Annotated in this window: 55 protein-coding genes, 6 tRNA genes and 1 pseudogene (2 of these 62 running past the window's edge); 33 read left to right on the top strand and 29 right to left on the bottom strand. The window is 56.6% G+C overall.

Going from position 1 to position 56,323, the window contains the following annotated elements:
* A protein-coding gene (gene amiA, locus F3I15_RS03935) for an N-acetylmuramoyl-L-alanine amidase AmiA (RefSeq protein ID WP_150016612.1) crosses the window boundary here: on the bottom strand, positions 1-158 show its start. The gene continues 700 nt to the left of window position 1, outside the view; the window shows 158 of its 858 coding nt (coding positions 1-158); its start codon is at positions 156-158; the stop codon falls past the left edge of the window.
* Positions 159-367: 209 nt separating this feature from the next.
* Between amiA and F3I15_RS03930 the strand changes: the two genes are divergently transcribed.
* From F3I15_RS03930 to F3I15_RS03890, 9 genes are all read left to right on the top strand, one after another.
* Positions 368-793: a GNAT family acetyltransferase gene (locus F3I15_RS03930; RefSeq protein WP_039379472.1), complete on the top strand. Its 426-nt coding sequence runs from the start codon at positions 368-370 to the stop codon at positions 791-793.
* Between the two features lie 77 nt (positions 794-870).
* Positions 871-1,485 (top strand): RpoE-regulated lipoprotein, encoded by a 615-nt coding sequence (locus F3I15_RS03925; protein WP_150016611.1) that lies wholly within the window; start codon positions 871-873, stop codon positions 1,483-1,485.
* Positions 1,486-1,688: 203 nt separating this feature from the next.
* Positions 1,689-2,705 (top strand): sulfate ABC transporter substrate-binding protein, encoded by a 1,017-nt coding sequence (locus F3I15_RS03920; protein ID WP_150016610.1) that lies wholly within the window; start codon positions 1,689-1,691, stop codon positions 2,703-2,705.
* A complete protein-coding gene (cysT, locus tag F3I15_RS03915; RefSeq protein ID WP_039379465.1) occupies positions 2,705-3,538 on the top strand; it encodes a sulfate/thiosulfate ABC transporter permease CysT in 834 nt (277 codons plus the stop codon). The genes F3I15_RS03920 and cysT overlap by 1 nt, the downstream gene beginning before the upstream one ends.
* Positions 3,538-4,410, top strand: coding sequence for a sulfate/thiosulfate ABC transporter permease CysW (cysW, locus tag F3I15_RS03910; protein ID WP_039379463.1), 873 nt, complete (start codon positions 3,538-3,540; stop codon positions 4,408-4,410). The genes cysT and cysW overlap by 1 nt, the downstream gene beginning before the upstream one ends.
* Entirely contained in the window at positions 4,400-5,488 is a 1,089-nt protein-coding gene (cysA, locus tag F3I15_RS03905; protein ID WP_150016609.1) for a sulfate/thiosulfate ABC transporter ATP-binding protein CysA, read from the top strand. The genes cysW and cysA overlap by 11 nt, the downstream gene beginning before the upstream one ends.
* Positions 5,489-5,560: 72 nt before the next feature.
* Entirely contained in the window at positions 5,561-6,442 is an 882-nt protein-coding gene (cysM, locus tag F3I15_RS03900) for a cysteine synthase CysM (RefSeq protein WP_150016608.1), read from the top strand.
* Between the two features lie 141 nt (positions 6,443-6,583).
* On the top strand, positions 6,584-7,264 hold the full coding sequence (locus tag F3I15_RS03895; RefSeq protein ID WP_150016607.1) for a response regulator transcription factor: 681 nt from the start codon (positions 6,584-6,586) through the stop codon (positions 7,262-7,264).
* Positions 7,261-8,619, top strand: a complete 1,359-nt coding sequence (locus tag F3I15_RS03890) for an ATP-binding protein (protein ID WP_150016606.1) — start codon at positions 7,261-7,263, stop codon at positions 8,617-8,619. Before F3I15_RS03895 ends, F3I15_RS03890 begins: the two co-directional genes overlap by 4 nt.
* A gap of 54 nt (positions 8,620-8,673) precedes the next feature.
* Here F3I15_RS03890 and crr read toward each other — a convergent pair whose 3' ends face one another.
* The 6 genes from crr to cysZ form a co-directional block, all read right to left on the bottom strand.
* Positions 8,674-9,177, bottom strand: a complete 504-nt coding sequence (gene crr / locus F3I15_RS03885; RefSeq protein ID WP_039379452.1) for a PTS glucose transporter subunit IIA — start codon at positions 9,175-9,177, stop codon at positions 8,674-8,676.
* A 42-nt stretch (positions 9,178-9,219) separates the two neighbouring features.
* Positions 9,220-10,947 (bottom strand): phosphoenolpyruvate-protein phosphotransferase PtsI, encoded by a 1,728-nt coding sequence (ptsI, locus tag F3I15_RS03880; protein WP_150016605.1) that lies wholly within the window; start codon positions 10,945-10,947, stop codon positions 9,220-9,222.
* Positions 10,948-11,104: 157 nt separating this feature from the next.
* Complete coding sequence (gene ptsH, locus F3I15_RS03875) at positions 11,105-11,362, bottom strand: phosphocarrier protein Hpr (protein WP_007889063.1); 258 nt, start codon at positions 11,360-11,362, stop codon at positions 11,105-11,107.
* 180 nt (positions 11,363-11,542) lie between these two features.
* Complete coding sequence (locus F3I15_RS03870) at positions 11,543-11,737, bottom strand: hypothetical protein (RefSeq protein WP_150016604.1); 195 nt, start codon at positions 11,735-11,737, stop codon at positions 11,543-11,545.
* Between the two features lie 16 nt (positions 11,738-11,753).
* Positions 11,754-12,725 carry a cysteine synthase A gene (cysK, locus tag F3I15_RS03865; RefSeq protein ID WP_150016603.1) on the bottom strand — a complete coding sequence of 324 codons (972 nt, stop codon included), beginning with the start codon at positions 12,723-12,725 and terminating at the stop codon, positions 11,754-11,756.
* A 142-nt stretch (positions 12,726-12,867) separates the two neighbouring features.
* On the bottom strand, positions 12,868-13,626 hold the full coding sequence (gene cysZ / locus F3I15_RS03860) for a sulfate transporter CysZ (protein ID WP_150016602.1): 759 nt from the start codon (positions 13,624-13,626) through the stop codon (positions 12,868-12,870).
* A gap of 217 nt (positions 13,627-13,843) precedes the next feature.
* On the opposite strand from cysZ, the gene zipA reads away from it, so the two are divergent.
* The 3 genes from zipA to F3I15_RS03845 all read left to right on the top strand — a co-directional run bounded on the left by zipA (position 13,844) and on the right by F3I15_RS03845 (position 17,199).
* Positions 13,844-14,857: a cell division protein ZipA gene (gene zipA, locus F3I15_RS03855; RefSeq protein ID WP_150016601.1), complete on the top strand. Its 1,014-nt coding sequence runs from the start codon at positions 13,844-13,846 to the stop codon at positions 14,855-14,857.
* Between the two features lie 100 nt (positions 14,858-14,957).
* Positions 14,958-16,976, top strand: coding sequence for an NAD-dependent DNA ligase LigA (gene ligA, locus F3I15_RS03850; protein ID WP_150016600.1), 2,019 nt, complete (start codon positions 14,958-14,960; stop codon positions 16,974-16,976).
* Between the two features lies 1 nt (position 16,977).
* Positions 16,978-17,199 (top strand): DUF3820 family protein, encoded by a 222-nt coding sequence (locus F3I15_RS03845; protein WP_150016599.1) that lies wholly within the window; start codon positions 16,978-16,980, stop codon positions 17,197-17,199.
* Between the two features lie 26 nt (positions 17,200-17,225).
* Here F3I15_RS03845 and F3I15_RS03840 read toward each other — a convergent pair whose 3' ends face one another.
* Complete coding sequence (locus F3I15_RS03840; RefSeq protein WP_150016598.1) at positions 17,226-18,224, bottom strand: bile acid:sodium symporter family protein; 999 nt, start codon at positions 18,222-18,224, stop codon at positions 17,226-17,228.
* A 99-nt stretch (positions 18,225-18,323) separates the two neighbouring features.
* On the opposite strand from F3I15_RS03840, the gene F3I15_RS03835 reads away from it, so the two are divergent.
* The gene (locus F3I15_RS03835) at positions 18,324-19,244 is read left to right on the top strand and encodes a LysR family transcriptional regulator (RefSeq protein ID WP_150016597.1); all 921 of its coding nucleotides are present in this window, start codon (positions 18,324-18,326) and stop codon (positions 19,242-19,244) included.
* Here F3I15_RS03835 and F3I15_RS03830 read toward each other — a convergent pair.
* From F3I15_RS03830 to F3I15_RS03810, 5 genes are all read right to left on the bottom strand, one after another.
* Positions 19,241-19,576 carry a FlxA-like family protein gene (locus F3I15_RS03830; RefSeq protein WP_150016643.1) on the bottom strand — a complete coding sequence of 112 codons (336 nt, stop codon included), beginning with the start codon at positions 19,574-19,576 and terminating at the stop codon, positions 19,241-19,243. The two genes, F3I15_RS03835 and F3I15_RS03830, sit on opposite strands and share 4 nt — an antisense overlap.
* A 596-nt stretch (positions 19,577-20,172) precedes the next feature.
* Positions 20,173-20,248 (bottom strand) — tRNA-Lys (locus tag F3I15_RS03825).
* Between the two features lie 4 nt (positions 20,249-20,252).
* Positions 20,253-20,328 (bottom strand) — tRNA-Val (locus F3I15_RS03820).
* Positions 20,329-20,366: 38 nt separating this feature from the next.
* Positions 20,367-20,442, bottom strand: a tRNA-Val gene (locus F3I15_RS03815).
* A gap of 45 nt (positions 20,443-20,487) precedes the next feature.
* Positions 20,488-20,563 (bottom strand) — tRNA-Val (locus tag F3I15_RS03810).
* Positions 20,564-20,836: 273 nt separating this feature from the next.
* Between F3I15_RS03810 and gltX the strand changes: the two genes are divergently transcribed.
* Positions 20,837-22,258, top strand: a complete 1,422-nt coding sequence (gltX, locus tag F3I15_RS03805) for a glutamate--tRNA ligase (RefSeq protein WP_071668079.1) — start codon at positions 20,837-20,839, stop codon at positions 22,256-22,258.
* Positions 22,259-22,335: 77 nt separating this feature from the next.
* On the opposite strand, the gene F3I15_RS03800 is transcribed toward gltX, so the two are convergent.
* Both F3I15_RS03800 and F3I15_RS03795 read right to left on the bottom strand, forming a co-directional pair.
* Entirely contained in the window at positions 22,336-22,689 is a 354-nt protein-coding gene (locus tag F3I15_RS03800) for a YfeC-like transcriptional regulator (RefSeq protein WP_039379424.1), read from the bottom strand.
* A 110-nt stretch (positions 22,690-22,799) separates the two neighbouring features.
* Positions 22,800-23,588 carry a formate/nitrite transporter family protein gene (locus tag F3I15_RS03795; protein ID WP_150016596.1) on the bottom strand — a complete coding sequence of 263 codons (789 nt, stop codon included), beginning with the start codon at positions 23,586-23,588 and terminating at the stop codon, positions 22,800-22,802.
* A 343-nt stretch (positions 23,589-23,931) separates the two neighbouring features.
* On the opposite strand from F3I15_RS03795, the gene F3I15_RS03790 reads away from it, so the two are divergent.
* A tRNA-Ala gene (locus tag F3I15_RS03790) sits at positions 23,932-24,007 on the top strand.
* Between the two features lie 43 nt (positions 24,008-24,050).
* Positions 24,051-24,126: transfer RNA gene (locus tag F3I15_RS03785), tRNA-Ala, on the top strand.
* Positions 24,127-24,355: 229 nt separating this feature from the next.
* On the opposite strand, the gene F3I15_RS03780 is transcribed toward F3I15_RS03785, so the two are convergent.
* Complete coding sequence (locus F3I15_RS03780; protein WP_039379419.1) at positions 24,356-25,546, bottom strand: NupC/NupG family nucleoside CNT transporter; 1,191 nt, start codon at positions 25,544-25,546, stop codon at positions 24,356-24,358.
* 367 nt (positions 25,547-25,913) lie between these two features.
* Between F3I15_RS03780 and F3I15_RS03775 the strand changes: the two genes are divergently transcribed.
* Positions 25,914-27,155 (top strand): Nramp family divalent metal transporter, encoded by a 1,242-nt coding sequence (locus tag F3I15_RS03775; protein ID WP_039379417.1) that lies wholly within the window; start codon positions 25,914-25,916, stop codon positions 27,153-27,155.
* 34 nt (positions 27,156-27,189) lie between these two features.
* On the opposite strand, the gene F3I15_RS03770 is transcribed toward F3I15_RS03775, so the two are convergent.
* Both F3I15_RS03770 and mgrA read right to left on the bottom strand, forming a co-directional pair.
* Positions 27,190-27,573 carry a DUF2502 domain-containing protein gene (locus F3I15_RS03770; RefSeq protein ID WP_150016595.1) on the bottom strand — a complete coding sequence of 128 codons (384 nt, stop codon included), beginning with the start codon at positions 27,571-27,573 and terminating at the stop codon, positions 27,190-27,192.
* A gap of 148 nt (positions 27,574-27,721) precedes the next feature.
* A complete protein-coding gene (gene mgrA, locus F3I15_RS03765; RefSeq protein ID WP_150016594.1) occupies positions 27,722-28,711 on the bottom strand; it encodes an L-glyceraldehyde 3-phosphate reductase in 990 nt (329 codons plus the stop codon).
* Positions 28,712-28,926: 215 nt separating this feature from the next.
* On the opposite strand from mgrA, the gene F3I15_RS03760 reads away from it, so the two are divergent.
* Together F3I15_RS03760 and glk are read left to right on the top strand one after the other, a co-directional pair.
* Positions 28,927-30,582 (top strand): alpha-keto acid decarboxylase family protein, encoded by a 1,656-nt coding sequence (locus tag F3I15_RS03760; protein WP_150016593.1) that lies wholly within the window; start codon positions 28,927-28,929, stop codon positions 30,580-30,582.
* 152 nt (positions 30,583-30,734) lie between these two features.
* Positions 30,735-31,700 (top strand): glucokinase, encoded by a 966-nt coding sequence (gene glk / locus F3I15_RS03755; RefSeq protein ID WP_039379409.1) that lies wholly within the window; start codon positions 30,735-30,737, stop codon positions 31,698-31,700.
* Positions 31,701-31,730: 30 nt separating this feature from the next.
* Here glk and F3I15_RS03750 read toward each other — a convergent pair whose 3' ends face one another.
* Positions 31,731-32,453, bottom strand: a complete 723-nt coding sequence (locus F3I15_RS03750) for a LytTR family DNA-binding domain-containing protein (RefSeq protein ID WP_150016592.1) — start codon at positions 32,451-32,453, stop codon at positions 31,731-31,733.
* On the bottom strand, positions 32,450-34,141 hold the full coding sequence (locus F3I15_RS03745) for a sensor histidine kinase (RefSeq protein ID WP_150016642.1): 1,692 nt from the start codon (positions 34,139-34,141) through the stop codon (positions 32,450-32,452). Before F3I15_RS03745 ends, F3I15_RS03750 begins: the two co-directional genes overlap by 4 nt.
* 440 nt (positions 34,142-34,581) lie before the next feature.
* Between F3I15_RS03745 and F3I15_RS03740 the strand changes: the two genes are divergently transcribed.
* Both F3I15_RS03740 and alaC read left to right on the top strand, forming a co-directional pair.
* Positions 34,582-35,106 carry a GNAT family N-acetyltransferase gene (locus F3I15_RS03740; protein WP_150016591.1) on the top strand — a complete coding sequence of 175 codons (525 nt, stop codon included), beginning with the start codon at positions 34,582-34,584 and terminating at the stop codon, positions 35,104-35,106.
* 119 nt (positions 35,107-35,225) lie between these two features.
* Positions 35,226-36,461: an alanine transaminase gene (alaC, locus tag F3I15_RS03735; protein WP_150016590.1), complete on the top strand. Its 1,236-nt coding sequence runs from the start codon at positions 35,226-35,228 to the stop codon at positions 36,459-36,461.
* A gap of 41 nt (positions 36,462-36,502) precedes the next feature.
* Here the strand turns inward: alaC and ypdK are convergent, their stop codons facing one another.
* The 3 genes from ypdK to F3I15_RS03720 form a co-directional block, all read right to left on the bottom strand.
* A complete protein-coding gene (gene ypdK, locus F3I15_RS03730) occupies positions 36,503-36,574 on the bottom strand; it encodes a membrane protein YpdK (RefSeq protein WP_006120362.1) in 72 nt (23 codons plus the stop codon).
* Positions 36,575-36,774: 200 nt separating this feature from the next.
* Positions 36,775-37,803: an HlyD family secretion protein gene (locus F3I15_RS03725; protein WP_150016589.1), complete on the bottom strand. Its 1,029-nt coding sequence runs from the start codon at positions 37,801-37,803 to the stop codon at positions 36,775-36,777.
* Position 37,804: 1 nt separating this feature from the next.
* Entirely contained in the window at positions 37,805-39,409 is a 1,605-nt protein-coding gene (locus F3I15_RS03720; RefSeq protein ID WP_150016588.1) for an MFS transporter, read from the bottom strand.
* Positions 39,410-39,561: 152 nt separating this feature from the next.
* On the opposite strand from F3I15_RS03720, the gene F3I15_RS03715 reads away from it, so the two are divergent.
* The 4 genes from F3I15_RS03715 (at position 39,562) to F3I15_RS03700 (ending at position 42,159) form a co-directional block, all read left to right on the top strand.
* A complete protein-coding gene (locus F3I15_RS03715) occupies positions 39,562-40,350 on the top strand; it encodes an IclR family transcriptional regulator (RefSeq protein ID WP_150016587.1) in 789 nt (262 codons plus the stop codon).
* 6 nt (positions 40,351-40,356) lie between these two features.
* Positions 40,357-40,809, top strand: coding sequence for a universal stress protein (locus tag F3I15_RS03710; RefSeq protein WP_150016586.1), 453 nt, complete (start codon positions 40,357-40,359; stop codon positions 40,807-40,809).
* Between the two features lie 9 nt (positions 40,810-40,818).
* Positions 40,819-41,622, top strand: coding sequence for a hypothetical protein (locus tag F3I15_RS03705; protein WP_150016585.1), 804 nt, complete (start codon positions 40,819-40,821; stop codon positions 41,620-41,622).
* A gap of 255 nt (positions 41,623-41,877) precedes the next feature.
* Positions 41,878-42,159, top strand: coding sequence for a hypothetical protein (locus tag F3I15_RS03700; RefSeq protein ID WP_039379385.1), 282 nt, complete (start codon positions 41,878-41,880; stop codon positions 42,157-42,159).
* Between the two features lie 70 nt (positions 42,160-42,229).
* On the opposite strand, the gene F3I15_RS18165 is transcribed toward F3I15_RS03700, so the two are convergent.
* Together F3I15_RS18165 and F3I15_RS03695 are read right to left on the bottom strand one after the other, a co-directional pair.
* Positions 42,230-42,376, bottom strand: coding sequence for a hypothetical protein (locus tag F3I15_RS18165; protein WP_166714036.1), 147 nt, complete (start codon positions 42,374-42,376; stop codon positions 42,230-42,232).
* A gap of 257 nt (positions 42,377-42,633) precedes the next feature.
* The gene (locus F3I15_RS03695) at positions 42,634-43,851 is read right to left on the bottom strand and encodes an MFS transporter (protein ID WP_150016584.1); all 1,218 of its coding nucleotides are present in this window, start codon (positions 43,849-43,851) and stop codon (positions 42,634-42,636) included.
* A 257-nt stretch (positions 43,852-44,108) separates the two neighbouring features.
* Between F3I15_RS03695 and F3I15_RS03690 the strand changes: the two genes are divergently transcribed.
* Positions 44,109-44,348 carry a hypothetical protein gene (locus tag F3I15_RS03690; protein WP_150016583.1) on the top strand — a complete coding sequence of 80 codons (240 nt, stop codon included), beginning with the start codon at positions 44,109-44,111 and terminating at the stop codon, positions 44,346-44,348.
* Positions 44,349-44,385: 37 nt separating this feature from the next.
* Here F3I15_RS03690 and F3I15_RS03685 read toward each other — a convergent pair whose 3' ends face one another.
* On the bottom strand, positions 44,386-45,285 hold the full coding sequence (locus F3I15_RS03685) for a DMT family transporter (protein WP_150016582.1): 900 nt from the start codon (positions 45,283-45,285) through the stop codon (positions 44,386-44,388).
* A 182-nt stretch (positions 45,286-45,467) separates the two neighbouring features.
* On the opposite strand from F3I15_RS03685, the gene F3I15_RS03680 reads away from it, so the two are divergent.
* On the top strand, positions 45,468-46,340 hold the full coding sequence (locus tag F3I15_RS03680) for a helix-turn-helix domain-containing protein (RefSeq protein WP_150016581.1): 873 nt from the start codon (positions 45,468-45,470) through the stop codon (positions 46,338-46,340).
* Between the two features lie 11 nt (positions 46,341-46,351).
* Here the strand turns inward: F3I15_RS03680 and F3I15_RS03675 are convergent, their stop codons facing one another.
* Together F3I15_RS03675 and F3I15_RS03670 are read right to left on the bottom strand one after the other, a co-directional pair.
* Positions 46,352-47,353, bottom strand: coding sequence for a LacI family DNA-binding transcriptional regulator (locus F3I15_RS03675; protein ID WP_150016580.1), 1,002 nt, complete (start codon positions 47,351-47,353; stop codon positions 46,352-46,354).
* Positions 47,354-47,435: 82 nt separating this feature from the next.
* A complete protein-coding gene (locus tag F3I15_RS03670; protein WP_150016579.1) occupies positions 47,436-47,978 on the bottom strand; it encodes a D-lyxose/D-mannose family sugar isomerase in 543 nt (180 codons plus the stop codon).
* A gap of 212 nt (positions 47,979-48,190) precedes the next feature.
* On the opposite strand from F3I15_RS03670, the gene F3I15_RS03665 reads away from it, so the two are divergent.
* The 5 genes and pseudogenes from F3I15_RS03665 to F3I15_RS03645 all read left to right on the top strand — a co-directional run bounded on the left by F3I15_RS03665 (position 48,191) and on the right by F3I15_RS03645 (position 54,480).
* On the top strand, positions 48,191-49,225 hold the full coding sequence (locus tag F3I15_RS03665) for an NAD(P)-dependent alcohol dehydrogenase (RefSeq protein WP_113655452.1): 1,035 nt from the start codon (positions 48,191-48,193) through the stop codon (positions 49,223-49,225).
* A 3-nt stretch (positions 49,226-49,228) separates the two neighbouring features.
* Positions 49,229-50,746, top strand: coding sequence for a xylulokinase (xylB, locus tag F3I15_RS03660; RefSeq protein ID WP_150016578.1), 1,518 nt, complete (start codon positions 49,229-49,231; stop codon positions 50,744-50,746).
* 17 nt (positions 50,747-50,763) lie between these two features.
* Complete coding sequence (locus tag F3I15_RS03655) at positions 50,764-52,236, top strand: sugar ABC transporter ATP-binding protein (RefSeq protein WP_150016641.1); 1,473 nt, start codon at positions 50,764-50,766, stop codon at positions 52,234-52,236.
* 33 nt (positions 52,237-52,269) lie between these two features.
* Positions 52,270-53,289 (top strand): ABC transporter permease, encoded by a 1,020-nt coding sequence (locus tag F3I15_RS03650; RefSeq protein ID WP_370513326.1) that lies wholly within the window; start codon positions 52,270-52,272, stop codon positions 53,287-53,289.
* A 34-nt stretch (positions 53,290-53,323) separates the two neighbouring features.
* Positions 53,324-54,480: pseudogene (locus F3I15_RS03645) on the top strand (substrate-binding domain-containing protein).
* Positions 54,481-54,532: 52 nt separating this feature from the next.
* On the opposite strand, the gene F3I15_RS03635 reads toward F3I15_RS03645, so the two are convergent.
* The gene (locus F3I15_RS03635) at positions 54,533-54,778 is read right to left on the bottom strand and encodes a DUF2543 family protein (protein ID WP_039385596.1); all 246 of its coding nucleotides are present in this window, start codon (positions 54,776-54,778) and stop codon (positions 54,533-54,535) included.
* A 275-nt stretch (positions 54,779-55,053) separates the two neighbouring features.
* On the opposite strand from F3I15_RS03635, the gene F3I15_RS03630 reads away from it, so the two are divergent.
* A protein-coding gene (locus F3I15_RS03630) for a 3'-5' exonuclease (RefSeq protein WP_370513325.1) crosses the window boundary here: on the top strand, positions 55,054-56,323 show its 5' portion. Its footprint extends 596 nt past the window's final position; only the first 1,270 of its 1,866 coding nucleotides appear in the window; the start codon lies at positions 55,054-55,056; its stop codon lies off the right edge, out of view.

Raw genomic sequence — 56,323 nt, 5'->3', positions numbered from 1 at the left:
GCAGCAGGTTTCGGCGCGGTATGACGCGGCGCCGCTGTGATCTCTGCCCGCGTCTCCTTCGCCTGAATTGCGCGCGGCGAAAGCACCGCCAGCGCCAGCCCCGAAAGAATCAGCTGGCGACGGTTAGTCAGGCGTGAAAGCAGTGAAATCTTTTTCATTTACAGGTCCCTGGCAGAGAAATAAGCCCAGTGTTATAGCGTAACCGTCGCAGCACGGCGACCCCGCAACCATTTCAGCGTATTACTTTGTATTGCACGGTGCTAACCCGGATTTAGCCGCTTTTTTCTGCCATTGCGGAGCAGGAGGGTTGCGCCACGCAAAGAATGCGTGATAATCAGCGAATTATGCCGATCAGCAGGATACGTCGATGGAAATTCGCTCTTTCCGCCAGGAAGATTTTGATGAAGTAATCACGCTCTGGGAGCGTTGCGATCTGTTACGCCCGTGGAACGACCCGGAGCTGGATATCGAACGCAAAATGAATCATGACCCGGAACTGTTTCTGGTCGCTGAAGTGGGCGGCGAAGTGGTTGGCACGCTGATGGGCGGCTATGACGGTCATCGTGGCTCAGCCTACTATCTGGCTGTGCATCCCGACTATCAGGGGCGCGGCTTTGCCAATGCGCTGATGAACCGGCTGGAGAAAAAGCTGATTGCGCGCGGCTGCCCGAAAATTCATCTGATGGTGCGGGAAGAGAACGATCAGGTCGTCGCATTCTATGAAAAGCTCGACTATGAACCCGTGGAGGCGCTGCTGCTGGGCAAGCGGCTGATTGAAGATCGCGAATATTGATTGATCCGGCCGGCTAAACTTTTTGCCTTCGCGTGACTCCAAGAGGCACGCAATAAAGTTGAAACCATGGAGTTAGCATGAAAGCTGTACGTTTTGCGGCGCTCGCGGCGGCGCTGGCCGTGTCGGGCTGCGCCACTACCGGCCAGGGCCCGGCAGAGCATGAGAGCCACTGGTATAACCCGCTGACTTACCACTGGGCCGCGCTCAACCCGCTAAGCTGGTTTGGCGGTTCTCTGCAGGTCACTGAGCAGGGTGTGGCGGGTCTCAATGGCAGCACCCGGATGAGTGAATTGGCTATTTCGCAGGCGCTGAATGATGATTACCAGCTGCGGCAGGGTATGCGCAGCGAGCAGGGCGAGGTGGCTGAGTTCTGGCAGGCGCTGCAGGATGGCAAGGTGAAGCTGATCATCAGCGGTAAACCCACCGTTGAACGGATCGAGGTGCTGGATGCGGCGGCGGAGAGCAGCAGCGGCAGTAAAATCGGTGACCGCTTCAGCGATACGTTCACGAAAGCTTTCAATAACTGCAAAATGGTCGCAGGACTCGATGCGCATGACGTTGAGTGCCGTGCGCCGGGAAGTCAGCACATCTCTTACGTCTACAGCGGCAAGTGGCACGGCCCGGCGGGTCTGATGCCTTCAGATGAGACGCTGAAAAACTGGACGATCAGTAAAATTGTCTGGCAGCGCTAACCCTGCCGGGGGCCGCTTTTACGCGGCCCGCACCCGCCTGCGTATATTTCTGAAAACCTGCTTTTCTCTGCCGATCGCTTATGCCTTTTTCGACTTTTAAATCCCCAAAAGATATATAAAACCGTTACTGTTTTCCGGGAAGTTATAAATACACTGACAGCATCTACTGGCCCAGGCTGGATTTCTATTTATCAGGGTGCTGCATGACACTTCCGGTTTTGAAAACATGGCTTAGCGGCGTGGCGCTGTCACTGTCGCTGGCAGCGGCGGCGCAGGCAACGGAGCTGCTGAACAGCTCGTATGATGTGTCACGCGAACTCTTTGTGGCACTTAACGTACCCTTTGAACAGCAGTGGGATGCGGCACACCCTGGCGATAAACTCACGATTAAGCAGTCTCACGCCGGCTCATCCAAACAGGCGCTGGCGATCCTGCAGGGGCTGCGGGCAGATGTCGTTACCTACAATCAGGTCACTGATGTGCAGGTGCTGCATGATAAAGGCAACCTGATTGCCGCTGACTGGCAAAGCCGTCTGCCAAACAACAGCTCACCGTTCTACTCCACCATGGCGTTTCTGGTGCGCAAAGGTAATCCAAAGCAGATCCATGACTGGGCCGATCTGGCGCGCGACAACGTAAAACTGATTTTCCCGAATCCGAAAACCTCCGGCAACGGTCGCTATACCTATCTTGCCGCCTGGGGCGCAGCGGAAAAAGCTGACGGCCAGGATCGCGCTAAAACTGAAGCCTATATGCAGAAGTTTTTAAAGAACGTTGAGGTGTTTGACACCGGCGGGCGCGGCGCGACCACCACGTTTGCTGAACGCGGTCTGGGTGACGTCCTGATTAGCTTTGAGTCAGAAGTAAACAATATCCGCAATCAGTATGGCAAAGATGATTATGAAGTGATTGTGCCGCGTACCAACATCCTGGCGGAGTTTCCGGTTGCCTGGGTGGATAAGAATGTGGCGCACAACAACACCGCTGACGCAGCTAAAGCGTATCTGAACTATCTCTACACGCCAGCGGCTCAGGCGATTATCACCCGCTACTACTACCGCGTGAACAATCCGCAGCTGATGGCAGAACAGAAGGACCGTTTCCCACAGACCACACTGTTTAACGTTAATGAGGCGTTTGGCGGCTGGGAGCAGGTAATGAAAACGCATTTCGTCAGCGGCGGCGAGCTGGATAAATTACTGGCAGCGGGGCGCGGCTGATGTTTGCTACAGCACAAAAACGCGTCCTGCCGGGTTTCGGCCTGAGCCTCGGCACCAGCCTGCTGTTTACCTGCCTGATTCTGCTGCTGCCTATCAGCGCGCTGCTGATGCAGCTGTCGCAGATGACGCTGGCGCAGTACTGGGCGGTGATCTCCAGCCCGCAGCTGGTAGCGGCTTATAAAGTGACGCTGCTGTCAGCCGGCGTCGCGTCGCTGTTCAACGCGGTGTTTGGCATGCTGATGGCGTGGATCCTGACCCGCTATCGTTTTCCAGGGCGTACGCTGCTGGATGGCCTGATGGATCTGCCGTTTGCCCTGCCGACGGCGGTAGCGGGGCTGACGCTGGCCGGACTCTTTTCCGTTAACGGCTGGTATGGTCAGTGGCTGGCACATTTTGATATCAAAGTCTCTTATACCTGGATTGGTATCGCGGTAGCGATGGCCTTTACCAGCATTCCGTTTGTAGTGCGTACCGTTCAGCCGGTACTGGAAGAGCTGGGCCCGGAATATGAGGAAGCGGCGGAAACGCTGGGTGCCACGCCGTGGCAGAGCTTCCGGCGCGTGGTGCTGCCTGAGGTGGCTCCGGCGCTGCTGGCCGGAACGGCGCTTTCGTTTACCCGCAGCCTCGGGGAGTTTGGTGCGGTGATCTTTATCGCCGGCAACATTGCCTGGAAAACGGAAGTGACGTCACTGATGATTTTTGTTCGTCTGCAGGAGTTTGATTACCCGGCCGCCAGCGCTATCGCCTCGGTGATCCTTGCCGCCTCGCTGCTGCTGCTGTTTGCCATTAATACGCTGCAGAGCCGCTTTGGCCGTCGCCTGGGAGGTCACTGATGGCGGAGATTTCACACCTCAATCGCGCTGAGCGTGAGCCCTTTAACTGGGGCAAATGGCTGCTGATTGGCACCGGCGCACTGATATCGATACTGCTGCTGGTGGTACCGATGATCTCTATCTTCTGGGAGGCGCTGGCGCAGGGCGTGGGCCAGGCGTTCAGCAACCTGCAGGATGGCGACATGCTGCACGCGATCTGGCTGACGGTGCTGGTTGCGCTCATTACCGTTCCGGTAAACCTGGTGTTTGGCACGCTGCTGGCGTGGCTGGTCACCCGTTTTACCTTTCCGGGACGGCAGCTGCTGCTGACGCTGTTTGATATTCCGTTTGCGGTATCACCGGTGGTGGCGGGCCTGATGTATCTGCTGTTCTGGGGCGTTAACGGCCCGGCTGGCGGCTGGCTCGATGCCCACAATATTCAGATTATGTTTGCCTGGCCCGGCATGGTGCTGGCGACCGTATTTGTCACCTGTCCGTTTGTGGTGCGTGAGCTGGTGCCGGTGATGCTGAGTCAGGGGAGTAACGAAGATGAAGCTGCGGTGCTGCTTGGCGCCTCGGGCTGGCAGATGTTTCGTCGCGTAACGCTGCCCAACATTCGCTGGGCGCTGCTCTACGGCGTGGTACTGACCAACGCGCGCGCTATCGGTGAGTTTGGTGCGGTGTCGGTAGTATCAGGATCGATTCGCGGTGAGACCTATACGTTACCGCTTCAGGTTGAATTACTGCATCAGGATTACAACACCGTGGGCGCATTCACTGCCGCCGCGCTGCTGACCCTGATGGCAATTGTGACGCTGTTTCTGAAAAGCGTGGTGCAGTGGCGATTAGAGCATCAGCAGAAGCGCCAACAGGAGGAAAATCATGAGCATTGAGATCAAACAAATTAATAAAGCCTTTGGCCGCACCCCGGTGCTGAATGATATCTCTCTGGATATTCCTTCCGGCGAAATGGTGGCGCTGCTGGGCCCTTCCGGCTCGGGTAAAACCACGCTGCTGCGTATCATTGCCGGGCTGGAGCATCAGAACAGCGGACAGATCTATTTTCATGGCAAAGATGTCAGCCGCATTCATGCCCGCGATCGCCAGGTGGGATTTGTTTTCCAGCACTATGCGCTGTTCCGCCACATGACGGTGTTTGACAATATCGCCTTTGGCCTGACGGTGCTGCCGCGCCGCGAGCGCCCCTCAGCCGCTGAGATCAAACAGCGCGTCACGCGCCTGCTGGAGATGGTACAGCTGGCGCACCTGGCAAACCGCTTTCCGGCTCAGCTCTCTGGCGGACAGAAGCAGCGCGTGGCGCTGGCGCGAGCACTGGCGGTAGAACCACAGATCCTGCTGCTGGATGAGCCGTTCGGCGCGCTCGATGCGCAGGTGCGTAAAGAGCTGCGCCGCTGGCTGCGTCAGCTGCATGAGGAGCTGAAATTTACCAGCGTGTTTGTTACGCACGACCAGGAAGAAGCGATGGAAGTCGCGGACAGCGTGGTCGTAATGAGCCAGGGGAACATTGAACAGACAGGTTCCCCGGATGAAGTATGGCGTGAACCCGCTACCCGCTTTGTGCTGGAGTTTCTGGGCGAGGTCAATCGCTTTGAGGGCGAAGTGCACGGATCGCAGTTCCACGTTGCCGCCCATCACTGGCCGCTGGGCTACACGCCAGCGCATCAGGGCCGCGTTGAACTCTTCCTGCGCCCGTGGGAAGTAGACGTATCGCGGCAGAGCAGCCTGGAGACGCCGCTGCCGGTGCAGGTGCTGGAAGTGAGCCCGCGCGGACACTTCTGGCAGCTGGTGGTCCAGGCCGCTGGCTGGCACGCTGAGCCGTTTACCCTGATTTTTGAAGGTGAGCAGTCGGCCCCGGTACGCGGCGAGCGTCTGTTTGTCGGTCTGCAGCAGGCCCGCCTCTATCAGGGCAATACCCCGCTGCGCCCGGTTGCCTTTGCTGAGAGCGCCTGATATTTTGACAACTCTTTCGGGCGGGACTTTCCCGCCCGTTTTTATTGCCTCTCTTGCGCCTGGAAAAAAATCGTGACCACTCTGGAAAATACCATCGGTAATACGCCGCTGATCAGGCTGCAACGCCTGTCGCCTGATAACGGCAGCGAAGTCTGGCTGAAGCTGGAGGGGAATAACCCGGCCGGCTCAGTGAAAGATCGCGCGGCCTGGTCGATGATTCATCAGGCGGAGCTGCGCGGTGAAATCAGGCCCGGCGACCAGCTGATTGAAGCCACCAGCGGTAACACCGGTATTGCGCTGGCGATGATCGCCGCGCTCAAAGGGTATAAGCTGCGGCTGCTGATGCCGGAGAACATGAGCCAGGAGCGGCAGGATGCGATGCGCGCTTACGGGGCCGAGCTGGTGCTGGTTACGCGTGAGCAGGGCATGGAAGGCGCACGCGATCTGGCGCAGGCGATGGCCGATCGCGGCGAAGGCCGGGTGCTCGATCAGTTTAACAATCCCGATAATCCGCTGGGTCACTATCTCACCACTGCGCCGGAAATCTGGCAGCAGAGCGGCGGGCGCCTGACGCATTTTGTCTCCAGCATGGGCACCACCGGTACCATCAGCGGCGTGGGGCGCTTTCTGAAAGAGCACGCGCCGGCGGTTAAAGTGATTGGCCTGCAGCCGCAGGAAGGCAGCGCAATACCCGGTATCCGCCGCTGGCCTGAAGCCTATCTGCCTGGCATTTATCGCCCTGAGCTGGTAGACGAGGTGATGGATATGGGGCAGCGGGAAGCGGAAGAGACGATGCGCGCGCTGGCGCAGCGTGAAGGGCTGTTCTGCGGCGTAAGCTCCGGTGGCGCCGTGGCGGGAGCGCTGCGCATCGCCCGGGCGCAACCCGGCAGCGTCGTCGTGGCGATCGTCTGCGATCGCGGCGATCGTTATCTCTCCACCGGTGTCTTTCACTGACAGCATCTGCCTGGTCAGCCTGCTGCGCTGACCGGCTTGCCGCTTCTGTATCCGCGCATCTGACTGTAAGGATCGCGTAAATCCTGCTGCGTTTCTCCCGCAATCGGCACAAAATAGCACCACTTTAGCTGAGAGAAACCGATGAAAATCCTGCTTGTTGATGATGACGCTGAGCTGGGCACCATGCTCAGCCAGTACCTGCTTGCTGAAGGCTTTGAAACGCAGCTTGCCCTGACCGGCAGCGCCGGGATTGAGGGGGCACTGTCAGGCAGCTACAGCGCCATGATCCTGGATATCATGTTGCCTGATATGAGCGGCACCGACGTGCTGCGTCAGGTGCGCCAGAACAGCCGCCTGCCGGTGATCATGCTGACGGCAAAAGGCGACAATATTGACCGCGTGATTGGGCTGGAGATGGGCGCGGATGATTATGTTCCGAAACCCTGCTACCCGCGCGAGCTGGTGGCGCGCCTGCGTGCGGTTTTGCGCCGCGTGGAGGAGCTGCCGGCGGTGGCGGATAAAAAGGAGCCGCTCTGCCTGCGTGACCTGACGCTCAACCCGGCGACCCGCGTTACCGCATGGCAGGGCAGGGCGCTGGAGCTGACCGCGTCAGAATTTAACCTGCTGCAGCTGCTGCTGCGGGCGCCTGAGCGGGTGGTAACCAAAGATGAACTCTCTGAACAGGGGCTGGGGCGGTCGCGGGAAGCTTACGATCGCAGCGTTGATGTTCATATCAGCAATATCCGGCAGAAACTGGCGGCGCTGACAGCCGAGAGCGTAACGATTGAAACCGTGCGCAGTATTGGCTATCGCATCCGATGAAGCGCAGCTATCGCGGGCGCATGTTCTGGAAAATCCTGCTGGGTTTCTGGCTGGTATTTCTGATTATCAGTCAGCTGCTCTGGCTCGGCTTTGCGCTGTCGGGCAGCCGGCATGAGCCGCCCGACATTGCCGCGGTACGGCGCATTGTGAATCTGCAGATGGCCTCCGCTGTTTCCGTTCTTGAGCGCGGCGGTCCGGCGGCGCTTGACGACATGATGGCTGACTGGTCTGCGGAAGATCGGCAGTTTTTCTCGGTGCTGCCACAGCGTGCGACGGCGCCGCGCGCAGCCGGCAGGACGCAGGCAGCGTTTGGCGCGCCGTTTCACGGCCCAATTCCGGATGTGATAGTACGCCAGGTGAAAGACGCAGACGGCAACGGCTGGGAGCTGCGTTATGATGTCAGGGCGCTGCGGCGCGACAGCACCATAGGCGAGCGCCCGCGCCGCATTCTGAATATTCCGCAACCGATGTTTATCTTCGCCGGTGCGCTGGGGCTGCTCTTCAGCCTGCTGCTCGCCTGGAATCTTACGCGCCCGATGCGCCAGCTGCGCGAAGGATTCGCCCGCGTGGCCAGTGGCGATCTCTCGGTGCGGCTCTGGCCGCTGATGCGCCGGCGTCACGATGAACTCTCCAGCGTGGCGCACGATTTTGATGCCATGGTAGAGCGGCTTGATACGCTGATTAACGCCCGCGAGGCGCTGCTGCACGATATCTCTCACGAGCTGCGTTCACCGCTGGCGCGCCTGCAGCTGGCTACCGGGCTGGCGCGTCAGACGCCGGCAACGGTCGCGGTCTCGCTTAACCGCATTGATGAGGAAGCGCGTCGCCTCGACAAGATGATTGGCGAGCTGCTGACGCTGTCACGCGTCAGTCACGAAAGCCTGCCGGGCGAAGATTACTTTGATCTTTTCGGGCTGCTGGAGGTGGTGATAACCGATCTGCGCTATGAAGCGCAGCTGACTGGCGTGCTGGTGGAGTTTACCGCCGATGAGAAGGCTGACTATACGGTGCGCGGTAACGCCGAGCTGATCCGGCGCGGTGCGGAGAATGTATTGCGAAACTCGCTGCGTTTTTCGCATCAGGGACAGGTGATCCGGGTAGATCTGCACGCGGAAGCCGCCTGGCTGACGATCTGCATCCGCGATAGCGGACCCGGCGTCGATCACAGCAAACTCTCCAGTATCTTCGATCCCTTTGTGCGGGTAAACACGCCGCTGGCCGGAAAAGGTTACGGCCTCGGGCTATCTATCGTCCGTAAGGTGATGCTGGCTCATCATGGCGAAGTTCAGGCGCAGAACGTGCCGGAAGGTGGCCTTGAGGTGATCCTCAGGCTTCCGCACTGGCGCAAAGCGTAGCGAAAACAAAAACGGCACCCATCGGGTGCCGTTTTCAGAGAGTGCTAACGTCCGTTATTTTTTGATACGAATAACCGGCGTTTCGCCAACGGTGACCTGACCTGAAAGCTTGGTCAGATCTTTGATCTCATCCATATTCGAGATCACAACTGGTGTCAGCGTGGATTTCGCTTTCTCTTCCAGCAGCGGCAGATCGAACTCGATCACAACGTCGCCTTTTTTCACTTTCTGACCTTCTTCGGCGATACGTTTGAAGCCTTCACCTTTCAGCTCTACCGTATCGATACCGAAGTGGACAAACAGCTCAATGCCGTTGTCTGATTCAATGGAAAACGCGTGGTTAGTTTCAAAAATCTTGCCGATAGTGCCATCAACCGGTGCAACCATTTTGTTGCCAGTCGGTTTGATTGCGATACCATCGCCCACGATTTTCTCAGCAAACACGACATCAGGTACGTCTTCAATATTGACAATTTCGCCTGACAGAGGCGCAACAATATCGATAGTCCCTGACGCGCTCTCTGATTTTTCGCCAAAAAGTTTAGAAAACAAACCCATGATCTTCTCCTAAGCAGTATTTTGGGGCCAGCATCACGTGGATCAGCAGAGCGTTTTTTCTTTAATGAACTTGTTGACCAGATTCATCAAATCTTCCGCTGTGGGTTGAGCCAGAGCCTGCTCTGCCAGAGCCTTAGCATCTTCGTAATTGGTATTACGAATGATTTTCTTGATGCTCGGGATCGAAATGGCACTCATGCTGAATTCGTCCAGCCCCATTCCCAGTAACAGTAGTGTAGCACGTTCATCACCCGCCAGCTCACCACACATGCCGGTCCATTTCCCTTCGGCATGTGATGCGTCGATCACTTGCTTAATGAGGCCAAGTACAGATGGCGTCATTGGGTTATAGAGGTGTGAAATCAAATCATTACCACGATCGACCGCCAGAGTATACTGCGTCAGGTCATTTGTCCCAATACTAAAGAAGTCGACTTCTTTCGCCAGATGACGGGCGATAACGGCTGAAGCCGGGGTTTCCACCATGATGCCCACTTCAATGGACTCATCAAAGGCTTTACCTTCTTCACGCAGCTGCGCTTTCAGGGTCTCCAGCTCCGCCTTCAGGAAGCGCACTTCTTCCACCGAGATAATCATCGGGAACATGATACGCAGCTTGCCAAAAGAAGAGGCGCGCAGAATGGCGCGCAGCTGGGCATGCAGGATCTCTTTACGATCCATTGCGATACGAATCGCACGCCAGCCGAGGAACGGGTTCTCTTCTTTCGGCAGGTTCATGTAAGGCAGATCTTTATCGCCGCCGATATCCATCGTGCGCACGATAACTGCCTGAGAACCTACGGCTTCTGCGACGGCTTTATAGGCCTGAAACTGCTCCTCTTCTGAAGGCAGCGAATCGCGGTCCATAAACAGGAATTCGGTACGGTAGAGGCCCACGCCTTCTGCACCATTACGCTCTGCACCCGCTACGTCGCGAACGGTACCGATGTTGGCGCAGACTTCAACCTGATGACCATCCAGCGTAATGGCAGGCAGATCTTTCAGCTTGGCCAGCTCATGTTTCTCAGAAAGGTACTGGGTCTGAATTGCTTTCAGCTCTTCCTGTTCCGCTTCAGTCGGATTGACATAAATTTTGTTGTTTACGCCATCCAGAATCAGAAAATCACCGTTTTTAACGGTGGTGGTCACGCTGCCGGTGCCGACAATCGCAGGCAGTTCCAGCGAGCGCGCCATGATAGAGGTGTGCGAAGTGCGTCCACCCAAATCGGTGATAAAGCCCAGCACCTTTTTCAGGTTAAGCTGTGCGGTCTCTGACGGGGTAAGGTCTTTGGCGACCAGAATCGCTTCTTCAGCAATCGAGCTGAGATCGACTATATGCAGGCCAAGAATGTTCTGCAGCAGGCGTTTACCGATATCACGCACGTCCGCTGCGCGCTCTTTCAGATACTCATCATCGAGCTCTTCCAGCGCTTTAGCTTGGCCTTCAACCACAGAGTGGGCTGCAGTGTCAGCGGTGACATGATCTTTTTTAATCAGGTCAATGATTTCCTGCTCAAGCTCTTCGTCTTCCAGCAGCATAATGTGACCTTCAAAGATCGCCGCTTTCTCTTCACCGAAGGTTTCACCGGCTTTGACGCAGATCGCCTGAAGCTGTTCTGCTGCTTTGCTACGTCCATCAAGGAAGCGCTGAACTTCCTGATCAACCTGGTCGTCTGTAATCTTTTTACGATTGATGACGATCTCATCTTCTTTCAGCAGCAGTGCTTTGCCGAAAGCGATACCCGGTGATGCTAAAATGCCTGAAATCATAACCCTACCTTTTTATCACGATGGCTCGTTGACCCGATGCATTGCCATTGTCGTGGAGCAGTATTCTGGTGAAGCGATATCGCGGACGGGTTGTCCGCGATCAAGATAGTTGCACTCAATGGGGCAAAGGAGTCGATTTAGTGGTGACCGCGCGAATTTACTCGAGCTCGGCCATCAGCTTAACCAGATGTTCAACCGCCTGCTGCTCATCTTCACCTTCAGCAGAGAGCGTGACAACGGTTCCCTGAGTCAGACCCAGCGTCTGCAGCTTAAACAGGCTCTTTGCGCTGGCAGATTTGCCGTTGGAAGTCACAGTGATTTCTGACTGGAACGCCTTGGCTTCTTTGACGAACTGTGCAGCAGGACGCGTGTGCAGACCGTTTGGTGCGGTAATGGTAACTTCTTGCTGGAACATGCTATTTCCCCAACTTTTTCAGGTTTGGTGTTATGGATCTAAAGTCTAGCCTGGAGCCGTAACTTTAGCCTGTGTAGGTGCGCTGGTATGGCATCATGCTGACCAGAAAAGGGCGCTCTGATGAATAAGCCATCTTTGCAATGACGGATCAACAACTGCGTTTGTTCGTCACCGGGTTAATTATGCCGTGATTCGCCATTTCGCCAAATCAGTAAATCGATTCAGCTTGATCCACTTCAAGGGCAGATTAATTTCAGGCACCGAAATAATTGGCAGCTTAAATACCAGAGCGACATCACTGAAATCAATCTGCCCGGTGGTGAAAGTGAGATCTGCGCCACAAAAAAGCACCCGAAAGGGTGCTTTTTTCGACACTTTAAGACTTTGACGATTACTGCTGCAGCTCTTTTTCCGTGAACAGATCGGCAAAGAGTGCGGTACTGAGATAGCGTTCGCCGGAAGAGGGCAGGATCACCACAATATTCTTATTTGCGAAGGCTTCATCTTCCTGCAGCTTCAGCGCAGCAGCCACCGCCGCACCCGATGAGATGCCGGCAAGAATACCTTCCTCTTCCATCAGCTGACGCGCTGTGCTGATCGCTTCATCATTGGTGATGGCAATAACCCGATCGACCAGCTGCAGGTCAAGGTTACCGGGAATAAAGCCTGCGCCGATGCCCTGAATTTTATGCGGACCCGGTTTGATCTCTTCACCCGCCATCGCCTGTGCGATAACCGGCGAGTCGGTCGGCTCTACCGCCACGGTAATCAGCGCTTTCTTGCCTTTGGTATTCTTGATGTAGCGACTCACGCCGGTCAGCGTGCCGCCGGTTCCTACACCGGCAATAAAAACATCGACTTCGCCGTCGGTATCTTCCCAGATTTCCGGCCCGGTTGTTTTTTCATGAATCTCCGGGTTAGCCGGGTTGCTGAACTGCTGCAGCAGAACATATTTATCCGGATCGCTGGCAACAATCTCTTCCGCTTTAGCGATGGCGCCTTTCATGCCTTTTGGCCCTTCAGTCAGCACCAGATTGGCACCCAGCGCTTTCAGCAGCTTGCGACGTTCAATTGACATCGTCTCTGGCATAGTCAGCGTTAACTTGTAGCCGCGTGCAGCGGCGACGTATGCCAGGGCGATACCCGTGTTACCGCTGGTCGGCTCAACCAGTTCTACGCCAGGCTTCAGAATTCCGCGTTTTTCTGCATCCCAAATCATATTGGCACCGATACGGCACTTGATGCTGAAGCTCGGGTTACGCGACTCGACCTTCGCCAGAATACGTCCGTTACCGATGCGGTTCAGTCGAACCAGCGGCGTATGACCAATTGTCAGCGAGTTGTCTTCGTAGATCTTACTCATTGCCCGTCCTTAACTGTATGAAATATTGGGAACCCTTTGAGGATACCTGTTCTGTCTCCGCGCGGAAGGAAAGAAATAGTATATCTATATAGCCCCTGACCATAAGCCGTGCGGAAAAATGCATAAGCCTGGATCGCTGCGGTTAATAGCGAGCTAAATCAGCACGATAGCGATCGACCCACATCGCGGTCGCACCGCATACGGCCACCGGCATAATCACCAGATTCAGAATGGGTATCATGGTAAACAGGCTGACCATCGCGCCAAACTGCATATTGGCGACTTTATGCCGCCGCAGGGCAGTGCGCATATGCGGAAAGCTGACCTTATGGTTGTCAAACGGATAGTCGCAGTACTGGACAGAAAGCATCCACGCGCTGAACAGAAACCACAAAACCGGCGCCACTATCTGACCAAAGCCAGGGATAAAATAGAGCAGCAGCAGGCCCAGCGCACGCGGCAGGTAGTAACCCAGCTTCTGCAGTTCACGTTTCATAATACGCGGCAGATCTTTAAGCAGGCCCATCCAGCCGCTGTCAGGCAGCGGCCTGCCGGTGAGTTGTCCCTCCAGCTGTTCAGCCAGCAGGCCACAAAACGGTGCAGCAATCAGGTTGGCGAGCGTGGAAAAAAAATAGCCAAACACCAGCACGATTGAAATCACTGAAAGCGGCCAGATGAGATAGCTCAGCCACTGTAGCCAGTCGGGCACGTGTGAAAGCAGCTGAGGGATCCACTCTCCCAGCCGGCGGAACAGCCAGTAAAACGCGCCGCCGAGCAGCAGCACATTTACCAGCAGCGGCACAATGACATAGCGGCGGATCCCCCGCATATGCACCAGATTCCAGCCGCGGGCAAAGTAGTGAAGACCATTAAATGATGAGACTGAATTCTCTGCGGGCATAACAAGCCTTTCTCCTGTAAGTAGCGGCATCAACATCATACCCTGGCTTTTCCCGGTGAGCTGGCCTGCTTTGTGCGAAAAAACAGCGAAAAAGCGTCGGCTGGCTATCTTATTTGTCAGAAAATAGTGCGCAGACTTGCACTTGTGTAGCAGGGCAAATACAGTTAGAGGATAAAGTTTGCCGTGGTGGCAAGGTATTGGAACAACAGAGAATACAATGATGCAGGATTTGCGTCTGATATTAATCGTTGTTGGCGCGATCGCCATAATAGCGCTGCTTCTTCACGGACTGTGGACCAGTCGTAAAGAGCGTTCGTCCGTATTTCGCGATCGCCCGCACAAACGTCTCAAACAGCGCGATGACGCGGATGACGATCTGCTGAGTGATGAAGAGGATGGCGTCGGTGAAGTGCGCGTCCATCGTCAGCATGACGACAGTGATGAGCCTGTGTTCACCGCGCCGCCAGCCAAACCGGCCGCGCCGCGTGCGCCGGAGCCGGCACGCCAGCCCTTCACACAGCATGAAACCCCGCTGACGGGCGATCCGCTGCTGGACAGCAAGCCTGCGCCTGCGCAGCCCGCGCCACAGCAGCCTGTTTCTCCGCCGCCTGTACAGCAGCCCGCTGCGCCTCAGCCGGTTGCGAAACCGCAGCCTGCGCCGGTACAGGCCGATCCGCTGCTGGATAACGAACCTCTTCCTGCGGTACAGCCCGCTCCGGAATTCAGCGCTGCACCTGAGCCTGAAGCCGTACCTGAGCCTGAAGCGACACCGGCGTCACAGGACGCTGCGCCGCAGCCTGCAGCGCCCGGCAGTAAAAAAGAGACGGTGCTGGTTCTGCACGTTGCCGCTCATGCAGGCGGTGCGCTCAATGGTGAAGCGCTGCTGCAGGGCGTATTGCAGGCGGGTTTCCAGTTTGGCGAGATGAACATTTTCCACCGTCATCTGAGTCCGGCCGGCAGCGGTCCTGTTCTGTTCAGTCTTGCCAACATGGTGAAGCCGGGTTCCTTCAACCCTGACACCATGGGCGACTTCACGACACCTGGCGTCTCGATGTTTATGATGGTGCCATCCTACGGCGATGCGCATCAGAACTTTAAGCTGATGCTGCAGTCAGCCCAGCGTATTGCCGATGACGTCGGCGGCGTGGTGCTGGATGACGAGCGTCGCATGATGACGCCGCAGAAGCTTGAGACGTACAAAGCCCGCATTCGCGAGGTGGTTGGCGGCTAACCGCTACGGCAGTATTACATGTTTACGCCTGCAGCCTGCAGCGTGAAACAGAGTCACTCTCAACCCCCGCCAGCCGGGGGTTTTTTATCGGATAAACGCTATGAAATCAGTTCAGGAGCAGATCGCAGCGCTCAGTACCACGCTGCGTCATCATGAGTATCTCTACCACGTGATGGATGCGCCGGAAGTCCCGGATGCTGAATATGACCGGCTGATGAATCAGCTGCGCGAGCTGGAGCGTGCGCATCCCGATCTGATTACGCCCGATTCACCTACGCAGCGGGTCGGCGCGGCGCCGCTGACCGCTTTTGAGCAGGTGCGGCATGAAGTGCCGATGCTGTCGCTGGATAATACCTTTGATGAGGCAGGGTTCCGCGCCTTTAACAAACGCGTACAGGATCGGCTCAAGAGCAGCGATGAGCTGACCTACTGCTGTGAACTCAAACTTGATGGTCTGGCGGTCAGCCTGCTGTATGAAAACGGCTTACTGGTGCGGGCCGCCACCCGCGGCGACGGCACAACCGGCGAAAATATTACCGCTAACGTGCGCACCGTCCGGGCGATCCCGCTGCGGCTGCAGGGCGACAATATTCCGGCGCGGCTGGAAGTGCGCGGTGAAGTGTTTATGACTGAAAGCGGGTTTGAAAAGCTCAATGAAGAAGCGCGGCGTACCGGTGGCAAAGTCTTTGCGAATCCGCGTAATGCGGCAGCCGGCTCACTGCGTCAGCTCGATCCCCGCATTACCGCCAGACGCCCGCTGACCTTTTTCTGCTACGGTTTTGGCCTGCTGGAGGGTGGCGAGATCCCGGCCAGCCACTGGGAACGCCTGCAGCAGTTTAAAGCCTGGGGGTTGCCGGTCAGTGAGCGGATAAAACGGGTTCATACCGCTGATGAAGCGCTGGCGTTTTATCATCATATCGAGCAGGAGCGGCCTGCGCTCGGGTTTGATATCGACGGCGTGGTAATCAAAGTCGATTCACAGGCGCTGCAGGAGCGGCTCGGTTTTGTGGCGCGCGCGCCGCGCTGGGCGATCGCCTTCAAATTTCCGGCACAGGAGCAGCTGACCGTGGTGCGCGACGTTGAGTTTCAGGTCGGACGCACCGGCGCCATTACGCCGGTAGCGCGTCTCGAACCGGTGCAGGTCGCAGGCGTCATAGTAAGTAATGCCACCCTGCACAACGCCGATGAGATCGCCCGTCTCGGCCTGCGTATCGGCGACCGCGTAGCGATTCGCCGCGCTGGTGACGTGATCCCGCAGGTGGTCAGCGTGGTGGAGTCTGACCGGCCGGCTGACGCACGCGAAATTGTGTTTCCGCAGCACTGCCCGGTGTGTGGCTCTGACGTGGAGCGGGTAGAGGGTGAAGCGGTGACACGCTGTACCGGAGGGCTGATCTGCGGCGCCCAGCGCAAAGAGGCGCTTAAGCATTTTGTCTCGCGTCGCGCCATGGATGTGGATGGCATGGGAGATAAAATTATCGATCAGCTGGTTGAGAAAGAGTATGTAAAAACGCCAGCCGATCTGTTTCGCCTGACGGTCGGTAAACTGACCGGACTGGATCGCATGGGACCGAAATCGGCACAAAACGTGGTGGCCGCACTCGAAAAAGCTAAACTGACGACGCTGCCGCGGTTCCTGTATGCGCTGGGGATCCGCGAGGTGGGTGAAGCGACGGCAGCTAACCTCGCCCGTCACTTTGGCGAGCTGGAGCGGGTGATGGATGCCGATCTCGATGCGCTGATTGCCGTGCCGGATGTGGGTAAGGTTGTTGCCGCTCACGTCCGCAATTTTATGGAAGAAGAGAGCAATCGTGAGGTGATCCGCGAGCTGACAGAAGAGATCGGCATTCACTGGCCTGCCGTCGCGGTGATCAAAGCAGAAGAGATCGACAGTCCCTTTGCCGGCAAAACGGTGGTACTTACCGGCTCTCTGTCGCAGATGAATCGCGATGATGCAAAAGCGCGTCTTGCCGCGCTGGGCGCCAAAGTCAGCGGCAGCGTATCAAAGAAAACCGATCTGCTGATCGCCGGCGAAGCGGCGGGCTCCAAGCTGGCGAAGGCGCAGGAGCTGGGTATTCCGGTTATTGACGAAGCGGAGATGATCCGCCTGCTGGACGCATAACATGGATAAACAGCAGCTGCTGGCTATCGCCAGCACGGTGATGCCGTTTGGTAAATATCAGGGCCGGCTGCTGATCGATCTGCCGGAAGAGTACCTGCTCTGGTTTGCGCGCAAAAATGCGTTTCCGGCGGGTACGCTGGGTGAGCTGATGCAGCTGACGCTGGCGATTAAAATTGAGGGGCTGCAGGGGCTGATCGCACCGCTCAGGCGCCCCCCGCAATAAAAAAGCCCGCTTGCGCGGGCCGTTTTTTATGACTTCTGCACTTCTGGCTGCTGCGCCAGCCGCTTTTCATTACCTGCTTTATAGCGCTGGGCAATGAACGAGCAGATCATCAGCTGTACCTGATGAAAGATCATCAGCGGCAGCACAATAATGCCCACCGCACTGGCCGGGAAAAGAATATTAGCCATCGGCACGCCGTTCGCCAGGCTCTTTTTTGAACCGCAGAACAGTACCACAATCTCATCAGCCCGGCTGAAACCAAACAGCCGTGAGGCACCGATATTGATTGCCAGCGCAATCAGCAGCAGCAGCAGGCTGCCTGCCAGAATCCATAGCAGGGTATCGACGCCAACGCGATGCCAGATGCCATTTACCACCGCTTCACTGAAGGCTGAATAGACAACCAGCAGAATCGAGGTTTGATCGGTTTTGCCAATCAGGCTGCGATGCTTTTCCACCCAGCCGCCGATCCAGCGGCGGGAGAGATGACCGATAACAAATGGCACCAGCAGCTGCATCACAATCTTACCAATCTGCTCCAGACCGTTACCCGGTGCCGCACTGTGCACGTTCATCACCAGATTGACCAGCAGAGGGGAAATAAACACGCCCAGCAGGCTGGAGGCGGACGCAGCGCAGACCGCCGCCGCAACATTCCCGCCTGCCATAGAGGTAAAGGCGATAGAAGATTGTACAGTGGCAGGCAAAATACAGAGGTAGAGGAAGCCGGTATAGATTTCAGGTCCGACGTTAACCGGGTGCCACCAGACCAGCAGCAGCCCGAGCGCCGGAAAAATCACAAACGTGCTGCACATAATCCACAGATGCAGACGCCAGTGGCTGCTGCCGGCAATAATCTTCTCGCGCGACAGTTTGGCCCCGTGCATAAAGAAGAGCAGGGCAATAGCGGCAGTGGTGAGGTATTCAAAAAAGTCGACAAAACCGCCGCGTGCCGGCAGAAAGCTGGCCAGCAGCACGGTAATGATGAGTTTGATCATCATTGGATCGAGTCGTAAAAAGCCCATTGTTAACGTCCGGTTAAAAGAAAAAGTCTTGCAGAGATTGTGCGCTAAGCGCGTTTAGAAATAAAATTGATTTATTGCATTAATCTATGAGCAGAATCGATGAATTATACGTTACGCCAGCTGCGTACTTTTGTTGCTGTTGGCCGACAGGGAAGCTTTAGCCAGGCGGGGCAGCTGATAGGGTTAAGCCAGTCGGCGGTAAGCCATAGCGTGAAAGAGCTGGAGGCGGAAATAGGCGTGCGCCTGCTGGATCGCACGACGCGTGAAGTATTACTGACCGGAGCCGGGCAGCAGCTGGCAACCCGGCTGACGCGCCTGCTGGAAGAGCTGAATACCACGTTGCTGGATGTGCGCAGTTACGGCGAGCAGCGCAGCGGCACCGTACGGGTGGCGGCAAGTCAGACGCCCTCTGCGCATCTGATGCCGCAATGTCTGGCCAGCACGCAGCAGCACTATCCCGATATCCGCGTGATCCTGCACGACAGGGTGCAGCAGGCCGTGTTGCACAGCGTGCGTAATGCGGAAGTTGATTTCGGGATTGTGATTGGCCCGCTGGGTGACGCAGAGTTTGATGCCGAAGAGATCCTGCAGGAGCCTTTCCTGCTGCTCTGTCACCAGAATGATGCGCTGGCGCAAACCGAGAGCGTTACCTGGGCGATGCTGACAGATCGTAATATGGTACTGCAGGACTACGCCTCAGGCAGCCGCATGCTGGTGGACGCGATACTGCAGCAGCTCGCTATCAGTGTGAACGTGGTACAGGAGATTGGTCATCCGGCCACCCTCTATCCGATGGTGGAAGCGGGCATCGGCATCAGCATTTTGCCGGCGCTGGCGCTGCCGCTGCCTTCGGGACGCAAGCTGGTGGTACGCCGGCTTTATCCGGAGATGAACCGCAGTCTGATGCTGATCAAACGTAAAAACCGTTCGCTTACGCCCGCTGCGGAGGCGGTCTGGCAGGAAGTGCGTCAGCAGGCTGAACTGCTGACGCAGACTCGTTCACTCTATCCGGCGTTTTAGATATAGACGTCGAGCTGATTGTCTGGCGTTGGCCGGTTAATGCCATCGGCCCGGGCGCTCACCGGCTGCTCAGTCTGCTGCTGCTGTTCTGCCTTTTCCGCTTCGCGCTGCTGAATCTGAGCAATCTGTGCATAGAGCATCTGGATCTGGCTCTCGAGCATCTGCTGCTGTTCTGATTTTTGCTCCTGCGTCAGCGTATGATCGTCCGCCAGAGATTTGAGCTGGCTGGTAATCGCGGCGATCTGTTTATTAATAGCGGCAATCTCGGAGGCTGCCCCGCCTCCGCTGCTGCCCCCGGCCCCGATAGTGCTGATACCTGATATTGTCGTCATCATTTTCTCCTTGCCATTAACTCTGAAGGTTATCGGCAGCAGAAGTAAAGGCTTCAGGCGTGCAGCCCGAATGTTGAGGGCCGCGCTTATTTAGGGGCCGCATAAATGCGGCCCCTACAGATGTGTCCGAAGCTATGTAAACCGTAGGGGCGGCATTGATGCCGCCCAGGGTCGGGTAGATCGCGTAAACCAGGGCCGCATAAATGCGGCCCCTACAGATGTGTCCGAAGCTATGTAAACCGTAGGGGCGGCATTAATGCCGCCCAGGGGCGGGTATATCGCATAAACCAGGGCCGCATAAATGCGACCCCTACGTATCTTAAAACCGTAGGGGCGGCATTAATGCCGCCCAGGGACGGGTAGAGCGCATAAACCAGGGCCGCATAAATGCGGCCCCTACGTATCATGAAACCGTAGGGGCGGCATTAATGCCGCCCTGGGCCGGGTAGATCGCATAAACCAGGGCCGCATAAATGCGGCCCTTACAGGTGCGAGCAGAGCGGTTTGTTTGTAGGGGCGGCATTAATGCCGTCCTGGATGTTAATGCCACCCGAAAGAAACAAAAAAAGCGCCCATAGGGCGCTTTTTTCTGAATTTGGTGGGTCGTGCAGGATTCGAACCTGCGACCAATTGATTAAAAGTCAACTGCTCTACCAACTGAGCTAACGACCCGAAGTGGTGGGTGATGACGGGTTCGAACCGCCGACCCCCTCCTTGTAAGGGAGATGCTCTACCAACTGAGCTAATCACCCACTTCGGTACTTCTTTAACAGGCTGCATGGCTAAGATATGGTGGGTGATGACGGGTTCGAACCGCCGACCCCCTCCTTGTAAGGGAGATGCTCTACCAACTGAGCTAATCACCCATATCTTATCTCTTACTACCTGTTCACTGCGGGCCACCTTGAGAGTGGTGGGTGATGACGGGTTCGAACCGCCGACCCCCTCCTTGTAAGGGAGATGCTCTACCAACTGAGCTAATCACCCCCGCTGTGTGGAGTCGCATTATAGGGATCCTTCGAAGTGAGTCAACGCTTTTTAAAATTAAAATGTTTGTTCGCTTTAAAAATAGTCACCCTGCGGGGGTTTTAGCCAATGTGCTGGTTTTATTAGCAGAAAAAGCCGTTTGCGCTGCGGTAGCAACGGTGAGAGTGATTGAGGAATCATCTCCACCTGCTAGAATGTGCGCACTGTTTTTTCGCGTTAACCCGTTTTTTTGTCATCCAGACAGGAAAACCTGCGCATCTAAGGCAATGCTGAATGAAAATTAAAACCCGCTTCGCCCCCAGCCCGACCGGCTATCTGCACGTTGGAGGCGCCCGCACCGCGCTTTACTCCTGGCTTTTTGCACGTCATTACGAAGGCGAGTTTGTCCTGCGTATTGAGGACACTGACCTGGAGCGCTCCACGCCGGAAGCGATCGAAGCCATTATGGATGGTATGAACTGGCTGAGCCTTGACTGGGATGAAGGTCCTTACTATCAGACCAAACGTTTTGACCGCTACAACGACGTCATTGATGAGATGCTGGAAGCGGGCACCGCCTACAGGTGCTACTGCTCCCGCGAGCGACTTGATGCACTGCGTGAAGAGCAGATGGCTAATGGTGAAAAGCCACGCTATGACGGTCGCTGCCGCGACAGCCATGAACATCACGCCGCTGATGAGCCTTGCGTGGTCCGTTTCCGCAATCCGCAGGATGGCTCTGTCATTTTTGACGATCAGATCCGCGGCCCGATTGAATTCAGCAATCAGGAGCTGGACGACCTGATCATTCGTCGTACTGATGGTTCACCGACCTACAACTTCTGTGTGGTGGTGGATGACTGGGACATGGGGATCACGCACGTTATCCGTGGTGAAGATCACATCAATAACACACCGCGTCAGATCAACATCCTGAAAGCGATTGGCGCGCAGGTTCCTGTCTATGCGCACGTCTCCATGATCCTCGGTGATGATGGTAAAAAACTCTCCAAGCGTCATGGCGCGGTAGGCGTGATGCAGTATCGTGACGATGGCTATCTGCCGGAGGCGCTGCTGAATTATCTGGTTCGTCTGGGCTGGTCTCATGGCGATCAGGAGATCTTCAGCATTCCTGAGATGAAATCGCTGTTTACGCTGGATGCGGTCAGCAAATCAGCCAGCGCTTTCAACACTGAAAAACTGCAGTGGCTGAATCACCACTATATTACTACGCTGCCGCCAGAGTATGTGGCGACGCATCTGCAGTGGCACATTGAACAGCAGCAGATCGATACCCGCACCGGGCCTGAACTGGCAAAACTGGTGACGCTGCTGGGCGACCGCTGCAAAACGCTGGTGGAGATTGCCGCTTCCTGCCGCTACTTCTATGAAGAGTTTGACGCTTTTGATGCGGATGCCGCGAAGAAGCACCTGCGTCCGGTTGCGCGTCAGCCGCTGGAGCGGGTGCGTGACAAGCTGGCTGCGCTGAGCGACAGCGACTGGAATGCAGAGCAGATTCACCATGCGATTCAGAGCGCGGCGGATGAACTTGAGCTGGGTATGGGGAAAGTGGGCATGCCGCTGCGTGTTGCCGTTACCGGAGCAGGGCAGTCGCCGGCGCTGGATGTGACCGTGGAAGCGATTGGCCGCAGCCGCAGCGTCGCGCGGATTGATAAAGCGCTGGCATTTATTGCTGAGCGCGAAGCTAACGCCTGATAGCTTACCGCTCTCGCTCGCTGCGGGAGCGTTATCAGGCATAACAAAAAAGCCGGAAGCAATCGCCTCCGGCTTTTTTATGCATCCTGAATACCCAGCCTTTCCAGAACACCGCGGATCCCTTCACGTAGTAAAAGGGCGGCGAGCTGGTCCTGTTCTGTCTGCGTCATTTGCTGGACAGAATTTATTAATAACGCAGGTAACGTATTCTGCTGAGCGGCGTAATTCGCTGCCGGTTCACTCGCATGGCGGGTGGACTGAATAAAGCTCTTCACCCGCTCATCGATATGGATCAAACGCGCTTTGCCGCCCTGTACACCGGGCTTAGGCGTGGTGGTCCAGTTTTCGCGTTTGATCCATTTGTTCACCGTCTGCCGACTGTAGCCCGTTTCAAGCGCGAGCTCTTCGGGGGTTAGCCATTCCTTTTTCACGATGCTGTCCCTGTTGAATACATTAGCTCTACATATTACAACAAAACGTTACTGGGAAAAGTAATCCGGACAGAAAATGCTTTTTACGACCAATAAAAGACATTAATAGATTACGACGCTTCGCGTGCAACTGCCTGCTCAGGACGGAAGGCCAGGAAATAGGTCAGACCAACGAAGATAGCTCCCCCTACGGCGTTGCCAAGGAATACGGCAATAACGTTAGGCGCAAACTCGGCCCAGCTCATCTGACCCGCAAAGATAGCCGCCGGCACAATAAACATGTTCGCCACGACGTGCTGGAAACCAATGGCCACGAACGCCATTACCGGGAACCACATCCCCATGATCTTGCCCACCATATCTTTACTGGCAAACGCCAGCCATACTGCCAGGCAGACCAGCCAGTTACAGCCCACGCCAGAGATAAAGGCATGCAGGAAATCGGCGCTGACTTTAGCGTGCGCAATCGCAACGGTTTTTTTCAGGTAGTCACCTTCCGTCATGCCCAGCATATGCCCAAAGAACCAGGCGACGGCGACGCTACCCATAAAGTTCGCAACCGTAACCCAGAACCAGTTACGCAGGACGCTCAGGGCGCTGATACGGCGGGCAAACCACGCCACCGGCAGCGTCATCATATTGCCCGTCAGCAGCTCACCGCCAGCCAGCACGGTCAGGATCAGGCCAACCGGGAATACGGCAGCGCCCAGGAAGCTGGAGAATGAGCCCCATTCAGCAGGCAGCTGGTTAATGACGTGCAGATCAAGCAGGAAGCCGGTAGCGATAAAGGCACCGGCCATAAAGCCAAGGATTAATAAGGTTGAAACGGGCAGGCGGCTTTTAGCCACGCCAGCCTGAATCGCCAGCTGGGCGATCTCTTTGGGAGTATGTAGCGACATAATTCTCTTTTTCTTTTATTAAACAATGGGATGATTTTTACCGGTTATTAAGGAGCTAACCCTGGCAGGTCAACCGGTTAATTAGCGTGCGAAGTTTTACACGGACCATTAACGAAAACAAGCCTGGCGCTAACATCTTTAACCTGAATTTAACCCGCCAGCGTGCTGCTTTTTGGTCGCCAGCAGCAGCGGGAGGGCATAAATGGCGAAAAAAAGATCACTACAACACGGGTTTGCCGTCTTTTTCAGCGATTGCACACAGAACGAGAATTTGCCGTTGACACACTCAGGGCGGTTTCATATTATGCCGTCCGTCGGGTCTGCCCGGCAGTTTTTTCGGTACGGGGCTATAGCTCAGCTGGGAGAGCGCTTGCATGGCATGCAAGAGGTCAGCGGTTCGATCCCGCTTAGCTCCACCAAACCGCTCCCAACGGTTTGAACCGAAAGAATGATTCCAGATGTGGGGGTATAGCTCAGCTGGGAGAGCGCTTGCATGGCATGCAAGAGGTCAGCGGTTCGATCCCGCTTATCTCCACCAAATCTTCGTTGTTGCTCTGAATATCTTTCCGTTACTGCGATAAATCTTCTCTTTCTGAATGACCTTCTTCTGTCAGTTCTGCACCCTGCAACGCACGCTTTATAGCGGCAGCTATTCCGTTGGTGAAAATCAGTGATGTGCAGAAAGCGCAGAGAAAAGCGGGAAGCGTGGTGCGGAAGGCGTATCGGCTGAGCAGGAGAGCAGGGCGAGCCGAAGCCCGCCCTGATAATCAGAAAGCGAGAACCAGACCGGCAATGGCAGCTGAGAGCACGCTGACCAGCGTTGAACCGTAGAGCAGTTTCAAGCCAAAGCGTGATACCACATTGCCCTGTTCTTCATGCAGTCCTTTAATCGCGCCAGCCACAATCCCGATGGATGAAAAGTTAGCGAACGATACCAGGAACACCGAAAGAATACCCTCTGCGTTAGGTGACAGCTGGCCTGCAACTTTCTGCAGATCCATCATTGCCACAAACTCGTTAGAGACCAGTTTGGTGGCCATGATACTGCCTACCTGCAGCGCTTCATGCGCCGGAACACCCATCACCCAGGCAAACGGATAGAATACATAGCCCAGCACGCCCTGGAAGCTGATGCCAAAAATCAGGTCAAACAGCGCATTCAGACCGGAGATCAGGGCAATAAAGCCAATCAGCATAGCCGCAACGATAATCGCCACTTTAAAACCGGCAAGAATATATTCACCCAGCATCTCAAAGAAGCTCTGACCTTTATGCAGATCCTGCAGCTGCAGATCTTCTTCGTTCTCTACGCGATACGGGTTGATCAGCGACAGAACGATAAAGGTACTGAACATATTCAGCACCAGTGCGGCAACCACATACTTTGGCTGCAGCATGGTCATGTAGGCGCCCACAATGGACATCGATACGGTCGACATAGCGGTAGCCGCCATGGTGTACATACGACGCTGCGACATTTTGCCGAGAATATCTTTATACGCGATGAAATTTTCTGACTGTCCCAGAATCAGAGAACTGACGGCGTTAAAAGACTCCAGTTTGCCCATGCCGTTGACTTTTGACAGCACGGTTCCGATACCGCGGATGATCCACGGCAGAATGCGGAAATGCTGCAAAATACCGATCAGCGCGGAAATAAAGACGATAGGGCATAAAACATTAAGGAAGAAGAAGGCGAGCCCCTTTTCGTTCATGCCGCCAAACACAAAATTGGTGCCTTCGCCTGCATATTTCAGCAGGTAATCAAACATGCTGGCAAAGCCCTTAACAAAGCCCAGTCCGGCTTCAGAGGTCAGGAAAAACCACGCCAGCAGGAGTTCAATCACTAAAAGCTGTGCGATATAGCGAAAGCGAATACTTTTACGGTCGTGACTGACCAGCAGGGCCAGCACGCCGACGACCACCAGTGCTAAAAGGAAATGCAAAATATGGGACATATCGGCTCCAAATTTGAGGAGGGTTGTATTTTGCTGCGTATTCTATGTAACACGTTACTTAAAAACGAGATCAAACCCGCATTATAAGTATTCAGTATCGCAATTTTTTGCGGATAACTCTGCCTGCTCACATCACCGTAACAAACCGCTCACACAATTTATCCACACAGAGATTGTTTATAATTTGTTCCGGGCGTAGAGTAAAACCGTTCTATGCTTTGTCAGAGGCCGATCTTTGCGTTGATGTATAGCATTGGCTATACTTTATAGCACTATCTATTACTGCGATAAATATAACCAGATTTCACTCGCCTGTAAGGCTCCCTAAACTCAGTGGGGTCTACACGCGTCAGGACAGGATCACACTATGTCAGAAAGCCGCACCGCAGAGCGCGCCGCCCGCGGAGCCAGAAAACTCAAGCTCGCCCTGCTGGGGCCTGCGTTTATCGCCGCTATCGGTTATATCGATCCGGGTAACTTTGCCACCAACATCCAGGCAGGAGCCGCCTATGGCTATAAGCTTCTGTGGGTAGTGGTCTGGGCAAACGTCATGGCGATGCTGATCCAGCTGATGTCAGCCAAACTGGGGATCGCAACCGGTAAAAACCTGGCGGAGCACATACGCGACCGTTTCCCGCGTCCCGCCGTCTGGTTCTACTGGGTGCAGGCCGAAATCATCGCGATGGCGACCGACCTGGCAGAGTTTATCGGTGCTGCGCTGGGCTTTAAGCTGTTGCTGGGCATCTCACTGCTGCAGGGCGCCGTGCTGACCGGCATTGCGACCTTTTTGATCCTGATGCTGCAAAGCCGCGGACAGAAACCGCTGGAGCGGGTGATTGGTGGCCTGCTGCTGTTTGTTGCAGCGGCCTATATCGTTGAGCTCTTTTTCTCCCAGCCCAGCGTCAGCCAGCTCGTTACCGGGATGGCCCTGCCTTCGTTACCAGGGTCTGATGCGGTATTTCTGGCAGCCGGCGTACTGGGCGCCACCATTATGCCGCACGTTATCTATCTGCACTCGGCGCTGACTCAGCACGGTAATAAAGGCACCAAAGCCGAACGCTACTCCTCCACCAAGCTGGATGTGGCGATCGCGATGACCATCGCCGGTTTCGTGAACCTGGCCATGATGGCCACGGCGGCGGCAGCGTTTCACTTCAGCGGACATACCTCCATTGTCGATCTGGATCAGGCATACCTGACGCTGGAGCCGCTGCTTGGACAGGCTGCAGCGATTGTATTTGGACTGAGCCTGGTGGCGGCCGGACTCTCCTCTACGGTGGTCGGCACCCTGGCGGGGCAGGTGGTGATGCAGGGTTTTATCCGGTTTCATATTCCGCTGTGGGTCCGGCGGGTGATTACCATGCTGCCCTCATTTATTGTTATCTGGGCTGGCTGGGACCCGACGCGCATTCTGGTGATGAGTCAGGTGCTGCTGAGTTTTGGTATCGCGCTGGCGCTGATCCCGCTGCTGGCGTTTACCGGAAATCGTGAGCTGATGGGTGATGAACTGGTCAACTCCCGCCTGATGCAGAACACCGGCCGCCTGATTGTGATGTTGGTCGTGGCGCTGAATATCTATTTACTGGTGGGTGAGGCGCTCGGCTGGTAGCGTAAAAACCGGCGCGATAGCGCCGGGAGGGGGTTCAGTGATGGTGGTCATGATGATGTGGCGGGCCATCGTGTCGCCAGTGCGCGCGACGTTCCCGTTCATGATGGCGATCCTGTTCGCGCCAGCGTTCCCGCTCATGCCGGCGTCGTTCATGTTCGCGGTCGCGTTCCCACGCCTTATGACGCTTCCACTCTTCATGGCGCCACCAGCGATGTTCATTATACTGGTAGCGGTCGTTCCACCAGCGCGGTTCGCGCCAGTTCCCGCCATCCCAGTAATAGCCGCGACGGTCGCGTTCTCCCAGCTGTAAACTGACGCCGGGGGCAAGATCGATGGTAGCGCTGGTAGCATGGGCTGTGTGTGGCACCAGCGGCGATAATGTTGCCAGCAAAACGGCAACGAAAAGTGCAGATTTCATGTTATCTCCTTGCGACAGCTTATCACTGCTATCGTCAGACCAGTGTGCCACATCGGACCAGCTTAGCCTTGAGATTTAGTCTGAAAAAGCACGACGGCAGCAGAATATGCGGTCGGTTAACCCCGCCTGCTGCCGTAAAAGAGAGCGGTTACATCAGGATCTGATCGATCGCCTGCAGCTCTTCAGCGGTCAGCGCCGGCTGGCTCAGCATCGCTACCGCGTCGTCGATCTGCGCGATTTTGCTGGCGCCAATCAGCACTGAAGTGATGCGCGGATCGCGTAACACCCAGCTCAGCGCCATCTGCGCCAGCTTCTGCCCGCGCTGCTGCGCCAGCATCTGCAGCTGCCGCACTTTTTCCATTTTCTCTGCGGTAAGCTGGTCCTCATTCAGGAATTTACTGCCGCTGGCAGCACGCGAATCCTGCGGGATGCCCGCTAAATAGCGATCGGTCAGTATGCCGCCTGCCAGCGGTGAAAAGGCGATGCAGCCGGTTCCCTGTTCGCCCAGCACATCCAGCAGGCCCTGTTCCGGGCCGCGTTCAAACAGCGAATAGCGCGGCTGGTGAATCAGACAGGGCGTGCCGAGCTCACGCAGCAGCGCTATAGCGCGTGCGGCCTGATCGGCCGGATAGTTGGAGAGCGCAACATAGAGCGCTTTACCCTGACGCACGCAGTGATCGAGCGCGCGCATCGTCTCTTCCAGCGGCGTATGCGGATCGGGACGATGGTGATAAAAGATATCCACATACTCCAGCCCCATCCGTTTCAGGCTCTGATCGAGACTGGCGATCAGGTATTTACGCGACCCCCAGTCACCATAGGGACCATCCCACATGGTGTATCCCGCTTTGGTGGAGATCACCAGCTCATCGCGCAGGCCGGAGAAATCTTCCCGTAAAATACGACCGAAGTTGCTCTCTGCGGAACCGGGCGGCGGACCATAGTTATTGGCCAGATCGAAATGGGTGATACCGCAGTTAAAGGCGTGGCGCAGCAGGTCGCGGCTGGTATCGACGCGCGTCGCGTCGCCAAAGTTGTGCCAGAGCCCCAGTGAAATAGCGGGCAGTTTAAGCCCGCTCTGGCCACTGCGGCGATAGTGCATCTGCTGATAACGATCGGGATGAGGAAAGAGAGGCATAGCTTAAGGTTATCCTGCAATAGAAATGAGCATTCCGGCCGGTTAGTGTATGCGTTTACACTGCGCTAAAAAGCGTGAAAGATCCCATTCTGCAGAGAGATATCATGTCGTAACGAATGCTTGCCATTAAGCCTGGCGCAATCGCGGTTAAAAAGTCGCTTCATTTCAAACCCATCGCTGATACTCCAGAACATTCCCCCTGGAAGGAGCATCTGATGAAGAGATTCACCGTAAGCGACTATCTGTTACAGCGGCTGGATGAGGCGGGCATCCGTCACCTGTTTGGCGTGCCGGGCGACTACAATCTGCAGTTCCTCGACAGCGTGATCGCACATCCGGCGATCGCCTGGGTCGGCTGTGCCAACGAGCTTAACGCCGCCTACGCGGCTGACGGCTATGGTCGCTGTCAGGGCGCGGCAGCGCTGCTGACCACCTTTGGCGTGGGCGAGCTGAGCGCGATTAACGGCATCGCCGGCAGCTATGCCGAGTATGTGCCGGTGATCCAGATTGTCGGTGCGCCGGCGCTGAGGGTGCAGCAGCAGAGGGAGTGCGTGCACCATTCGCTGGGTGACGGCGATTTTCACCATTTTCTGCGTATGGCGCAGGAGGTCAACGCCGCGACAGCGGTGCTTACCGCAGAGAACGCTGCGGCGGAGATCGATCGCGTGATAAGCACCGCGCTGCATGAGCATCGGCCGGGCTACCTGTTGCTGGCGGTGGACGTGGCCGCGGCAGCGATAACCCCGCCGTCAGCACGTGCTGAGCCGCACAGTGAAAACGCAGATGCCACAGCAGCCTTTGCGGCGGCGGCTGAGCATCTGCTGGCACCGGCACAGCGCGTGGCGCTGCTGGCTGATTTTCTCGCCGCACGCTGGGGGGCAGCTGCACAGCTGGCCGGACTGCGTGAGCTGCGCGCGATTCCGGCAGCGACGCTGCTGATGGGTAAAGGCGTACTCAATGAACAGCAGCCCGGTTTTGTCGGCACTTACGCGGCGGCGGGCAGCAGCATGGCTATTCGCGAAGCGATTGAGGCCGCGGATGTGACGCTGTGCGCGGGCGTACGCTTTACCGACACGCTGACCGCTGGCTTCACCCAGCAGCTCTCCTCTGAACGCGTCATCGATATTCAGCCGTTTCACAGCTGCGTGGCGGGCGAACACTTTGCGCTGCCGATGAGGGCGGCGCTGGCGGCGCTGCAGCCGGTTTATCAGCGTTACTGCCTGCGCTGGCCGACCGGAGAGAGCATGCAGTGCGAGGAAAATCATCAGATTGCTGCAGGGATAATCACTCAGCAGGCATTCTGGCAGGCAATGCAGCACTTCCTGCTGCCGGGTGATATTATCCTTGCCGATCAGGGCACGGCGGCATTTGGCGCAGCGGCCCTGCAGCTGCCGGAGGGGGCGCAGCTGCTGGTACAGCCGCTGTGGGGCTCGATTGGCTATACGCTGCCCGCGGCGTTTGGTGCGCAGACGGCGCGGCCCGACAGCCGGGTGATCCTGATCATTGGCGATGGCTCAGCACAGCTGACTATTCAGGAGCTGGGCTCCATGCAGCGCGACGCGCAGCGTCCGGTTATTTTCCTGATCAATAACGACGGCTATACCGTAGAGCGCGCCATTCACGGTCCGGAACAGCGTTATAATGACATTGCGCGCTGGAACTGGACCGCACTGCCGCAGGCGATGAGCCTGGAAGGGGCGGCGCAGAGCTGGCGGGTCAGCGAAACCGCGCAGCTGGAGGCGGCGATGGCGGTGGTCAGCAAAACCGCGCGTTTGTCGCTGATTGAAGTGGTGATGGAAAAACAGGATCTGCCGCCGCTGCTGCGCAAAGTTACCGCCGCCCTGCATCAGCGTAATAGTGGTGCAGTTTAAGAAAGTTGCCTCTATACAGATGGCCTGACAATCGCCAGGCTGTGCATCACACTGGATTAACAGCGTCCGCCTCACCGGCGGGCGTTGTTGTTTTATTGGCAGGCTTCTATAGTGTTTGCCACTATTTATGACCCAAGCGGAGCAGCAGAAGAATGACAAAATACGCCCTGGTCGGCGATGTGGGCGGTACTAACGCTCGTCTCGCGCTGTGTGAGGTAGAGACCGGCGCCATCTCACACGCCAAAACATTCTCCACATCAGACTACGACAATCTTGAAGCCGTTATCCGTTTCTATCTGGCGGAACAGCAGCAGGCAGTGACTGATGGCTGTATCGCTATCGCCTGTCCGATCACCGAAGACTGGGTCGAGATGACCAACCACGACTGGGCATTCTCAACGCGCCAGATGAAACAGAATCTGGGCTTCAGCACGCTGGAAATTATCAACGATTTCACCGCCGTCTCTATGGCGATCCCGATGCTGACGGAAAACGAAGTGATCCAGTTTGGTGGCAAAGCGCCGGTTAAAGATAAGCCGATCGCTATCTACGGCGCGGGCACCGGACTGGGCGTCAGCCATCTGGTGCACGTCAATCAGCGCTGGGTCAGTCTGCCGGGTGAGGGCGGCCACGTCGATTTCGCGCCAAACAGCGAAGAGGAAGATCAGATCCTCGAAGTGCTGCGTGCGGAGATGGGCCACGTTTCTGCCGAGCGCGTGCTGTCAGGAGCGGGACTGGTCAACCTTTACCGCGCGATTGTGAAATCTGACGCGCGCGAGCCGCAAAACCTCAAGCCAAAAGATGTGACCGAGCGGGCGCTGCAGGATACCTGTATCGACTGCCGCCGCGCGCTGACGCTGTTCTGCGTGATCATGGGACGCTTTGGCGGCAACCTGGCGCTGAACCTCGGCACCTTTGGTGGCGTTTATATTGCGGGCGGCATCGTGCCGCGCTTCCTCGACTTTTTCAAAGCCTCCGGTTTTCGCGCGGCGTTTGAAGATAAGGGACGTTTCCGCGACTATCTGGTCGATATTCCGGTGTATATGATCACGCACGATCAGCCCGGCCTGCTGGGGGCCGGCGCGCATCTGCGTCAGGCGCTGGGCCGCGTACTCTGACACAGCGGCGGACGGCGCGGGTCGTCCGCCTTACAGCCGCATCAGCTGCCGGAACGGTCTGGCTTTGCTGCGGCTTACCGGTACCTGCGCCTCCAGATCGCGTAGCTTCACCAGATAGGTATTATTAAACCACGGCTCTATCTCGCGAATTTTACTCAGGTTCACACAGTAAGAGCGATGGCAGCGAAAAAACAGCGTCTCCGGCAGCCGGCTGCAGAACTCACTGATGGCCACTGACATCACGTAGGCCTCCCGCCGCGTATAGACAAACGTCAGCTTCTCATGCGCTTCCACATAGTAAATATCGTTGATATCGGTAACGATGATGCGCTCATCTTTCTGCAGGTTCACCGTCTGGGGCGTAACAGCCTGGCTGTTCTGCAGCGGCGGCGGCTGCGTGGCGGCCTCCAGCTTGTTCAGCATGGTGATGATGCGCGCCTCATGGTAGGGCTTGAGGATGTAGTCAAACGCGTCGAGTTCAAACGCCTCCACCGCATAATCTTTCCAGGCAGTGATAAAAACAATCAGGGGCTTGTGGGTAAACTGATGAATATTCTGCGCCAGCAGCATGCCATCCAGCGACGGAATATTAATATCGAGAAAAATCACGTCGACCCGATGCGTCTGCAGATATTTCAGCACATCCAGCCCGTCATCAAAGCTTGCTTCTACCGTGATCTGACTATGCTGCTGAATCATCCAGCTGAGCTCCTGGCGCGCCAGAAATTCATCTTCCACTATTATGGCTTTCATACTGTTATTTCCGGTTGAACGCTGAGCGCGGCAGGGAGAGGCTGGCTGTTTTTCGGCAGGCTAAAAGCGATTTCCGTTCCCGGCTGGTGGCGCATGATAATCAGCCCCTGGCCGGTCAGCAGTCTGACACGGTGGTGAACATTCAGAAGGCCAATTTTATTGCCCGGCATCTCATTGCGCGCAACGCGGCGGGTCACCTCGTCGCTGATCCCCGGTCCGGTGTCGCGTACGGCGATACGTACCCGATCGCCCAGGTCTTTCACGCTGAGCGTCACTACGCCTTTGCCCCGGCATGGCTGAATGCCGTGCACAATAGCATTTTCCACCAGCGGCTGAATCAGCAGGCTGGGCAGAGTAAAGTGCAGATCGTCGTCGATATCGTAGATCATTGACAGCTTATCGCCGAAGCGCGCCTGCTCAATGGCAATATAATCTTTTACCTGCCACAGCTCTTTCTTGATATCGATCAGCTCATCCTCATTGAGTTCAAGGTTATAGCGCAGATAGCGCGACAGGTTGATAACCAGCTGACGGGCAGTATCGGGATTCATCCGGATGGAGGCAGAGATAGCGTTCAGGGCATTAAACAAAAAGTGGGGGTTAATTTTGCTCTGCAGGGCCCGAAGTTCCGCTTTATTGGCCATTTCACGCAGCTGCTCTGCGCGCGATACCTCCAGCTGGGTCGAGATAATCTGCGACAGCCCGATAGCCATCTCTTTCAGCGAGCCGGTAATGCGGTGCGCCCGGCGATAGTAAATTTTCAGCGTCCCGGTCACCTGACCCTGCTCCCAGAGCGGGATCACCAGCATCGAGTGAATATCACGCGTGCGATGCGCTTCGTCGTTGTTTTTGATAATGATCTTCCCGCTGGCAATCGCCTGTGCGGTGGTGGGGCTGATGCCATCATCGCCATTATGGTAGTTCTGTTCACCATAGCCGACATACGCCTGAATCTGCTGCGTATTGGTAATGGCAACCGCGTCGGCGTGGATGTCGCGCCGGATAATATCGCACACTTCGCGCAGCGCATCGCTGTTTACCTGACGAAACAGCGGCAGCGTTTTATTCGCTATCTCCAGCGCAAGTTTGGCCTGCCGGGCGGCAATCGCCTCTTTTTCTCCCTCCACGCTCTGCACCAGCAGCACAATCAATCCGATACTGGAGGCACCCAGAATCATCGGCAGGGCGATCTCCGAGACAATCGTCAGGCCGAGCGCTGCAGGCTTTGCCCATAACAGGATCAGCAGCATAGTCAGCGCCTCGCACAGCATGCCGCCCGCTATGCCGGCCCCCCAGCGCTGCTCTTTGCTGACCCGGCGATTGATTACGCCAGAGGCGATACCGGCCACAATGCTGGTGATGAGGCAGGGTACTGACGTGACGCCATCTATGTCGATCAGGAAGCGGTGCAGCCCGGCAATGACGCCGGTCGTCACGCCCACCCAGGGGCCAAACAGAATGCCGCCCGCCATCACCGCAATGACGCGGACATTTAGCAGCGAGCCATCCACCGCCACGCCGGACCAGGTGCTGAACAGCGCAAACAGCGAGAAAATCAGGGTGACGATCGCTTTCTCGCTCAGCGTGTGTTCATCTTTCTGCAGCAGCTGGCGCAACACCCGGGTGCGGGTAAGAAAAAAGAGGCAGATAAGCATCAGCGCTGCACGATCGAACACCGCCAGCAGCATGTCAAAATGGAAGGGCACAGGCGTTTCCGGGACAAAATATCGGTGGCGTCATAATAAAAAATGCGCGCGCAATGCGCCAGCCTGGCGCTCTGGGTTTAACGGGCCGCATAAATGCGGCCCCTGTGGGATTTGTGTAGGGGCGCCATTAATGGCGCCCTGGGTTTAACGGGCCGCATAAATGCGGCCCCTACAGGGTTTATGACGCCGCGGCCCCTGCGAAATTTGTGTAGGGGCGCCATTAATGGCGCCCTGGTTTTAACGGGATGCATAAATACGGCCCCTGCGGAGGCGCGTAGGGGCGCCATTAATGGCGCCCTGGGTTTAACGGGCCGCATAAATGCGGCTCCTGTGGGATTTGTGTAGGGGCGCCATTAATGGCGCCCTGGCTGTCGCTGCGGCAGTTTGCTATGTTGCACTATTCCCCGTAGCGGAGCGCCGCCATGCAACTTCAGACCCCGCGATTAACCCTGAGCCGGTTGCAGCCGGAAGACTGGCAGATCTTCAAAGCGGTACATGAAGACGCTGCCACCATGACCTGGGTAAGCGAAATCCCCGACGAAAACGACATTCGTCAGCGTTTCAATGAACGCCTGGCGCCGTGGCAGCCCGCCAGCTTTCACATGCTGTGCCTGGTGGCACGCCTGCAAACAAATCAGGAACCGATAGGCCTGTTTGGCTGCAGCGCCGAGTGGCACCCTTATCGCCAGGCGGAAGTTGGCTATATGCTGCGCCACAGCTACACCGGGCAGGGTTACGGCAGCGAAGCGCTGGCGGCGCTGGTTCACTTTCTGTTCAGCGCAGAATTTCATAAGCTGAAAGCGCTGGTGATTGAGGGGAACTGGCCATCCCGACGCATTCTGGAAAAGAATAATTTTATGCTGGAGGGGACTCTGCGGGATAATTATCTGTTAAACGGACAATGGGTAAACGATTGGGTGTTTGGCTGCCTGAATCCCGAAAAATAAAAAAATTTTCTGCTGCTCTCGACAGCGCAGGTCACAGCGCGTTATGTTCGGGGTGAGGTCACAGCAAGTGATCCGCGTCGCTCGGACGGTCCGGGCGCTCACGTAATCCTGAGGACATCATGGCTGATAACAGCATACCCCGTCGTTTCTCGCGTATAGAACGCCTTCCCCCATACGTATTCAACATCACCGCTGAACTGAAGATGGCTGCGCGCCGGCGCGGCGAAGATATTATCGACTTTTCAATGGGGAATCCGGATGGCGCTACGCCGCCGCATATTGTGGAAAAGCTCTGTCAGGTGGCACAGCGTGAAGATACGCACGGCTACTCCACCTCAAAAGGTATTCCGCGCCTGCGCCGGGCGATTTCGCGCTGGTACGCTGAGCGCTATCAGGTGGATATCGATCCGGAGTCAGAAGCGATTGTCACTATCGGCTCCAAAGAGGGACTGGCGCACCTGATGCTCGCCACGCTCGATCACGGTGACACCGTGCTGGTGCCCAACCCCAGCTATCCTATCCATATTTATGGCGCGGTGATCGCCGGGGCGCAGGTTCGCTCCGTGCCGCTGGTCGCGGGGGTGGATTTCTTTAATGAGCTGGAGCGTGCGATTCGCGAAAGCTATCCGAAGCCGAAAATGATGATCCTCGGCTTCCCTTCCAATCCCACCGCTCAGTGCGTAGAACTCGACTTCTTTGAACGGGTTATTGCGCTGGCAAAACAGTATAACGTGCTGGTGATCCACGATCTCGCCTACGCTGACATCACCTACGACGGCTGGAAAGCGCCCTCAATCATGCAGGTGCCGGGGGCGCGCGACGTGGCGGTAGAGTTCTTCACGCTCTCCAAAAGCTACAACATGGCGGGGTGGCGTATCGGTTTCATGACAGGAAACAAAGAGCTGGTAGCGGCGCTGGCGCGCATCAAAAGCTATCACGATTACGGGACATTCACGCCGCTGCAGGTGGCAGCCATTGCCGCACTGGAGGGCGATCAGCAGTGCGTGCGCGATATCGCTGAGCAGTATAAGCGCCGGCGTGATGTGCTGGTAAAAGGGCTGCATGAAGCGGGCTGGATGGTGGATTTGCCTAAGGCATCGATGTACGTCTGGGCAAAAATCCCGGAACGCTACGCGCATCTTGGCTCGCTGGAGTTTGCCAAACTGCTGCTGCAGGAGGCAAAAGTCTGCGTGTCACCCGGCATCGGTTTTGGTGAATATGGTGATACACACGTGCGCTTTGCGCTGATTGAAAACAGCGATCGCATTCGTCAGGCGGTGCGGGGGATTAAGGCGATGTTCCGCGCCGACGGTATCTTACCGGGAGCGGTAAAAGAGGCAGAAGAGGCGCGCTAAGCGTGCGTCGGGGCGACTGGTGTGGTCGCCCCGTCCGGTACTCAGAGCATCAGCACGAAGGTGCCGACCCAAAGCAACACGAAAAAAGAGATGCCCATCAAAGCGTATTTCACAACATAACTCCTCTGTGCGGTTACCGTGATGGCGATCCCAGACCAGCGTAACCCGAACAGAATAAGAGAAAGGTGGAGTTCATTAACGCTACACGCTTTCTACTCAGGTGGTCCCGGCCAGACCGGAACAGGATCGGGCGCTAATTTACGCGGAATCGATCCAGAAATAAATAGGCCGGTTCTGAGATATTGCTCACAATTTATTGGGTCTGAATGTGCGGGATCGCCGACATGCCGACGCGCAACTGCGCCAGATCGGGCTGACCCGCATCAAGCACAATCTTTACCGGCAGACGCTGAACCACTTTAGTGTAGTTGCCCGTTGCATTATCAGGTGAAATTGCTGAGAAGGTTGCCCCCGTTGCCGGCGCAATGCTGTCGATACGCCCGGTAAAAGTTTTTCCCGGCAGCGCATCGATAGTCACGCTGACTTTTTGTCCCTGCCGCACGTCGGTCAGCTGGGTTTCCAGATAATTAGCCGTAATATAGATCTGCTGCAGCGGCACCACCGCCAGCAGGCGGCTGCCGGCGCTGACATAGGCGCCCGGACGTACGCTACGCTGGCCTACCGTGCCCTCTACCGGCGCAACAATGCGGGTATAGGAGAGATTAAGCTGCGCCTGGTCGACATTCGCCTGCGCGGCGGCGACATCCGCCTCCGCCTGACGTACGGCCGCCTGCAGAACATTAACCTGCTTAAGCGCCGCGTCCAGCGCCGCTTCACTCTGCCGTACCGTCGCCGAAGCGGAACGCTGATTAGCGTCCGCTTTTTGCTGATCGTCAGCCGCAATGGTGCCACTTTTATAAAGCTGATTATAACGTGCGGCGTTCTGGCCGGCGTAGCGGGCCGCTGCCTCACTGGCCGCCAGCGTCGCTTTTGCCTGATTAATCGTCGCCTGCTGCTGCGCCAGCTGCGCCTGGGTGCTTAGCCGTTTCGCCTCGCTGACCTGCAGCGAAGCGCGTGCGGTTTCCAGCGCTACGCGAAAATCGCGATCGTCAAGCGTTGCCAGCAGATCGCCCGCCCGGACGTGCTGGTTATCCTGCACGCTGACCCGGGCGATATAGCCTGAAACTTTGGGGGCGACCAGCGTGTAATCTGCATTAACCCAGGCATCATCGGTGCGATGATCGTTGGTGGTCATGGCACGCCAGAGGAGAAAGGCGAGCGCGAGCAGCAGTACTAACAGGGCGCTTAGCAGCGCCGTTCTTTTTACAGCAGAGAGTTGCATATCAGTGTTCCCGACGTGGCGTAACAGGTTGAATCAATGTTTGAGGCGGCCAGACGCGGTGCGCCAGGCAGAGCGTCAGCAGCAGCAGCAGGGCGCCAAAGGCGGTCAGCATCAGCCAGGCATCGCTCAGGCTGAGCACCAGCGCCTGATGTTTCAGCAGGGCGGCAAATCCGCTCAGGTTCTGCACGCTACTGGCGCTGCCGTCCGGCAGCAGGGGAGCACTGCTGCCAGCCTGCGCGCTGCTGGTGGCGGTCATCAGCCAGCTGCGGCTGGCCGCCTGATCCACCAGCACATGCGAGTGGAACTGTTCGCGATGGCTGATAAACCACTCCACCAGCGTGCTGGCTGCGATGCTGGAAAAACCGCGTACGGTGTTAAACATGGCGGAAGCAAAAGGGCCCTCCGGCGGCGCCACAACGCTGGTGGCACTCATCAGCACCGGCAGGATCACCATCGGCTGTCCGAACGCCTGCAGGACCTGCATCAGCCAGAAATTCTGCCGCGCCCAGTCAGTGGTAATCTGCGTTCCCAGCAGACAGGCGGTGACCAGCAGCAGCACGCCGCAGCACAACACCCAGCGGCAGTCGACCCGGCGAATGTTCAGCAGAGCCGCGACCAGCGGGGCAATCAGCAGCTGCGGCAGACCCACTGTCAGCGCCAGCGGCGCAAACTGCAGCGTACGAAATCCCTCTACCTGACCAAAATAGAGCGAAGGCAGCGCTGAACCGGAGAGTGCCAGAATCAGCACCGCCATCAGCGCCAGCAGGCCATGCGCCAGGTTGGAACGGCGCAGCATCTGCAGCCTGAAGAGCGGCAGCGGATGAAACCACTCGTTAATCAGGAACACCGTCAGCAGCGCCAGCGCACTCAGCAGCATGGCGGTAAACAGCGGTGAGCTGAGCCAGTCCAGCCGCTCCCCCTGAGTCAGGGCCAGAATCAGCAGCGCCATGCCGGCGCAGCCGGTGAGCATGCCAAACAGATCGATCTGCCGAAAGCGCTCCAGGCGCAGCGGATCCTGCGGCAGCCCCCACGCAATCAGCGTCATTGCCAGCAGCATGGCCGGGATCACCTGCCAGAACACAAACGCCCAGCCCACCTCATCGGTCCAGAACGCCGCCAGCGAGGCCGCCATATTGGGGCCAAAGGTGGCGGTGAGCGCATAGGCGCCCAGGCCGTAGAGTTTGATCGGCGGCGGCAGAAAGCGCAGCGCCACCGTCATCAGCAAGGGCGGCAGCGCGCCGCCAAAGATACCCTGCAGCACGCGCAGCGCAATAAACAGCGTCGCATCCTGCGTCAGCGGCAGCACCAGGCCGCACAGCATAAAGCCGGCAGATACTACCAGGGCAAAACGGCGCAGAGAAAAGGTGACGGCGAACCAGGGCGCAATCATCATTGCGGCGACTTCAGCTGCCTGATAGCCGGAGACAATCCAGCTACCGCGATCGTGACTGATACCGATAGCGGCGCGGATATCTGCCAGCGCAATATCCGTGACCCTATCGTTGAGTCCTGACGTCAGCGCCGCGATCAGCACGCCCACCAGCCCGAGAGCCAGGCGCAGTGTAAACGGGTGCGGAGCTGGCGGAGCAGCGGGCGAAGCGGTCATAGCAGAACTCTCATGAAATTATGATGCAGTGTATTACGATGTGATACAGGTCGCGCATCTTACATGCCGGTATGATGTATTGCAATGTGATACGCAGGTACAAAAGTGCGATCATTCGCGCTACAGTAAAGCAGGCTCATAAGGAACGTATTATGGTGGGATCTGCCTCAGGCCGTGAGGATGAAAAAGCGGGTGGCATTCAGGTCATTGCGCGTGCGGCAAAAATTTTACATGCGCTGGGCGAACATCCCGGCGGTATGAGTCTGGGCGAAATTGCGCAGGTGGTGAACCTGCCGCGCTCCACGGTACAGCGCATCGTGGCGGCGCTCGACAGCGCTCAGCTGGTGCGCAGTAGCGGGGCAGGGGGGCTCAGGCTGGGGCCAGCTCTGCTGAAACTGATCTCCAGCGTCCATACGGATGTGGTGGAGCTGGCGCGTCCGCTGCTGGAACAGCTTTCAGCAACGGTTAATGAAACCGTCTCGCTGGCGCGCGCCAGCGGAACGCAGCTGGCGATCGTACATTATGTCGTAGCGCCGCGCGAGCTGCGGGTCGTACCGCGGATGGGGCTTAATCTGCCGCTCTACAGTACCTCCGGCGGCCGGGCGCTACTGGCGCTGGAGAGCGATGAAGATGTACAGCTGCTGGTGGGCGATGCCTGGCAGGAGCTCACAGATAAAACGGTAAAAACGCTGCCGCAGCTGATGGCGCTGATTGCTGAAGTACGCAGCAGTGGCATGGCGATCGATCGCGGTGAAACGCTTGAAGGGATCACCACCCTGGCGGTCGCCATCGATACGCTGTTCGGACGTTTCTCTATCTCGCTGCTGGTTCCCGGCGCGCGCTTTGCGCAACATGAAGCGCGCTATCGCAAAGAGATCATCACCTGTAAAGAGGCGCTGCTGCGCGAAATTGGCAAAATAACCGCTGTGGAGAAGAGGTAACGACTCATGAAAATGCTGTTAATGGCTATCGACAACTCACCGGTCGCAGAGAAAGTGATTGCGCTGACCCTTGAACAGGCGCTGGCGCTCAACGCCCCGGTCACGGTGCTGTGCTGTATCGATCCCGCCTATTCAGCCTGCAGCCAGCCTATCGAAATTGACGCCGGTGAAGATCCGGATGATTTTGTCGCGGCAAAAGATGAGCAGAACACCGCCGAGATGGTGGTGCGTCATGCACTGGCTCCGCTGCTGCGGGCGGGCGTGAATGCCAGAGGCGTCATCCTGGCGGGTGAAGCTGCTGAAACCATTGTGGCGCAGGCTGCGGTACTGCGCGCCAGTATGATTATCATGGGACGCCGGCATCTCTCGCCGCTCAACCGGCTGCTGAAAGGCTCGGTCAGCGCGGCAGTGATCGAACGCGCGACCTGTCCGGTTTTGCTGGACGTGCGTAAGGATTAACGCCGTACTATGACGCTGCTTTTTATTTCGGTGCTGGTCGCTTTTGCACTGCTGGCGCTGGTGATTGTGATGCTGGTACGCACCACGGCGCTGCGAGCCTGGCAGGGGATGCTGCTGTTTATCCTGCCGCTTGTGGCCGCTAATCTGATCTGGTTCAGCTGGCTGCATCCGCGTCAGGAAGAGAAGATGCAGATGGAGGCGGTTGCGCAGCAGCTCAGCGAGGCGCCAGGCTACCGCCTGCTTAAGGTGCAGGAGCCGGAGCTGTGGCAATTACTGAATCGTGAACTGCGGCATAAGCTGCAGCAGGGTATCTCCGCTGAACGGGCGCTGGGCGACCTGCGGGGCTGGCTGGCTGATATCGTAAATAAACGCATGACCCGCGCCAGCGATGATGCGGTAATCGCCTATGTTCAGGTTTCAGTGGAAGAGATGCAGGCGCTGCAGCAGCAGAGCCCGCAGCGCTGTTTTCAGTTTCTCTATCCGCAGGTCAGCGGCGGCATTAATCTGCAGGAGGTGCTCACCCCGGCCCTCTATCAGCGCGACGGCCATGCGCTTGAAGCCCTGCTGCTGAGCAGCCAGGGAGCAGAGCAGCAGACCGACCAGACGCTGGCCCGCCGCGATCTGCGTGAGATAGTTAACAGGCTTTATGGGAAGTGGGGCAATAAACTTCAGCAGCTTAATCAGCCGGCTGATACCGCCGTCGATCGCAGCGCGCTGTGTGCTATGTCTATCGATCTCTACAGCGCCATTCTCGCATTGCCTGCTAAGCGCGCCGCCGGCCTTTTACGTAATATGGTGCACAGCAACGGCTAACCGGTGAAAAAAAGCCCGCTCAGCGCGGGCACAAAGGTCACTTTGTTACGTCTTTTTATTATTGATATTACCTGGTGTGGAGCAGACATCGTGTGGTCTGACTGCACTATCGCAGTTGTCATATGATAAGAAAAGCCGTTTGGTTTTATTGATTCAATTGGCAAAAACATTGGTCTTAAGACTGTTTCGCGCGTTTTCCTATAGGCGTGCGGTGGCATCGTTGTTTACACTTCGACGCCTGAAGAGGACACCTGAATGAAAAATATCGTTACCGGCGCGTTAGCGCTTATTATGCTGGCGGGCTGCAGTGTTAATCAGCCTGGCGGATTTGAACGTGTAGATGAAGATAATACGTCCAACACCGTTCAATATCGTTACGATCCGCATAGCCTTAATCGGGATGCCATGAATGTTGACCTGGCAAATTACTGCAGTGAGCGGGGTTTTGATAAAGTGGATTCGCTGCCTGCTCAGGACAGTCATCTGCCAGGATTAAAGAAAGCCTGGTATCAGTGTAATTACGCGATTAAAAGCTAAAAAAAGGGCGGGATATATTCCCGCCCTGGTTTTTTTATTTTTGTATTAGTGCTGTGTGCGCTTTGCCCGATTATCCGTGACGATGCCCGTGGTGGCCATGGTGCCAGCCGCGGTCATGACCCCAGCCAGCGCCGCGGCCACGGTCGTGCTCAATAATACATCCGCTGAGCAAACTGACCATAACCGCTATCGACGTTAACGAAATAAGCTTTTTCATGGAAAGACCTCCTCTTTTCCAGTGAGGTCAGATTACGCCGGAATAGTGGAGTGAAGATGCAGCAAATGTAGAGTTATTTAGATAACTATTGCCAGATGTTTCAAAATAAAAGACAGAGAAAACAGGTTTTTCTATTTGAATCAGAATAAGCTGAATAGCAGGCTATATTAGCGCGATAATTCTGAAAGACAATAATTCGCGCCAGCGGATGAAAAATAAAAATGCGAGCGCTCATGATAACAGCGCTCGCCTGTAAGTTAATTATGCAGTGCAGGCCTGTTAATTGCCTGCCGGCGCGGCTGACGAACGCTTAGTGAAAGCAGCAGCGAAATAACCAGCAGCGTCATGATCAGACTAAAGGTAACGGTAAAGCCGCCGAAAAGAGAGGCGACCAGCGATCCAAGCACGCTGCCAATACCAAATCCGAGGTAGATCAGGCCGTAATTTTTTGTCAGGTTGTTCAGGCCAAAGAAGTCACTGATCAGCGCCGGGAAAACGGTGATTGTGCCACCGAAGCTGAAAGCTACGCAGGCCAGCGAGACAAAAAAAGTGGTTTCATTCATACGGGTAAACAGCAAAATACTCATGCCCGCGAGCGCAATACATTGCGCCAGTGAGATCACCCGGATACGGGCCATTTTGTCTGACAACACCCCCAGCGTTAACCGGCCGCTAAGGTTGGCAATGGCGATAACCGTTACGGCACTGGCGGCTATCTGCGGCGTAAGATGCACCATTCCTTCACCGATATCTTTCGCTACGCCGATCACATACAGACCGCTCATACAGGCGGTGAGGAACATCAGCGCCAGCATCCAGTATTGCGGCAGGCGAACCGCCTGTGCCAGCGTAAAGTCGCGTCCGGCATGCTGCGGATTGCTGCTGGCAGCACGCACCGGCGCATCGCGCATCAGCAGCGCGCCGCAGAACATCATGCTCATCGCCAGCACGCCCCAGATCATGAAGGTGTTCTCCAGGCCAACAGCATCCAGCAGGGTGCCGCAGATAAACTTGAAGCCGAGACTCCCCAGACCGTAGGCGCCGATTGAACAGGCGGAGATAAGGCCTTTACGCTCAGGAAACCACTTCACACAGTTGGATAGCGTCATCAGGTAGCCCGCACCATCTGCCAGGCCCACCAGAATACCGGCGCTCAGATAAAGCATCATCAGGTTATCAGCCTGCGCGGTCAGCCAGAATCCGGCCGCCATCAGGATGCCGGCTCCGATAGTCACATTACGTACGCCAAAACGCTCCTGCAGCTTGCCTGCCAGCGAGGAGGCGATAGCCAGCCCGAGGCTGAGCAACCCAAAAGAGAAAGCCACCTGGCTGACTGATTCGTGCAGTTTATGCGCCAGCGCGCCGTTAAAGAGGCTCCAGGTATACACTGACCCCAGCGCAAGCTGGGTAATAACAGTGCCGATCAGAGTCAGTATGCGGGTACGCTGGTAGTGCGCCGTTGAAGCTGTGGTCATGATGATTCTCCCGTCCGGGAATATGGAGTCTGCTGGCAGCTTAGCGCGCACGCGCGTAGCCGCGGCCGGATCCCGCTTCAGCGGTCAGAGAAACAGAATGAAATGCCGTTTTTCCGGTATGAATGGCAGCAGCGTGACAATTCACGTCCCGGTATGTCCTGCGATGAGCATATGTAACCAGGTATGTTAAGCGAGGCGATTTTGCTGCAGGGTCCGGGATGTTTGCCAGGCTTATATTTCAACCAACGGGAGGAAATATGAAAGACCGAGCATATGAATCCGTATCCAGTGGAGATGAAGTCTGCTGTCTTATCGGTCAGGCGGTGATCGAATTGAGCGATGAACATCAGCCTGTCAACAAAGCCACGCTGTCGTTAAAGCTTCTGGCTATGGCCGATCGTGACAGCGATGATGAGCGGGTAATGCTTTACTGGATCGCCAGAAAAGCCCTTAATCAGCCGCAGCAGCTTCACTCCGGCGCAGGTGGCTGGCGTTAGAGGATGAGCAGAGCGGGCTGCACGCCCGCTTCTGCTGTCAGGCCAGCCGCAGTGCGCGGCGCATCGGCCAGCGCATAAACATCACCAGGTTGCCCAGCAAAATCAGCGTCAGTCCCGCCACGGCATTAGCGTGCCACTGATAGCCCTCATAAATTGTCGAGAGCGTCAGCGCAACCAGCGGAAAAAGCAGCGTACTGTATGCCGCCTGACTGGCACCGATGCGACCTACCAGCGTGAAGTAAGCGCCAAATCCAATCACAGAACCAAACAGCGCCAGATAACTCATCGCGCTAAGCCACTGCAGATTGCGCGGCAGCTGCAGCGCATCGCCGTTAAGCCATGCCATTACCGCCATGATCAGCGCGCCGTAGAGCATAGCGTAGCTGTTGGTGGTGAGAATATCGCGCTGGTGGCGCTGATGCCGGGCTGAAATCATATTACCCAGCGAAAAGCCAAAGGTGCCCAGCGCACTCAGACCCGCCCCCCATAACAGCTGTGGCGAGGGGTGCGCCGCGCGAATATCGCTCCAGAAGAGCGCGACGATACCGCTCATACCGAGCAGCGCGGCAGGCACCAGGCGCAGCGGCGGACGCTGACCAAAAAAGAGCCAGCCGTTGAGCGCATTAAAGATCACCGCCATGGAAAAAATCACCGACTCCAGACCGGTGCTGATCCAGGCCGCCGCATGATAAAAGCAGACAAAGTTGAAGCCAAAAACACAGCCTCCCTGCAGCAGACAAAACAGATGATCGCGCCTGTCCAGCTGCCGCAGACGGCGGCACAGCGTCAGCAGCGCCAGCATCAGCAACGATGCGAAGAGAAAGCGCCAGAAAACAGCCACATAGACCGGCGTGGCGGCCGCGTCCTGCTGCAAAAAGATCGCCAGCCAGGTGGTGCCCCAGATCAGCACTACGCTCAGATACAGCACTACATTCATCGTTAATACTCCGGCAGAGACGGAACGACAGTATCCGCGCGTGCACGGGCGGGCGCTTGCACCCGATTGCGCAGCACTTGCAAAAACTTGCGCTTTTTTCGTTCTCACACCGGCTGCCGCGCTGTTTTTCGTCGTCCGGCCGGGTAAACTGCTGGTTAACCGCTGCCGATGTGATGTGCGCAATGTCCGATTACCAGACCTTTACTATGCTAAAAAACCGCAAGGCTCAGCTGCGTGATAGCGTACCGCTTTCAGGCGGGATCCGGCTGGCAGCCTGGTTTAATAGCGGCGACCGCGTAACCAACCACAGCGATCACCATACCCTGAGCCTCTATATCGAAGAGGGGTATGATACCTGGCATAAAACCGCGCACGGTTGGCGCAACGGCGGCGCCCCGGATCGGTTCTGCCTGATGCCGTCTGGTATGGAGTCCACCTGGGATCTGCGGGCCGATCTCACATTCGTGCATCTCTACTGCACCGATGCCCATTTACGCCAGCTTGGCGAACAGATCTGGGATCGCACGCCAGCCAGTCTGAATCTGCAGGAAAAGATTTTTGCTGATGACGATCGCATTACGCAGCTCTATCGCCATTTTTTGCTCAGCGTCAGCTGGCAGCAGCCCGCTAATCAGCTGATGCTGAGCAGCGCATCGACGCTGCTGCTGACGCATCTGCTGCATCGCTACAGTGATGTGCAGTGGCAGCTGCCCGCCGTGCGGGGCGGCCTGGCACCCGCCGTGCTGCGCCGAATCATTGCCCTGATTGATGCGCAGCTCGATCAGCCGCTGACGCTGGCGCGGCTGGCTGCAGAAGCTGCGCTCAGCGAATATCATTTTGCGCGTATGTTTCGCAGCAGCACCGGCAGCGCGCCGCACCAGTATGTGATGCAGCGCCGTATGGCGGTGGCGAAAGAGCTGCTGATGCACAGCACGCTGCCGCTGACGGAGATTGCACTGCGCTGCGGTTTTCACTCCGCCAGCCATTTCAGTAACCGGTTCCGCCAGCTGCACGGCGTGGCGCCCTCCGCGTGGCGGCAGGACTTTAGCCGGTAAAAAGCGCGTCGTCAGGGAAGTACTTCACCCCGCACGATAACTTTGCCCGGCTTGCTGTCGCTTTCGCTGATGCGTCTGAGCGCCAGATTCAGCGCCTGCCAGGCGATGCTCTGCAGATCGTGCGCGATGCAGGGAAAGTGAAAGCCATAAATATCCGCCTGCGTAACCTCATCAATGCTGAACAGCTTTACCTGCTGCTGCAGATTGAGTTTGTGTTCGATACAGGCTTTGATAATGCCGAGTGAGATCTGATTGTTACACCCCACGAAGTAGTCAGGGGCGGGATGCTGTTTCAGCCAGCGCCGGGTCTCCTGCCAGGCCGCATCCATAAAAAAGTCGGCGTAGAGCACCTCCAGCGAGGCGGCTTTTCCCTGCAGCGCGGCCTGCAGGCCGAGCACGCGCTCACGCGCAACATTCGACTTTTCCGGGCCGGAGACCACGACAATACGCTGCGCCCCCTGTTCCGCCAGCCAGCGACCGGTCTGCAGGCCACAGTCGAGGTTATCGATATAGACGCCGCTGCAGTGGGAAACCTGCAGCTCGCGATCGACCAGCACCACCGGTATATTCAGCGTCTCCAGCCGTCTCATATAGGCCGGGTGATAGTGGAGATCGTTGGAGATCACCGACAGGATAATGGCATCAACGTTATACCCAATCAGCTTATCGATAATACGGTTCTCATTCTCCTGCGACTCACAGGAGTCAAAAACCAGCGTATCGTAGCCCAGCTTGTTCGCCTCCAGCGTCATCAGACGCGTCAGGCCGCCAAAGAAGGGGTTTGCCATATCGGGGTTAACGATCCCGATGGTTTTACTGCTTTTCGCCCGCAGGCTGCGCGCAGCCGTATTCATCACATAGCCTAACTGCTCTGCGGTAGCGTGAATGCGCTGCAGCGTCTCCGGATGCACTTTCTCCGGCTGTGAAAAGGCGCGCGAGGCGGTAATTTTGCTTACGTTTGCCTGGGCAGCAACGCTTGCCAGCGTTGCCTTACGTCCCCGTCCTGCTGCCAAGTCTGGCTCCTTAATCAACCCTGTCATTTTGTATCATGAGTCAATCATGGCAGATCGTACCGCGTTAAGCGATCTCGCTGCGTCAGGCGAGTCGCCTGACGCGCGGGTCGGTGAAAATATCCAGATCGTCGCGACTTTCTGACGAAAATTCAGAGATAACGGCGCCGTGTTCGCCCGCCTGAAACCAGTGCCGGGTATCGGGTTTAATGGTGTACTGTTCGCCCGGACGCAGCAGAATATAGCGGCTGCAGGTATAGGCGGTTTCACTGCCGGCAGGCACCTGGCAGCGCGGAGTGCCCGTCGCATCGTTTGGCGTGAGCTGTTCATCATCGACAAACAGATAGACCTCGCCCCAGCGGCAGCGAAAGGTTTCCTGCTTGCCTGGCGTGCCGTTAAACGGCGGATGCCGATGTTCAGGACAGGTCTGGCGGGGAAACAGCACCAGTTCTTTAGCGCAATAGCGCGGTTCGTTGATATAGGTTAACAGCTGCAAACCTGATGCGGGGTAATCGTCCAGGCCGAAAGCAGCAATCTCAATCTTCTTCTGCTCGGCAGGAGTGAGAACAATATTCGCCCGCTCTAAAAAGGTCAGGGTGCGCTGAATCGCCTGCGGATAGTCGGTCATACGGTTTCTCCTGTAATGATATCGATACCATTAAAACGTGTTCCGCTTGTGATCTTCTGTGATCCCGATCCGTAATTCGCTGCGACAGGGCTAAATTGCGCTGCTGCAGATCGATATTATCCAGCTTCCATCACAGTTTTGCCGTTTTTTTTAGGTCAGTATCGCCGCATTGAAATGATATCGATACCATTAAAATGAATCCGGGGGCGGTAATGAAAGCGTTAGTTCTGACTCAGGCAGGCCACATTGCGATTGAAGATCGGGAATTTGATGAAGTACTGGGTGATAACGATGTCAAAATTAAAATTCACTCGGTAGGGATTTGCGGCAGCGATGTTCACTACTACAAACATGGCCGGATTGGTCCGTTTGTGGTGGAGGCACCGATGGTGCTGGGTCATGAAGCCGCTGGCATTGTGCTGGAGACCGGCAAAAACGTGACGCACCTGAAGGCAGGCGATCGCGTCTGTATGGAGCCAGGGATCCCGGATATGCACTCCGATCAGTCGCGCGCCGGTCTCTACAATCTCGATCCCGCCGTGCGCTTCTGGGCAACGCCGCCGGTGCATGGCTGTCTGCGTGAAACGGTCATTCATCCTGCGGCTTTCACATTTAAGCTGCCGGAAAATGTCAGCTTCCGCGAAGGTGCCATGGTTGAGCCACTGGCGGTGGCGATGCAGGCCGCGACCAAAGCCGGGATTAAACCTGGCGATATCGGCCTGGTGCTGGGAGCCGGTCCGATCGGTGTGGTCACGGCGCTGGCGGCGCTGGCAGGCGGCTGTTCTGATGTCATTATCTGCGACATGTTTGATGAAAAGCTTGCCGTGGCGGCAGCGTATGAAGGGCTGCACGCCGTTAACATCAAAACCGGCGATCTGGCCGGTAAAGTCTCTGAGCTGACCAGCGGTAACGGCGCGGATGTGGTGTTTGAGTGCAGCGGAGCCAAACCTGCTATTGCCACGCTGGCGGAACACGCGGCGCCGGGTGCGACCGTCATTCTGGTGGGCATGCCGGTGGACGCCGCGCCGATGGACATTGTTGCGGCACAGGCCAAAGAGCTGACCTTCAAAACCATTTTTCGCTACGCCAATATGTATCCCCGCACGCTGCGCCTGTTAAGCAGCGGCAAGCTGCGGGTAGAGCCGCTGATCAGCCACACCTATAAATTCGCCGACAGCGTTGAAGCGTTTGACCGCGCAGCCGCGGGCCATGCGGCGGATATCAAAATCATGCTGGAAATGGAGTGACGCATGGCGCTCTATGCAGGCATAGATTGCGGCACGCAGGGAACGCGCGTGGTTATCGTGGAGAGCGAGCGGGGGACGATCGTCGGTGAGGGCAGCGCGCCGCACCGGCTGCAGAGCGGGGCGGATGGCGCCCGTGAACAGCATGCCAGCGACTGGATCGACGCGCTGGTCACGGCATTCCATCAGGCAGCCTCAGACGCCGCTATTGATACACAGCAGATTACTGCGCTCAGCGTCTCCGGCCAGCAGCACGGCTTTGTGGCGCTGGATGAAGCCGGAGCGGTGCTGCATCCGGTAAAGCTGTGGTGCGATACCGCCACCGATGCGCAGAACAGCTGGCTGCTGCAGCAGCTGGGAGGGGTTAGCGGTGCGCTGGCACAGCCCGGGATTGTTCCAGCTACCGGCTACACCGCCTCAAAAATTCTCTGGCTGAAGCAGCAGCATCCGGCGCTGTGGGCGCGTTTACATACCGTATTGTTGCCGCACGATTATCTTAACTTCTGGCTGACCGGTGAACGGGTTATGGAGTATGGCGACGCCTCCGGCACCGGCCTGCTGGATATCCGCAGCCGCAGCTGGGATCGGCATACGGTGGAGCTTATCGATCCTGACGGCCGGCTGTGGCAGGCGCTGCCGCCGCTGGCTGCCGCGCAAACGTGTATCGGCACCCTGCAGCCGGAAGCGGCGCAGCGGCTGGGACTACGCCGCACGGTGCGGGTCGCGACAGGCGGCGGCGATAATATGATGGCCGCCATCGGGGCCGGCAATATTGCGCCAGGCACGGTGACGCTCAGCCTGGGAACATCCGGCACGCTGTTCGCCTGCAGCGAGGCGCCGGTGACTGACGAAAACGGCCTGATTGCCAGCTTCTGCTCCAGCACCAATCGCTGGCTGCCGCTGATCTGCACCATGAATGTCACCTCGGCGACCACGCTGATCCAGACGCTGCTGGCAGAGGATCTTACCGGCTTTAATCAGCTGCTGAACCAGGCAGAGCCGGGGGCTGAGGGCGTTGAGATGCTGCCGTTTTTTAATGGCGAGCGCACGCCGGCGCTGCCCCACGCGCAGGCGAGTCTGCACAACCTGAACGCCGTGAATTTTACACGCGCTAACCTCTGTCGCGCCGCCGTGGAGAGCGCCACATACGGATTACGCTACGGACTTGAGCTGTTCCGGCAGCAGGGCATCAGCGCGCAGGAGATCCGCCTTACCGGCGGCGGCGCGCGCAGCGCCGGCTGGCGGCAAATTGTGGCCGACGTCATGAACTGCCCGGTGGTCGCTTTGCGTATTCCGGAAACCGCCGCGCTGGGTGCGGCAATTCAGGCGATGTGGGCCAGCATGCTGCTGGATAATCCGGCACAGCCGCCGGATGCGTTACTGCAGTCGCTGTGCCAGCGCTTTGTCACGCCGGATGAAAGCACCCGCGCCGTGCCCGATGCCGCACGCCATCAGACCTACGAAACGTATTATCAGCGCTATCTGAAGCGTCTCAGCACGACTTATCCGGAGGTGGCATTGTGACCAGAAATCATCAGGAGATGCTGCTGGAAGTCACGGGGATCCGCAAAGCGTTTGGTCCGGTTGTGGCGCTGAAAAACGCCGAATTTGCGCTGCGCCCCGGCTCCATTCACGCGCTGTGCGGTGGCAACGGTGCCGGAAAGTCCACCTTTCTCAGCATTTTGATGGGTTTTATCCAGCCTGACGCCGGAGAGATATTTATTCGCGGCAGGCGCTGCAGCTTTGCCCATCCGCGGGACGCGCTGGCCGCTGGTATCGCGATTGTTCAGCAGGAGCTGAGCGCAATTCCGGACCTGACGGTGGCCGAAAATATCTGGCTGGGACGCGAACCGCGCCGTTTTGGTTTTGTTGACTTTGCCACGCTCAATCAGCGTACCCGCACGCTGCTGGCAGAGCTCGATTTTGACATCTCCGCTACCGAAAAGATGCGTAACCTCAGCGTGGCCGGACAGCAGCTGGTGGAGATCGCCAAAGCGCTCTCACACGCGAATGCTGACATCATCATCATGGATGAGCCGACTTCAGCGATTGGCGAGGAGGATGCGCAAAAAATCTTTCAGACCCTTACCCGGCTGGCGCAAAAGGGTAAAGGCATTATTTATGTTTCCCATCGCCTCTCTGAGATTTTCCAGATTGCCGACAGCTATACCATCTTTCGCGATGGCGCCTGGGTGCAGGAGGGCATGCTGGCCGATATCACGCGCGAACAGCTGATTGAGCAGATTATTGGCGGAGAATATGAGAGTGAATTTGCCAAGTTTAATCAGCCGGGCGATGAGGTGATGATGGAGGTAAAAAACCTGCGCTGGCGTAACAAAATCAACGATATCAGCCTGCACCTGAAGCGGGGCGAAATCCTCGGTATTTACGGGCTGGTTGGCTCCGGGCGCAGCGAGTTTCTCGATTTACTGTTTGGCATTGAACACGCAGACAGCGGAACCATTCGCCTCGGCGAGGTGGTGCTGGGCCGCCACTCACCGAAAGAGTCGATCCGGCACGGCATCGCTTATGTCACAGAAGATCGCAAAGCAACCGGGCTGGTGCTCTGCCGTTCGATTCGCGAAAACATCAACATCGCCTCATTTGGCGCTATCTCCCGCGCCGGTTTTATCAGTGAGAAGCAGGAGCAGCAGCGCAGCCTGGAGATGATCAAACGCTTTAACGTCAGAACGCCGGATGCCGAACAGCTGGTGGGCAATCTCAGCGGCGGTAATCAGCAGAAAGTCGTGCTGGGACGCTGGGCGTTACTGGACCCGGAAGTACTGCTGCTGGATGAGCCTACCCGCGGTATTGATGTCGGCGCGAAAAAAGAGATTTACCGCTTTATGTCCGAGTTTGCGTTGAAAAACAAGGGGATAGTAATGGTCTCCTCAGAGCTGTCGGAGATCATCGGCATGAGCGATCGCATTCTGGTGTTCCGCGATGGGCAGCTGGCGGGGGAATTAAGTGCGGCTCAGGCAACGCAGAGTGAACTGATGAAGCTGGCGGTTTAACAGAGAGATTACGTTATGAACACCACACATTCCATGCCTTCCGGCATCTCATTTTTTACGCGCAACAAAAGGCGTATGCACAAATACGGCATCATCATCGCGTTCTTTGTGCTTTGCCTGATTGTGGCTGCCGTCGGCGAGCTGCAGGTCGCTAATGGCGCCTGGAGCAGCAACTATTTTCTCAGTAATGAAAATATGCTGATTGTGCTGCGCCAGGTCTCTATCAACGGCATTTTAGCGATCGGGATGACCTTTGTGATCATCACCGCCGGCGTCGATCTCTCGGTGGGATCGGTGCTGGCGCTGAGCGGCATTGTCGCTGCACGTTTTGCCACGAACAACAGCGGTATGACAATCGGGGATACGGCACATGCGGTGATGGTCCCGATGATTATCGCGCTGGGAATTGGCATTGTCTGCGGCCTGATCAACGGCACCGTGCTGGCGCGTTACCGGCTGCAGCCGTTTATCGTCACTATGGGCATGCTCTCTGCTGCGCGCGGACTCACGATGCTGACCACCGGCGGCAACCCGGTTTCACAGCTTAACAGCGATTTTCGCTGGCTCGGCAACGGCTACATAGCCGGCATACCCGTACCGGTCATTATCTTTGTCGTGCTGTTTGGTCTTGCGTGGCTGCTGCTCAATAAAACCTTACTCGGGCGCTACGTCTATGCCGTTGGCGGCAACCCGAAAAGTGCCCGTACGTCAGGGATCAGCGTCGTCGGGATAAAAGTCATGGTCTACACCCTGTGCGCCGCACTGGCCGGGATCGCCGGGCTCATCCTCACCGCACGTACCGGATCGGCACAGACCAACGCGGGCGCAGGCTATGAACTCGATGCGATTGCTGCGGTAGTGATTGGCGGCACCAGTATGGCTGGCGGTGTCGGTACGCTTGTCGGCACCTTTTTTGGCGTGCTGATCATCGGCGTAATGAATAACGGCCTGGATTTACTGGGGGTGCAGTCTTACTACCAGCAGATCATCAAAGGCGCTCTGATTGTAGTGGCTGTACTGCTCGACCCGTCGCGTAAACAACAGCGCGATTAACCTCTGAATAGATAAACCCTGCCAGGAGAGAACAATGAAAATAAGATCTATCGCTCTGTTAACCTCAGCCCTGACGCTGGGCGCGATTAGCATAGCGCAGGCTGCACCCGTAAAAATCGCTGTGCTGATGTATGGCAATAAGGCGGAGTTCGTACAGCTGATGGAGCGCTACGGTAAAGCGCATCCGGCAGTAAAAAGCGGCGAAGCCGTGCTCACCTTTTACGATGGTCGTTATGACGCGTCGGTGCAGAATGACCAGGCGGCGACCGCAATCCAGACGCGTGCCGACGCGATTATCGTGAACCCGATGGATTATGAAGCCAACATCGATATTGTGACCAATGCTAACGAGGCTAAAATTCCGGTGGTGGTCACCAACGCCCGCCTGAATACGGAAGAGATGACGTCCGAAGTGGTCTCTAATGATGAGCTGGGCGGCTATCTGGAAGCCAAAGCGGTACTGGATAAGCTGCAGTGCAAAACCAAAAAGGTCAATGTCGTCATTATTGAAGGGCCGAAGGGCGGCAGCGGTGAGATCCAGCGCGGCAAAGGCAACGATAAAGCGATAGCGGAGTGTGGTCCGGGGCAGGTTACCGTGCTGGAGAGAAAAACGGCCAACTGGTCGCGCGCTGAAGCACAGCCGCTGATGGAGAACTGGCTGCAGAAGCATCGCGGCAAAATCAACGGAGTGATTGGGCAAAACGATGAGATGGCGCTGGGAGCCATTGAAGCGATTAAGGGCGCCGGGCTGAACGTGAACGACTTCGCCATTGCGGGTGTGGACGGGGTGTCTGACGCGATTCATGCCGTTCAGGCGGGTGAAATGGTCTCTATTCTGCAGGATGCGAAAGGCCAGATGCAGGGCGCTATTGATGTCGCGCTGCATGCGGTAAAAGGCGCAGGCTATCAGCCGCAGTCTGATATCTGGCAGCAGTATGCCAAAGATCTCGCCTGGGATNTCAGGCGGGTGAAATGGTCTCTATTCTGCAGGATGCGAAAGGCCAGATGCAGGGCGCTATTGATGTCGCGCTGCATGCGGTAAAAGGCGCAGGCTATCAGCCGCAGTCTGATATCTGGCAGCAGTATGCCAAAGATCTCGCCTGGGATGGCGGCACGAAAAAACACTACTACATTCCGTGGACCACGGTCACTGCGGATAACGCCCAGCAGCTGCTGGACGCGCGTAAGTAATTATCGCGACGGCGGGCAGGCTGTCTGCCAGCAGGCAGCCTGCTAAAGCCGTTTACTCGTTGCCCCACTCATTCAGAAAGTTCGCCACATCATCAATGCGCGCGTCAGCAATTCCCGCCTCGCGCGCCATCTCATGCTGCGCTTCTTCACTGATCTCCTGATGGTTATTCAGGCGGGTGATCAGCAGCTGGAAGTAGTGCGCCAGCGGGTCGCGCTCGGCTTCGCTCACCGGTTTTTCACACTCTTCAGCGTAGGCGTCAGCGATATCGTAATACTTCAGATCAATCTCATGTTTCATAGTGCGCTCCGGAAACGGGAGGGGTTCAGATGCCAGCGGCATCATTAAGCGTAAATCATACCACTCCTGCCAGCTTTTTCCCGCCTGCCGGAAAAGGCAGAGACATCGCGCTATTATTGTCACAATAAACCTGGTACCGGGCCGGTATTATCAGCATGCCGGCAACATAATAAACAGGCACAGAGCTAAGTGGCATAACATCGTATTCTAAAGTTTTAATAGCGATGTTATCGTGGTGTTGCGTTGATGTACTTTATATACGTGGATACTGTTTTATGGCGAAATTAATGACCTCCCTGACACTCTGTTCAGGGCGAATGACGCACGGGGAGCGACGCGTCGCCCAGCGGCTTGAATCGCATCTCGGCGATGATTGTCTTATCTGGTATGACATTCCGGTCGGGCGCCAGTACCGGCATCCCGATTTTGTTATTATCGATCCTGCCAACGGACTTATTTTCCTTGAGGTCAAAGACTGGAAGCTAAGTACATTTCAGCATGCGGACCCGCAGACGGTAACGATGAGACATGCCCAGGGCGAAACGCAGGCACAAAATCCGCTGCTGCAGGTCAGGGAGTATGCCTGTGCAACCGTTGACCTGTTATCTCAGGATCCGAAACTACAGCAGAAAACAGGCCTGTATAAAGGAAAGCTGAATATCGCCTGGGCTTATGGTGTGGTATTTACCAATATTACCCGCCAGCAGCTGACATCACTCTCAGCTGACGGCGTGGTTGAATCTCTATTTCCACAGGCGCTGACGATTTGTCAGGATGAAATGACCGAGTCTGTCTCTGTTTCTGCGTTTCGCGCTAAAGTTTCCGGACTCTTTACCACCCGTTTCAGGCCTGCAATAACGCCGGCTGTGCGGGATATTCTGCGGCGGCATCTTTTTCCGGAGATCGCTATTACGGTAAAAAATAAGCGCAGTAATATTTACCGGGTAATGGATCTGCAGCAGGAGGTGCTGGCACGTAATCTCGGCGAAGGGCATCGTGTTATCCATGGCGTGGCCGGCTCCGGCAAGACGCTGATTTTACTCTACCGCTGTTTATACCTTTCCGAGACCACCACGCGTCCTGTACTGGTGCTCTGTTTTAATATCATTCTGGCTAACTATATCCGTGAATGTATCGCGGCCAGAGGGCTATCGCATAAAGTACACGTCTATCATTTTCACGACTGGTGCGCGACGGCAGCCCGGACCTTTAAGCTGAAGATGAGCGGGGAAGGGCGCTATTATGATAACTGCTTTGCGGCGCTGGAAAATGCGGTTAATAGCGGCACAGTCGGAGATGCGGGGTACGATGCGGTGCTGGTGGATGAAGGGCATGACTTCGACCGACGCTGGCTTTCACTGATAGCCCGGCTGTTTGATAACAGCCGCCGCTCGCTGCTGCTGATGTACGATGACGCCCAGTCCCTGTACCGGCGTGAGAAAGCGCTGAACTTTTCGCTGGCGAGCGTGGGCATTCAGGCGCAGGGGCGCACCTCTATTCTTCGGGTGAATTATCGCAATCCGCGCCGCATTCTTAACTTTGCCT

Source organism: Pantoea sp. M_9, from assembly GCF_008631385.1.
Classification (GTDB): Bacteria; Pseudomonadota; Gammaproteobacteria; order Enterobacterales; family Enterobacteriaceae; genus Pantoea; species Pantoea eucrina.
Note: the sequence above shows the minus strand (reverse complement) of the source record. Positions and strands in the feature narration are given on the sequence as shown.

Coding starts and splice junctions, on each gene's coding strand:
- F3I15_RS03930 (WP_039379472.1), top strand. CDS start 368: ATGGAAATTCGCTCTTTCCGCCAGGAAGATTTTGATGAAGTAATCACG.
- F3I15_RS03925 (WP_150016611.1), top strand. CDS start 871: ATGAAAGCTGTACGTTTTGCGGCGCTCGCGGCGGCGCTGGCCGTGTCG.
- F3I15_RS03920 (WP_150016610.1), top strand. CDS start 1,689: ATGACACTTCCGGTTTTGAAAACATGGCTTAGCGGCGTGGCGCTGTCA.
- cysT (WP_039379465.1), top strand. CDS start 2,705: ATGTTTGCTACAGCACAAAAACGCGTCCTGCCGGGTTTCGGCCTGAGC.
- cysW (WP_039379463.1), top strand. CDS start 3,538: ATGGCGGAGATTTCACACCTCAATCGCGCTGAGCGTGAGCCCTTTAAC.
- cysA (WP_150016609.1), top strand. CDS start 4,400: ATGAGCATTGAGATCAAACAAATTAATAAAGCCTTTGGCCGCACCCCG.
- F3I15_RS03895 (WP_150016607.1), top strand. CDS start 6,584: ATGAAAATCCTGCTTGTTGATGATGACGCTGAGCTGGGCACCATGCTC.
- F3I15_RS03890 (WP_150016606.1), top strand. CDS start 7,261: ATGAAGCGCAGCTATCGCGGGCGCATGTTCTGGAAAATCCTGCTGGGT.
- crr (WP_039379452.1), bottom strand. CDS start 9,177: ATGGGTTTGTTTTCTAAACTTTTTGGCGAAAAATCAGAGAGCGCGTCA.
- ptsI (WP_150016605.1), bottom strand. CDS start 10,947: ATGATTTCAGGCATTTTAGCATCACCGGGTATCGCTTTCGGCAAAGCA.
- ptsH (WP_007889063.1), bottom strand. CDS start 11,362: ATGTTCCAGCAAGAAGTTACCATTACCGCACCAAACGGTCTGCACACG.
- cysK (WP_150016603.1), bottom strand. CDS start 12,725: ATGAGTAAGATCTACGAAGACAACTCGCTGACAATTGGTCATACGCCG.
- cysZ (WP_150016602.1), bottom strand. CDS start 13,626: ATGCCCGCAGAGAATTCAGTCTCATCATTTAATGGTCTTCACTACTTT.
- zipA (WP_150016601.1), top strand. CDS start 13,844: ATGATGCAGGATTTGCGTCTGATATTAATCGTTGTTGGCGCGATCGCC.
- ligA (WP_150016600.1), top strand. CDS start 14,958: ATGAAATCAGTTCAGGAGCAGATCGCAGCGCTCAGTACCACGCTGCGT.
- F3I15_RS03845 (WP_150016599.1), top strand. CDS start 16,978: ATGGATAAACAGCAGCTGCTGGCTATCGCCAGCACGGTGATGCCGTTT.
- F3I15_RS03840 (WP_150016598.1), bottom strand. CDS start 18,224: ATGGGCTTTTTACGACTCGATCCAATGATGATCAAACTCATCATTACC.
- F3I15_RS03835 (WP_150016597.1), top strand. CDS start 18,324: ATGAATTATACGTTACGCCAGCTGCGTACTTTTGTTGCTGTTGGCCGA.
- F3I15_RS03830 (WP_150016643.1), bottom strand. CDS start 19,576: ATGACGACAATATCAGGTATCAGCACTATCGGGGCCGGGGGCAGCAGC.
- gltX (WP_071668079.1), top strand. CDS start 20,837: ATGAAAATTAAAACCCGCTTCGCCCCCAGCCCGACCGGCTATCTGCAC.
- F3I15_RS03795 (WP_150016596.1), bottom strand. CDS start 23,588: ATGTCGCTACATACTCCCAAAGAGATCGCCCAGCTGGCGATTCAGGCT.
- F3I15_RS03780 (WP_039379419.1), bottom strand. CDS start 25,546: ATGTCCCATATTTTGCATTTCCTTTTAGCACTGGTGGTCGTCGGCGTG.
- F3I15_RS03775 (WP_039379417.1), top strand. CDS start 25,914: ATGTCAGAAAGCCGCACCGCAGAGCGCGCCGCCCGCGGAGCCAGAAAA.
- F3I15_RS03770 (WP_150016595.1), bottom strand. CDS start 27,573: ATGAAATCTGCACTTTTCGTTGCCGTTTTGCTGGCAACATTATCGCCG.
- mgrA (WP_150016594.1), bottom strand. CDS start 28,711: ATGCCTCTCTTTCCTCATCCCGATCGTTATCAGCAGATGCACTATCGC.
- F3I15_RS03760 (WP_150016593.1), top strand. CDS start 28,927: ATGAAGAGATTCACCGTAAGCGACTATCTGTTACAGCGGCTGGATGAG.
- glk (WP_039379409.1), top strand. CDS start 30,735: ATGACAAAATACGCCCTGGTCGGCGATGTGGGCGGTACTAACGCTCGT.
- F3I15_RS03750 (WP_150016592.1), bottom strand. CDS start 32,453: ATGAAAGCCATAATAGTGGAAGATGAATTTCTGGCGCGCCAGGAGCTC.
- F3I15_RS03745 (WP_150016642.1), bottom strand. CDS start 34,141: ATGCTGCTGGCGGTGTTCGATCGTGCAGCGCTGATGCTTATCTGCCTC.
- F3I15_RS03740 (WP_150016591.1), top strand. CDS start 34,582: ATGCAACTTCAGACCCCGCGATTAACCCTGAGCCGGTTGCAGCCGGAA.
- alaC (WP_150016590.1), top strand. CDS start 35,226: ATGGCTGATAACAGCATACCCCGTCGTTTCTCGCGTATAGAACGCCTT.
- F3I15_RS03725 (WP_150016589.1), bottom strand. CDS start 37,803: ATGCAACTCTCTGCTGTAAAAAGAACGGCGCTGCTAAGCGCCCTGTTA.
- F3I15_RS03720 (WP_150016588.1), bottom strand. CDS start 39,409: ATGACCGCTTCGCCCGCTGCTCCGCCAGCTCCGCACCCGTTTACACTG.
- F3I15_RS03715 (WP_150016587.1), top strand. CDS start 39,562: ATGGTGGGATCTGCCTCAGGCCGTGAGGATGAAAAAGCGGGTGGCATT.
- F3I15_RS03710 (WP_150016586.1), top strand. CDS start 40,357: ATGAAAATGCTGTTAATGGCTATCGACAACTCACCGGTCGCAGAGAAA.
- F3I15_RS03705 (WP_150016585.1), top strand. CDS start 40,819: ATGACGCTGCTTTTTATTTCGGTGCTGGTCGCTTTTGCACTGCTGGCG.
- F3I15_RS03700 (WP_039379385.1), top strand. CDS start 41,878: ATGAAAAATATCGTTACCGGCGCGTTAGCGCTTATTATGCTGGCGGGC.
- F3I15_RS18165 (WP_166714036.1), bottom strand. CDS start 42,376: ATGAAAAAGCTTATTTCGTTAACGTCGATAGCGGTTATGGTCAGTTTG.
- F3I15_RS03695 (WP_150016584.1), bottom strand. CDS start 43,851: ATGACCACAGCTTCAACGGCGCACTACCAGCGTACCCGCATACTGACT.
- F3I15_RS03690 (WP_150016583.1), top strand. CDS start 44,109: ATGAAAGACCGAGCATATGAATCCGTATCCAGTGGAGATGAAGTCTGC.
- F3I15_RS03685 (WP_150016582.1), bottom strand. CDS start 45,285: ATGAATGTAGTGCTGTATCTGAGCGTAGTGCTGATCTGGGGCACCACC.
- F3I15_RS03680 (WP_150016581.1), top strand. CDS start 45,468: ATGTCCGATTACCAGACCTTTACTATGCTAAAAAACCGCAAGGCTCAG.
- F3I15_RS03670 (WP_150016579.1), bottom strand. CDS start 47,978: ATGACCGACTATCCGCAGGCGATTCAGCGCACCCTGACCTTTTTAGAG.
- F3I15_RS03665 (WP_113655452.1), top strand. CDS start 48,191: ATGAAAGCGTTAGTTCTGACTCAGGCAGGCCACATTGCGATTGAAGAT.
- xylB (WP_150016578.1), top strand. CDS start 49,229: ATGGCGCTCTATGCAGGCATAGATTGCGGCACGCAGGGAACGCGCGTG.
- F3I15_RS03655 (WP_150016641.1), top strand. CDS start 50,764: ATGCTGCTGGAAGTCACGGGGATCCGCAAAGCGTTTGGTCCGGTTGTG.
- F3I15_RS03650 (WP_370513326.1), top strand. CDS start 52,270: ATGCCTTCCGGCATCTCATTTTTTACGCGCAACAAAAGGCGTATGCAC.
- F3I15_RS03635 (WP_039385596.1), bottom strand. CDS start 54,778: ATGAAACATGAGATTGATCTGAAGTATTACGATATCGCTGACGCCTAC.